This window comes from Achromobacter ruhlandii (assembly GCF_002082135.1).
GTDB lineage: Bacteria > Pseudomonadota > Gammaproteobacteria > Burkholderiales > Burkholderiaceae_B > Achromobacter > Achromobacter ruhlandii.
Genome location: NZ_CP017433.1, coordinates 2601841 through 2657421, shown reverse-complemented (window position 1 = coordinate 2657421; position 55581 = coordinate 2601841). Strand labels below are relative to the sequence as shown.

At 70.5% G+C, this 55581-nt stretch carries 45 protein-coding genes and 2 pseudogenes; 30 read left to right on the top strand and 17 right to left on the bottom strand.

Features of this window, described 5'->3' with window-relative positions; all coding sequences use genetic code 11:
• From AruCF_RS11965 to AruCF_RS11950, 4 genes and pseudogenes are all read left to right on the top strand, one after another.
• A pseudogene (locus AruCF_RS11965) lies at positions 1–722 on the top strand (hypothetical protein); the annotation flags it as partial.
• A 117-nt stretch (positions 723–839) separates the two neighbouring features.
• Positions 840–4553: a type VI secretion system membrane subunit TssM gene (gene tssM, locus AruCF_RS11960; RefSeq protein WP_054415501.1), complete on the top strand. Its 3714-nt coding sequence runs from the start codon at positions 840–842 to the stop codon at positions 4551–4553.
• Complete coding sequence (tagF, locus tag AruCF_RS11955) at positions 4550–5533, top strand: type VI secretion system-associated protein TagF (protein WP_054415506.1); 984 nt, start codon at positions 4550–4552, stop codon at positions 5531–5533. Before tssM ends, tagF begins: the two co-directional genes overlap by 4 nt.
• A gap of 2 nt (positions 5534–5535) precedes the next feature.
• On the top strand, positions 5536–6330 hold the full coding sequence (locus AruCF_RS11950; protein WP_063568509.1) for an OmpA family protein: 795 nt from the start codon (positions 5536–5538) through the stop codon (positions 6328–6330).
• Positions 6331–6453: 123 nt separating this feature from the next.
• On the opposite strand, the gene tssA is transcribed toward AruCF_RS11950, so the two are convergent.
• A complete protein-coding gene (gene tssA / locus AruCF_RS11945; RefSeq protein WP_059271001.1) occupies positions 6454–7563 on the bottom strand; it encodes a type VI secretion system protein TssA in 1110 nt (369 codons plus the stop codon).
• 175 nt (positions 7564–7738) lie between these two features.
• On the opposite strand from tssA, the gene AruCF_RS11940 reads away from it, so the two are divergent.
• The 6 genes from AruCF_RS11940 to AruCF_RS11915 all read left to right on the top strand — a co-directional run bounded on the left by AruCF_RS11940 (position 7739) and on the right by AruCF_RS11915 (position 12555).
• Entirely contained in the window at positions 7739–7990 is a 252-nt protein-coding gene (locus AruCF_RS11940; RefSeq protein ID WP_063568508.1) for a hypothetical protein, read from the top strand.
• A 36-nt stretch (positions 7991–8026) separates the two neighbouring features.
• Complete coding sequence (locus AruCF_RS29875; RefSeq protein WP_253826962.1) at positions 8027–9187, top strand: PAAR domain-containing protein; 1161 nt, start codon at positions 8027–8029, stop codon at positions 9185–9187.
• Between the two features lie 212 nt (positions 9188–9399).
• Entirely contained in the window at positions 9400–9645 is a 246-nt protein-coding gene (locus AruCF_RS11930) for a ParD-like family protein (protein WP_054415514.1), read from the top strand.
• On the top strand, positions 9645–10436 hold the full coding sequence (map, locus tag AruCF_RS11925; protein ID WP_063570152.1) for a type I methionyl aminopeptidase: 792 nt from the start codon (positions 9645–9647) through the stop codon (positions 10434–10436). Before AruCF_RS11930 ends, map begins: the two co-directional genes overlap by 1 nt.
• Before the next feature lie 101 nt (positions 10437–10537).
• Positions 10538–11758 carry an MFS transporter gene (locus AruCF_RS11920; protein WP_083036728.1) on the top strand — a complete coding sequence of 407 codons (1221 nt, stop codon included), beginning with the start codon at positions 10538–10540 and terminating at the stop codon, positions 11756–11758.
• A 155-nt stretch (positions 11759–11913) separates the two neighbouring features.
• A complete protein-coding gene (locus AruCF_RS11915) occupies positions 11914–12555 on the top strand; it encodes a glutathione S-transferase family protein (protein ID WP_063570150.1) in 642 nt (213 codons plus the stop codon).
• 16 nt (positions 12556–12571) lie between these two features.
• Here the strand turns inward: AruCF_RS11915 and sodC are convergent.
• The 3 genes and pseudogenes from sodC to AruCF_RS11900 all read right to left on the bottom strand — a co-directional run bounded on the left by sodC (position 12572) and on the right by AruCF_RS11900 (position 15549).
• A pseudogene (gene sodC, locus AruCF_RS11910) lies at positions 12572–13098 on the bottom strand (superoxide dismutase [Cu-Zn] SodC).
• A gap of 186 nt (positions 13099–13284) precedes the next feature.
• Positions 13285–14529 carry a DUF445 domain-containing protein gene (locus AruCF_RS11905; RefSeq protein ID WP_156524702.1) on the bottom strand — a complete coding sequence of 415 codons (1245 nt, stop codon included), beginning with the start codon at positions 14527–14529 and terminating at the stop codon, positions 13285–13287.
• Between the two features lie 150 nt (positions 14530–14679).
• On the bottom strand, positions 14680–15549 hold the full coding sequence (locus tag AruCF_RS11900; protein ID WP_063581065.1) for a LysR substrate-binding domain-containing protein: 870 nt from the start codon (positions 15547–15549) through the stop codon (positions 14680–14682).
• Positions 15550–15771: 222 nt separating this feature from the next.
• Here AruCF_RS11900 and eno point away from each other — a divergent pair, with 222 nt between their 5' ends.
• Both eno and AruCF_RS11890 read left to right on the top strand, forming a co-directional pair.
• Positions 15772–17052 carry a phosphopyruvate hydratase gene (gene eno, locus AruCF_RS11895; RefSeq protein WP_063570148.1) on the top strand — a complete coding sequence of 427 codons (1281 nt, stop codon included), beginning with the start codon at positions 15772–15774 and terminating at the stop codon, positions 17050–17052.
• A gap of 149 nt (positions 17053–17201) precedes the next feature.
• Entirely contained in the window at positions 17202–17657 is a 456-nt protein-coding gene (locus tag AruCF_RS11890; RefSeq protein ID WP_253184340.1) for a DUF2000 domain-containing protein, read from the top strand.
• Positions 17658–17681: 24 nt separating this feature from the next.
• Here AruCF_RS11890 and AruCF_RS11885 read toward each other — a convergent pair whose 3' ends face one another.
• From AruCF_RS11885 to AruCF_RS11870, 5 genes are all read right to left on the bottom strand, one after another.
• On the bottom strand, positions 17682–18413 hold the full coding sequence (locus tag AruCF_RS11885) for a hypothetical protein (RefSeq protein WP_063570146.1): 732 nt from the start codon (positions 18411–18413) through the stop codon (positions 17682–17684).
• A gap of 94 nt (positions 18414–18507) precedes the next feature.
• Positions 18508–19095 carry a hypothetical protein gene (locus AruCF_RS11880; RefSeq protein ID WP_083036727.1) on the bottom strand — a complete coding sequence of 196 codons (588 nt, stop codon included), beginning with the start codon at positions 19093–19095 and terminating at the stop codon, positions 18508–18510.
• The gene (locus tag AruCF_RS11875; RefSeq protein WP_063570144.1) at positions 19077–20375 is read right to left on the bottom strand and encodes a hypothetical protein; all 1299 of its coding nucleotides are present in this window, start codon (positions 20373–20375) and stop codon (positions 19077–19079) included. The genes AruCF_RS11880 and AruCF_RS11875 overlap by 19 nt, the downstream gene beginning before the upstream one ends.
• Positions 20376–20610: 235 nt before the next feature.
• Entirely contained in the window at positions 20611–20751 is a 141-nt protein-coding gene (locus AruCF_RS29130; RefSeq protein WP_156524698.1) for a hypothetical protein, read from the bottom strand.
• A 56-nt stretch (positions 20752–20807) separates the two neighbouring features.
• Positions 20808–21734 carry a LysR family transcriptional regulator gene (locus tag AruCF_RS11870; protein ID WP_059271024.1) on the bottom strand — a complete coding sequence of 309 codons (927 nt, stop codon included), beginning with the start codon at positions 21732–21734 and terminating at the stop codon, positions 20808–20810.
• Positions 21735–22014: 280 nt separating this feature from the next.
• Between AruCF_RS11870 and AruCF_RS11865 the strand changes: the two genes are divergently transcribed.
• From AruCF_RS11865 to AruCF_RS11840, 6 genes are read left to right on the top strand one after another with little or no spacing between them, the layout of a single operon-like run.
• The gene (locus tag AruCF_RS11865) at positions 22015–24135 is read left to right on the top strand and encodes a 3-hydroxyacyl-CoA dehydrogenase NAD-binding domain-containing protein (RefSeq protein ID WP_083036725.1); all 2121 of its coding nucleotides are present in this window, start codon (positions 22015–22017) and stop codon (positions 24133–24135) included.
• A 25-nt stretch (positions 24136–24160) separates the two neighbouring features.
• The gene (locus AruCF_RS11860) at positions 24161–25342 is read left to right on the top strand and encodes an acetyl-CoA C-acyltransferase (RefSeq protein WP_054415540.1); all 1182 of its coding nucleotides are present in this window, start codon (positions 24161–24163) and stop codon (positions 25340–25342) included.
• 11 nt (positions 25343–25353) lie between these two features.
• Positions 25354–26550 (top strand): acyl-CoA dehydrogenase family protein, encoded by a 1197-nt coding sequence (locus AruCF_RS11855; protein ID WP_054415542.1) that lies wholly within the window; start codon positions 25354–25356, stop codon positions 26548–26550.
• 9 nt (positions 26551–26559) lie between these two features.
• Positions 26560–27693 (top strand): acyl-CoA dehydrogenase family protein, encoded by a 1134-nt coding sequence (locus tag AruCF_RS11850; RefSeq protein WP_063570142.1) that lies wholly within the window; start codon positions 26560–26562, stop codon positions 27691–27693.
• 17 nt (positions 27694–27710) lie between these two features.
• Positions 27711–29690 (top strand): acyl-CoA synthetase, encoded by a 1980-nt coding sequence (locus tag AruCF_RS11845; protein WP_254431193.1) that lies wholly within the window; start codon positions 27711–27713, stop codon positions 29688–29690.
• 60 nt (positions 29691–29750) lie between these two features.
• Positions 29751–30737 (top strand): tripartite tricarboxylate transporter substrate binding protein, encoded by a 987-nt coding sequence (locus tag AruCF_RS11840; protein ID WP_054415546.1) that lies wholly within the window; start codon positions 29751–29753, stop codon positions 30735–30737.
• 60 nt (positions 30738–30797) lie between these two features.
• Here the strand turns inward: AruCF_RS11840 and AruCF_RS11835 are convergent, their stop codons facing one another.
• Both AruCF_RS11835 and AruCF_RS11830 read right to left on the bottom strand, forming a co-directional pair.
• A complete protein-coding gene (locus AruCF_RS11835; protein ID WP_063570169.1) occupies positions 30798–31841 on the bottom strand; it encodes a D-cysteine desulfhydrase family protein in 1044 nt (347 codons plus the stop codon).
• A 212-nt stretch (positions 31842–32053) separates the two neighbouring features.
• Positions 32054–32968, bottom strand: a complete 915-nt coding sequence (locus AruCF_RS11830; RefSeq protein WP_063570140.1) for a LysR family transcriptional regulator — start codon at positions 32966–32968, stop codon at positions 32054–32056.
• A gap of 133 nt (positions 32969–33101) precedes the next feature.
• Here AruCF_RS11830 and AruCF_RS11825 point away from each other — a divergent pair, with 133 nt between their 5' ends.
• The 4 genes from AruCF_RS11825 (at position 33102) to AruCF_RS11810 (ending at position 36931) form a co-directional block, all read left to right on the top strand.
• On the top strand, positions 33102–34076 hold the full coding sequence (locus tag AruCF_RS11825; protein ID WP_063570139.1) for a tripartite tricarboxylate transporter substrate binding protein: 975 nt from the start codon (positions 33102–33104) through the stop codon (positions 34074–34076).
• Positions 34077–34108: 32 nt separating this feature from the next.
• Positions 34109–35512 carry a dipeptidase gene (locus tag AruCF_RS11820; RefSeq protein ID WP_063570138.1) on the top strand — a complete coding sequence of 468 codons (1404 nt, stop codon included), beginning with the start codon at positions 34109–34111 and terminating at the stop codon, positions 35510–35512.
• A 152-nt stretch (positions 35513–35664) separates the two neighbouring features.
• Positions 35665–36351 carry a GntR family transcriptional regulator gene (locus AruCF_RS11815; RefSeq protein ID WP_063570137.1) on the top strand — a complete coding sequence of 229 codons (687 nt, stop codon included), beginning with the start codon at positions 35665–35667 and terminating at the stop codon, positions 36349–36351.
• Between the two features lie 133 nt (positions 36352–36484).
• On the top strand, positions 36485–36931 hold the full coding sequence (locus AruCF_RS11810; protein ID WP_054415551.1) for a universal stress protein: 447 nt from the start codon (positions 36485–36487) through the stop codon (positions 36929–36931).
• A gap of 76 nt (positions 36932–37007) precedes the next feature.
• Here AruCF_RS11810 and AruCF_RS11805 read toward each other — a convergent pair whose 3' ends face one another.
• Positions 37008–37883, bottom strand: a complete 876-nt coding sequence (locus AruCF_RS11805; protein ID WP_006385087.1) for a LysR family transcriptional regulator — start codon at positions 37881–37883, stop codon at positions 37008–37010.
• Between the two features lie 155 nt (positions 37884–38038).
• On the opposite strand from AruCF_RS11805, the gene AruCF_RS11800 reads away from it, so the two are divergent.
• A complete protein-coding gene (locus AruCF_RS11800) occupies positions 38039–39577 on the top strand; it encodes an MFS transporter (protein ID WP_083036724.1) in 1539 nt (512 codons plus the stop codon).
• A 102-nt stretch (positions 39578–39679) separates the two neighbouring features.
• Here the strand turns inward: AruCF_RS11800 and AruCF_RS11795 are convergent, their stop codons facing one another.
• Positions 39680–40300 carry a TetR/AcrR family transcriptional regulator gene (locus tag AruCF_RS11795; protein ID WP_054415957.1) on the bottom strand — a complete coding sequence of 207 codons (621 nt, stop codon included), beginning with the start codon at positions 40298–40300 and terminating at the stop codon, positions 39680–39682.
• A 126-nt stretch (positions 40301–40426) separates the two neighbouring features.
• On the opposite strand from AruCF_RS11795, the gene AruCF_RS11790 reads away from it, so the two are divergent.
• The 3 genes from AruCF_RS11790 to AruCF_RS11780 all read left to right on the top strand — a co-directional run bounded on the left by AruCF_RS11790 (position 40427) and on the right by AruCF_RS11780 (position 44426).
• Positions 40427–42673 (top strand): TonB-dependent receptor, encoded by a 2247-nt coding sequence (locus AruCF_RS11790; RefSeq protein WP_083036722.1) that lies wholly within the window; start codon positions 40427–40429, stop codon positions 42671–42673.
• Between the two features lies 1 nt (position 42674).
• Positions 42675–43865 carry an MFS transporter gene (locus AruCF_RS11785; RefSeq protein ID WP_083036721.1) on the top strand — a complete coding sequence of 397 codons (1191 nt, stop codon included), beginning with the start codon at positions 42675–42677 and terminating at the stop codon, positions 43863–43865.
• A gap of 93 nt (positions 43866–43958) precedes the next feature.
• Positions 43959–44426, top strand: a complete 468-nt coding sequence (locus tag AruCF_RS11780) for a MarR family winged helix-turn-helix transcriptional regulator (RefSeq protein ID WP_054415559.1) — start codon at positions 43959–43961, stop codon at positions 44424–44426.
• A 209-nt stretch (positions 44427–44635) separates the two neighbouring features.
• On the opposite strand, the gene AruCF_RS11775 is transcribed toward AruCF_RS11780, so the two are convergent.
• The 4 genes from AruCF_RS11775 to AruCF_RS11760 form a co-directional block, all read right to left on the bottom strand.
• The gene (locus AruCF_RS11775; protein WP_054415561.1) at positions 44636–45952 is read right to left on the bottom strand and encodes an MFS transporter; all 1317 of its coding nucleotides are present in this window, start codon (positions 45950–45952) and stop codon (positions 44636–44638) included.
• A gap of 211 nt (positions 45953–46163) precedes the next feature.
• The gene (locus AruCF_RS11770; protein WP_083036719.1) at positions 46164–49154 is read right to left on the bottom strand and encodes a c-type cytochrome; all 2991 of its coding nucleotides are present in this window, start codon (positions 49152–49154) and stop codon (positions 46164–46166) included.
• Complete coding sequence (locus tag AruCF_RS11765; RefSeq protein ID WP_063570130.1) at positions 49151–49678, bottom strand: (2Fe-2S)-binding protein; 528 nt, start codon at positions 49676–49678, stop codon at positions 49151–49153. The genes AruCF_RS11770 and AruCF_RS11765 overlap by 4 nt, the downstream gene beginning before the upstream one ends.
• 44 nt (positions 49679–49722) lie before the next feature.
• On the bottom strand, positions 49723–50880 hold the full coding sequence (locus AruCF_RS11760) for an FAD-dependent monooxygenase (RefSeq protein WP_063570129.1): 1158 nt from the start codon (positions 50878–50880) through the stop codon (positions 49723–49725).
• Between the two features lie 313 nt (positions 50881–51193).
• Between AruCF_RS11760 and AruCF_RS11755 the strand changes: the two genes are divergently transcribed.
• The 4 genes from AruCF_RS11755 to AruCF_RS11740 form a co-directional block, all read left to right on the top strand.
• Positions 51194–52027, top strand: a complete 834-nt coding sequence (locus AruCF_RS11755; RefSeq protein WP_038503770.1) for an alpha/beta fold hydrolase — start codon at positions 51194–51196, stop codon at positions 52025–52027.
• Between the two features lie 36 nt (positions 52028–52063).
• Positions 52064–53137: a 2,5-dihydroxypyridine 5,6-dioxygenase NicX family protein gene (locus AruCF_RS11750; protein WP_063570128.1), complete on the top strand. Its 1074-nt coding sequence runs from the start codon at positions 52064–52066 to the stop codon at positions 53135–53137.
• Entirely contained in the window at positions 53134–53787 is a 654-nt protein-coding gene (locus AruCF_RS11745) for an isochorismatase family protein (RefSeq protein ID WP_063570127.1), read from the top strand. Before AruCF_RS11750 ends, AruCF_RS11745 begins: the two co-directional genes overlap by 4 nt.
• Before the next feature lie 38 nt (positions 53788–53825).
• The coding region (locus tag AruCF_RS11740; RefSeq protein ID WP_254431192.1) for a xanthine dehydrogenase family protein molybdopterin-binding subunit at positions 53826–55581 on the top strand (1756 nt) is incomplete at its 3' end.

Here is a 55581-nt window from a genome sequence, read left to right as displayed (position 1 = left end):
AGGCCCGCGCCACGGCCGCCTGGCCCGCCGCGCGGCTGGGCCTGCGGCCGCACGAGGCGCGCGACGCCCTGGCCAGCGACAGCCTGCTGCGCCAGCTGGCGCTGGAGCCGGCGGCCAAGGACCGCGCGCCGCTGCGCATCGTGGCCGCGGCCGATTCCTATATCGATGCCAATGTGGTGCAGGATTGGGACGCCGACGGCACGCTGGTCAGCACCGCCACGCCGCAAGGTCGCGTGCCGGGCGAAGCCGCCGCCGGCCTGCTGCTGGATCTCGACCTGGGCGCCGCCGATGCCGCGGATGCCGCCGCGCCGGCCGGCGCCATCGCGCTGGCCCTGTCGCCCATGGCGCACCGCGCCACCGCCGCCGACGCCCGTGGCGCGGCCAGCGAACCGATGCTGGCCGAGCTGACGACACGCTTCCTGGAACAAAACGCCCGCGCCGCGCAGGATATCCGCGCCCTGGTCAGCGATGCCGACCATCGCGGCAGCCGGCCGCTGGAAGCCGCCGGGCTGGCCAGCACGCTGTTCACCACGCTCGACCCGAACCAGGATTGCCTGGCGGTCGGCGCCACCTGCGGCTATACCGGCGCCGCCGCGCACCTGCTTACCCTGGCCATCGCCAGCGAAGCCTGCGCCCAGGCCGAGGCGCCGGTGCTTGCCGTCATGACCCAGGATCCCGCTTTGCGTACGCTCGCGCTGCTGTCCCCTTCCCCCTCCGCCTGACCCACAAAAAAAGCCAGAATCATGCGTAGCCCTTCAGGTTTCTTCTCCGGTATTTCCAGCGCCTTGAGCGAAGGCCGACATTGGACATCACGCGCGCTGGGCAACCCGCGCCTGTTCATGGCGATCGGCCTGATCGCCCTGGTCGTGTTCCTGTTCCTGCTCGCCGACACGGTCGAGATCGGCCTGGTCTGGGCCGGCATCGCGCTGGGCATCTTCCTGTTCCTGTGGCTGTGCGCCTACCTGTGGCGCCGGCGTCGCGCACGGCGCGCCAACAAGAACCTGGGCGACATGCTGGAGCAGCAGGTGCAGACCGGCGCGGCCGCCGCCAATCGGGGGGACGTAGACGCGCTGCGCACCCGGCTGGTGCAGGCGGTGCGCACCATCAAGACCTCCAAGATCGGCCAGGTGTCGGGCAACGAAGCCCTGTACGAACTGCCGTGGTACATCGTGATCGGCAACCCGGCCGCGGGCAAGAGCAGCGCGGTGATCAACTCGGGCCTGCAATTCCCCTTCGCCGACAAGAACGGCGCGGCGGTGCGTGGCGTGGGCGGCACCCGCAACTGCGACTGGTTCTTCACCACCGAGGGCATCCTGCTGGACACGGCCGGCCGCTACTCGGTGCACGAGGAAGACCGCAACGAATGGATGGGGTTCCTCGACCTGCTCAAGCGCCATCGCCCCAAGGCGCCGATCAACGGCATCATCGTGGCCGCCAGCATCGACGAGCTGACCGGCGCCGGCCCCGAGTTCGCCATCAACCTGGCCAAGAACCTGCGCCAGCGCGTGCAGGAACTGACCGACCGGCTCGAAGTGTTCGCGCCGGTCTACATCATCTTCACCAAGGCCGACCTGATCTCGGGCTTTAGCGAATTCTTCTCGGACAGCGACCAGCGCGAGCGCGACCGCGTCTGGGGCGCCACCCTGCCCTACGGCGCCGAAGAGAACCGCGACGTGCTGGCCCTGTTCGACGAACGCTTCGACGAACTGTACGAAGGCCTGAAGGAAATGGGCACGGCGCAGATCTCGCTGCGCAACAACCGCGAGCTGCCGCCCGGGCTGCTGACCTTTCCGCTGGAATTCGCCGGCATCAAGCCGGCGCTGCGCACCTTCCTGTCGACGCTGTTCGAGACCAACCCGTTCCAGTACAAGCCCGTGTTCCGCGGCTTCTACTTCACCAGCGCGCTGCAGGAAGGCGTGTCGCAAAGCACCTCGACCGAACGGCTGGCCGAGCGCTTCGACCTGCGCCCGGCGGCGCGCGGCCAGGCCCGCAATGTGTCCTCGCACAACGGCTTTTTCCTGCGCGACCTGTTCTCCAGCGTGATCTTCGCCGACAAGAAACTGGTGCGCCAGCACGCCAGCCCGGCCAAGACCCGCATGCGCTACCTGACCTTCTTCGGCCTGGTGCTGGCGCTGGGCCTGGTGCTGGGCGGCTGGAGCTGGTCGTACCTGGGCAACCGCCAGCTGGCGCAGAACGTGCAGGCCGACCTGGACAAGGTGGTGCGCCTGCAAAGCGAGCGCACCGACCTGCAGAGCCGCCTGGAGGCCATGGAGATCCTGCAGGACCGCATCGAACAGCTGGACCGCTATTCGTCCAGCCGCCCGTGGTCGCTGGGCCTGGGGCTGTACCAGGGCGACGTGCTCAAGGAACGCCTGCTGGCCGAGTACTACAACGGCGCGCGCCAGTTCATGCTGAGCCCGGTCAAGGCCAGCCTGGAGGACTTCCTGGCCAAAGTCGACATGTCCGGCGCCGCGGCGGCGGCCGGCGGCGCGCAGCAGCCGGCGCCGCAGGCGGTGCGCGCCGCGCACACCCAGGGCGGCGACACGCTGTTCCAGGACGCTTCGCCGACCAATGCCGACGACGCCTACAACGCGCTCAAGACGTACCTGATGATGGCCAATCGCCAGCACGTCGACCCCACCCACCTGTCCGACCAGATCACGCGCTTCTGGCGCGGCTGGCTGGAAACCAATCGCGGCGCCATGCCGCGCGACCAGCTGATCCGCAGCGCCGAGCGCCTGATCTCGTTCTACGTCAGCCGCGCCCCCGACGCCGGCTGGCCGCAGATCGACACCAACCTGGCGCTGGTGGAAAAGACCCGCGCCAGCCTGCGCGCCGTGATGCAGGGCATGCCGGCGCGCGAACGCGCCTACGCCACGCTCAAGGCGCGCGCCGCCACGCGCTTCCAGACCATGACAGTGGCGCGCATCGTCGGCGAGAACGACGCCGGCGTGGTGGCCGGCAGCTACGCCATCCCCGGCACCTTCACCCGCGAGGCCTGGGAGCAGTACATCCAGCCGGCCATCAACGAGGCTGCCAAGAAGGAAGTGCAGACCAGTGACTGGGTGCTGGGCGTGAACGCGCGCGACGACCTGACGCTGGACGGCAGCCCCGAGCAGATCCAGAAGAGCCTGGCGACGATGTACAAGACGGAGTACGCCCAGGAATGGCAGAAGTTCCTGCGCGGCGTGACCATCAAGCCGTTCACCAGCTTCGAGCAGTCGGTGGGCGCGATGAACCGCCTCGGCGATCCGCAGACCTCGCCCATCGCCAAGCTGATCAACACCGCCTATGAGCAGACCTCGTGGGACAACCCCTCGCTGGTCAACGCCGGATTGCAGCAGGCGCAGAGCGGCGTGGTGGGCTGGTTCAAGCGCGTGATCCTGCGGCAGACGCCGCCGGCGCCCGCCGCCGCCACCGCCGCCAACGGCGAGGCCATTCCGATGGGCCCGGTCGGCCGCGAGTTCTCGGACGTGGCGCGCCTGGTGGTGACGCGCGAGAACCAGTCGCTGCTGGGTAACTACATGGGCGCGCTGTCCAAGATCCGCACGCGCTTCAACCTGCTCAACAACCAGGGCGACCCCGGCCCCGGCTCGCTGGTGCTGCTGCGCCAGACGCTGGAAGGCAAAGACTCGGAGCTGGCCGACGCGCTCAAGCTGGTCGACGAGCAGATGCTGGCCGGCCTGTCGGCGACGCAGCGCGAGACGCTGCGCCCGCTGCTGGTGCGGCCGCTGATCCAGGCCTACGCGGTGGCCATGCAACCGGCCGAACGCGAGTTGAACAAGGTCTGGAACGCGCAGGTCTATCAGCCGTTCAACCAGACCCTGGCCGAGAAGTATCCGTTCGCCTCGCGCGCCAGCGTCGAAGCCAGCAGCGACGAAATCGGCCAGGTGTTCGGCCCGCAGGGCAGCATCGCCAAGTACGTCAACGACACCCTCGGCCCGCTGACCGTGCGCCGCGGCGACATCCTGACGGCGCGCACCTGGGGCGACATGGGCATCAGCCTGCAGCCGACCTTCACCGCCAACTTCGCGCAGTGGGTGGCGCCGCTGTCGGGCGGCGCGGCCGGCGCCGGCGCGGCCAGCCAGCCGCAGACGCTGTTCCAGATCCAACCCAAGCCGGCTCCCGGCGTGACCGAGTACACCATTGAGATCGATGGCCAGCAGCTGCGCTACCGCAACACGCCGCCGCAGTGGGTCAACTTCGTCTGGCCCAACGCCCAGGGCGCGCCCGGCGCGCGCATCACCGCCACCACCTTCGACGGCAGCGTGGTCGAGATCGTCAACGAGCCGGGCCGCTTCGGCCTGGAACGCCTGATCGCGACCGCCCAGCGCACCTCCAACGCCGACGGCAGCTTCAACATGAGCTGGGGCAAGTCGAACGTGACGGTGCCGGTCAAGCTGCGCATCATCAGCAACGCCCAGGCGCCCGGCGCCGGCGGCAGCGAGCCCGGCGGCAGCCAGGGCCTGCGCAACCTGCGCCTGCCCTCCTCCGTGGTGGGCGCCACTTCCGAATCCTCCTCCGCCCAGACGCGACCCGGAGCGCCGCAATGAGCAACCTGCAGTCCCCCCTGTTCCGCACGGCCTACTTTGGCAAGATCCCGGCCCGCGGCGACTTCGTCAAGAACACCTCGCATCCGCAGCTGATGAGCACGCTGGACGGCTGGGTCGCCAACACCATGGAGCTGCTGGCCCAGGACCCGCACTGGAAGACGCTGTACGACGAGGCCGAGCCGATGCCGTTCGCCATCCTCGGCTCGCGCGGCAAGCTGGCCATCGCCGGCCACCTGCAGCCCAGCCGCGACCAGTCGGGCCGGCGCTTTCCGTTCCTGTCGGCGACTTCGGTCGAAGTGCAGCGGCCGCTGGCCTTCATCGCCCGCAGCCCGATGGCCTTCAGCCGGCTGTGGAACCGCATGAGCGGCGCCGCCGCGCTGCTGATGACCGACGCCGACCCTGGCCCGGCGCTGCAGAGCCTGAACGAACTCGAAGGCGAGATCCGCACCGAGGCCGACGACGGCTTCGATGCCTTCGTCGACCTGCAGACCGTCGAGCGCCTGCAGGCCATGCTGCGCGGCAACGGCCACGCGGCCAACGTGCACGACATCGTCCTGGCGCTGGGCATCCTGCTCGAACCGGTCATGTCCAGCGGCTCGTCGCAGCTCGACCGCGGGCTGGCGCTGCCGCTGCCGGACGATCCGCTCTACATCAATCTGGTGGCCTCGTACTGGATGACGCTGATCGCGCCGTTCCTGGCGCGCGCGGATTTCGAGATCGCGGTGTTCATCGGCCGCATCGGCGGCAAGCACCGGCTGGTGGCGGGCTTTCGCGGCGCTTCGCCGCAGACGCTGGCCAGCCTGCTGTCCACGCCGCAGGCCTTCGCCGAGCAATACATCGTGCTGGAAGACGCGCCCTGGGTGCGCAACCACGTGTCGGCCAGCCACGGCCTGGCCAAGCTCTCCAGCTACCTGGACCAACCCAGGCTGTCGCTGCGCATGGCGCTCGACACCTATCTTGAAGTCTTCACCGGAGCCTGACCATGCGCGTCTCTCTCCTGATCATGGCGGCGCTGTTCTCGTGCGCCGCGACGGCCCAGGACGCCGCCACCGTCGTCCCCGCCAACGTCATACCGCAGCCCGGCCAGGTGGTGGCCAGCGGCGCCGTGCCCGACGAGGCCACCAAGGCCGATGTGCTGGCGCGGCTGCAACAGGTCTACGGGGTGGGCAACGTCATCGACCAGATCGAGGTCGGCGGCGTGGTGGCGCCCCCCAACTGGTCCGAGCACGTGGGCAAGCTGATCGGCCAGCCGCTCAAGCAGATCAACCGCGGCCAGCTGGAAGTGGACGGCACCCAGATCCGCCTGCTCGGCGAAGTGCAGAACGAGGCCTCGCGCCAGCAGATCGCCAGCGCCTTCGCCACCTCACTCAACCCGACCTACAAGATCGTCAACGGCCTGCGCGTGGCCGCCGGCAAGGACGAACAGGGATTGCTGGACAAGGTGCTGACCAACCGCGTGGTGGAATTCGAGACCGGCAGCGCCACGCTGACGGCGCGCGGGCGCGAACTGCTGGACCAGGTGGCCGACGTGATCCCGAAGCTGCACAGCGACAAGGTGCAGATCATCGGCCATACCGACAGCTCCGGCAGCCGCAGCACCAACCTGGCCTTGAGCCAGGCCCGCGCCGACGCGGTCAGGGCCTATCTGGTGGACAAGGGCCTGCCGCCGGGCCGCTTCGAAACGCTGGGCGCGGGGCCGGACCAGCCGGTGGCCACCAACGCCACCGCCGAGGGCCGCGCCAAGAACCGCCGCATCGAATTCCGCGCCAGCCGCTGAGCGGCGCGCGCGGCCGGCGCTGGCGCGCGTCGCCTGGCAAGCATCGCGCCGCGCGCGGGCACATCGCGGCGCCCTCTTTTTCACGCCGGCGCCGGCCACGCGGCCGGCGCCCCGGGTGGGTTTTCAGCCGTTGTTCTCGGGCGCCTTGGGCACGCCCAGCAGCTCTTCCAGGCCCGACAGCGCCTCGCCGTTCTTGACCACGGTGCGCAGCCACAGGTGCAGCGACATCTCGCCCCAGCTGGCCGCCTTGTCGGCCAGATAGGCCACGGGGCTGTGCGGTTCGGTGCGGCGGAAGAATTCGGCCACTTCGCGCAGTTGCGCCAGGGCCTGGTCGCGCGTTTGCAGCGGGCCGCGCGCGGCCACGGACGCCGTGGGCGGAAGGTCGGCAGCAGTCAAGGTGGGCTCCATGCGGGTGGCGGGCGCGCCGGCGGCCGGCGCGGCCGGCGTGGCCGGCGGCGCCAGGTCGGCGCGCACCAGCAGGCCGGCCTCGCGGGCAAAGCGATGCACCAGTTCGGTCACGTCCGTCAGGGCGGTGCGCAGCGGCGAGAAGGCCGGCCCGTCATCGCCCAGGCGTTCGGTCAGGGTCAGCTCCAGCACGTCGACCGCGCCGAAGCAGCTCTGCAACTGGCTTTCGAGTTCGGAGTAGAACGCCGGCGGCGTATCGCGGCGCGCGGCATCGAACTGCTCCAGGGTGACCTTGCCGCGCGACATGTCGGCGGCGTTCTGCGGCGCGCGCTTGATGGCGTTGGCCAGTTGCGAGGCGCTGTCCCACAGCACCGCGCCGAAGCGCCCGCCCTCGGATTGCGTCAATGGCAGTTCGCGCACCAGTTGCTGCGAACGCGACAGCAACCACGCCAGGTTGCCCACGCGCTGCTGCACGTCGCCCTCGTCCGGCACCGGATGCAGGCCGTCCCAGTAGCGCCGGCACAGGCCGTCCACCAGCAGGAAGCCGTCGCGCAGGCCGGCGAAGCCGCGCGTCTTGGCCCAGGCCTCGGCCAGCCAGGCGGCCACGCGCACGTCCTTGCTGCGCTGGGTCAGCACCTCGGTGCAGATGCGGATCACCTGCGGCCAGTCGGCCTCTTTGATATCGATGACCCAGTCGCCCTGGTCCAGGTGCGGGTCATCGTGGCGGCGGGCCTCGCGGATGGCGTCGAATTCGGCCGAAAAGACCATGTCGGCGCCACAAGGCGCCTCGCCCGGAATGGGCTGCAACAGTGCGTCGATATCGCTCATAGTGTCTTGGGTCGTTGCGGAAGGCGGGCCGCGCGCAAGCGGCGCGGGCCCGGCGGCGAAAGCAGCGATGATCCCATATCTGTAACCGCGTTACGTTGGAACATGACACGCCCTATTACAAAACGCATCAGGGACCATGGCTATCATGCAAGCTCTCCAAACAGAGGGAGTCACGATGAACAAATCATTCCACATGATGCCCGACGGCCGCTTCATCAATGGCACGCCGCGGCGCTGCCCGGATGGCACTTACGTCGGCGACGGCGGCCCCATCACCCGCGCGCCGGACGGCACCTACGTGGCCGGCACGCCGCAGCGCGCGCCCAATGGCCGCTACCTCGGCAGCGGCGGCCCGGTGCGCATGGCGCCCGACGGCACCTTCGTCGTGGGCACCCCGCGCATGGCGCCGGACGGCACCTATCTGTAAGCAGACTTAACCAGCACCTGGGAGCAACGGCCGGCCATGGCGCAGCGATCCGTAATACGCAAGGGTGACCGCACGTCGCATGGCGGCGTGGTGGTGACCGGGGATGAATCCGTGCAGATCTTCGGCCAGCCCATGGCGCGCGTCGGCGACCGCGTCACCTGCCCCAAGTGCGCGGGCCAGCACACCATCGTCGAAGGCGTGCAGAGCGTCAGTTCCGACCGCCGCACCGCGCTGGAGGGCATGAAGACGTCCTGCGGCGCCACGCTGATCGCCAGCCAGCAGTTCTACCAGCTCGAACATGGCGGCGGTGATGGCGGCGGCGCGGGCGTGAACGACGCCCCCCAGGCGCTGCAGGCCGGCGCGCCGGCGGCGCTGGCCGCGATCGAACCCATCGCGGCGCAGGACGCGCCGGTCAAATGCGCCCAGGTGCAGGACACGCTCAAGCTCACCGAAGCCATGTTCGACGCCAAGCGCGCGCCGGTGAAGCTGACCGGCCCGTCGGCCTATCAGCCGCCCGCCAACCTGGCGCGCCAGGGCGACGACAAGCTTGTCATGTACGAAGCCTGGCCGGTCGGCCAGCGCGTGCCGGTGGTGCTGGAGCCGCGCAAGCCGCTCTGGACCGGCGACCTGCTGAAAAGCACGCCGCACGAAATCACCGAGCGCCTGACCGAAGAGCCGCAGCCGCAGCCCGAGCAGGTGGCCAAGAGCCTGGGCGTGGCGCCCAAGGCGCTGCTGCAGGGCCGCGACCTGCAGATCACCCTGGCCAAAGGCATGTCGTTGGAAGACAGCGTCAAGCGGCTCGATGCGCAAGTGGTCAAAGGCCCGCCGTGGGCCGATCCGACCCGAGAGGTGCACACCGTGGGCGAAACGATGTTCTCGCGCATCACGCTCTACAGCATGCCGGGCGACCAGGCCGTGATCGACCACGCCGTGCTGCATGAACTGGCGCACAGCTACGCCAACAACGCCCGCGTCGACATGAAGGCCTGGGGCGCCGCCGCCAAATCCGACGGCAATTTCCCGTCGGACTACGCCAAGGCCGGCCCGCCCGAGGATTTCGCCGAGTTCGTGGTGATGGCCGTCGCCACCCAGGGCACGCCGTGCGAGCACTACGCGCGCTCGATCTACCCGGCGCGCTACCGGCAGCTGGACGCCATGAACCTGCTGGACAAAAGTCCGGCCCCCAAATCCGCCTGACCCTGCCGCCCGCCCGGGAACCTGACTCCGCCCCCCGCCAGGGAACCTGATCCCGCCCCCGCCAGGGAACCGGACCCCGCCCCCGCCCGGGAACCGGACCGCGCCGCCATCACGGCGCCGGTCTCGTCCGCGCGCGGGGTGGCGGGTTGCGCCCGGCGCGCCGCCTGCGATAACATACGTTCCATATACAAACCATATATGGAACACCCACTATGGGCATCGTCAAGATTTCCGAGCAGATGCACGAGAACCTGCGCGTGGCCAGCAGCGCGCTGAGTCGTTCGATCAACTCGCAGGCCGAGCACTGGATGCGCATCGGCATGCTGTCCGAGCTCTACCCCGAGCTGCGCCACGCCGACATCTGCCAGTTGCTGATCCGCATCGAGCAGGCGGAAGGCTTCAGCATCGCCGCCCTGTCCCACGGACAGGCAACCGCCGGCCAGCAGGAGGCCGCGTAATGGCGCGCAAGGTTTCCATCAAATCCGCCGCCGACATCGCCATGGCCCGCCAGGCCGGCGCCCTGGCGGCGGAAGTGCTGCACATGATCGCCGAACACGTGCGCCCCGGCATCACCACCGACGAACTCGACCGCATCTGCCACGACTACATCGTCAACGTGCAAAAGGCGATCCCGGCCAACGTCGGCTACCACGGCTTTCCCAAGACCATCTGCGCCTCGGCCAACCACGTGATCTGCCACGGCATCCCGTCGGCCAAGGTGCTCAAGAACGGCGACATCCTCAATATCGACGTGGCCGTCATCAAGGACGGCTGGTTTGGCGACACCAGCCGCATGTACTTCGTCGGCCAGCCCAGTCCGCTGGCGCGGCGGCTGGTCAACACCACCTACGAAGCCATGCGCGCGGGCATCATGGCGGTCAGGCCCGGCGCCACGCTGGGCGACATCGGCCACGCCATCCAGACGGTCGCGCACCGCGAGCACTTCAGCATCGTGCGCGAATACTGTGGCCACGGCATCGGCCAGATCTACCACGACGAACCGCAGGTGCTGCACTATGGCCGCCCCGGCGAAGGCCTGGTGCTGCAGCCGGGCATGATGTTCACGATCGAACCCATGATCAACGCCGGCAAGCCGCAGACCAAGCAGCTGCCCGACGGCTGGACGGTGGTCACCAAGGACCGCTCGCTGTCGGCCCAGTGGGAACACATGGTGGTCGTCACCGACACCGGCTACGAGGTCCTGACCCCTTGGCCGGACGGCTTCGGCGACTACCCGCCGATTCCCTGACGCCGCCGGCCGGCGACGGCAATTAACGGAGTGCGCTGCCCACGGGGCCCGGTCATGATCGGGCCCTCGTCGTTTCCGCGGCCGCGCCGGCCGTTGCCCCCATGACCGCCCTGCCCGCGGCGTTCCGCCGCCTGGCCGCCTCCAATCTGGCCGCCCAATGTTCCGAACAGATCGCCTTGGCGGCGGCGCCGCTGGTGGCGGTGCTGGCGCTGGGCGCCAACGCCGCCCAGACCGGCTATCTGCAGACCGCCCAGACCCTGCCCTTCCTGCTGCTGTCATTGCCCGCCGGGGTGCTGGCCGACAGGATCGCGCGCCGCACCCTGATGACCGCCGCCGAATGCGCGCGCGCCGCCAGCCTGCTGGGCCTGCTGGCGCTGCTGGCGGCGGACGGCCTGAGCCTGGCCGCGCTGGCGGTGCTGGGCTTCCTGGGCGCGGTCGGCACGGTGGCCTACAACGTCGCCGCGCCCGCGCTGGTGCCCACGCTATTGCCGGCAACCCAGCTGGCGCAGGCCAACCGCTGGCTGGAACTGGCGCGCAGCGCGGCGTTCTCGGCCGGGCCGGCGCTGGGCGGCGCGCTGGTCGGCGGCCTCGGCGCCGCCGTCGCCTACGGTCTGGCCACCCTGCTGTCGCTGCTGGCGGCGGGGCTGCTGGCGGGCCTGCCTTCCGACCCGCCGCGCGCGGCCGTGCGCCGCCACCTGTGGCGCGAACTACGCGAAGGCGCCGCCTTCGTGGCGGCGCATCCCTTGCTGCGGCCGGTGCTGGTGACGGCGGTGTGCTTCAACACCGCCTGGTTCGTGCTGCAGGCCGTCTACGTGGTCTACGCGGTGGAGCGGCTGGGCCTGACCGCCGCCGGCGTGGGCGCGACGCTGGGCATCTACGGCGCCGGCATGCTGGCCGGGGCCCTGGCCGCGCCGTGGCTGGCGGCGCGCCTGCCGTTCGGCGCGCTGATCGCGGCCGGCCCCACCTGCGCGCTGGCCGCCAGCCTGATCCTGCTGTCGACGCTGGCCTGGCCGGCGGGCGCCTGGGCCGGGGTCGGCCTGTTCCTGTTCGGCGCCGGACCGATCCTGTGGACCATCGCCACCACCACGCTGCGCCAGGCGGTCACGCCCAACGCGCTGCTGGGCCGCGTCTCGGCCGTGATCGTCACGGCGACGTTCGGCGCGCGGCCGGTGGGCGCCTTGATCGGCGCGACCCTGGCGGCGCGCCTGGGCATGGATGCCTGCCTGTGGTTGTCCAGCGTGGGCTTTGCCGCCCAGTTCGTGGTGCTTTTGACCTCGCCCGTGGCGCGGCTGCGCCGCCAGCCGGAAACCGTGGCGGCTTGAACCGCGCCGTGCCGCGCCGGCGGGGCCGTCTGTTGCGGTCCCGCCGGGCGGGATCTGTATCTGGCGGCGGCCAGCGGCGGCCGCTAGACTGGCCTGCCATCGAGGCCGCCGCACGCGGCGCCTCGCCCGACGCCACCCCTCGCCGCGCCACCAACATGCTGAACATCCTCGGAAAAGCCTCTTCCATCAACGTCCGCAAGGTGCTCTGGACTTGCGTCGAACTGGGCCTGCCCTTCGAACGGGAGGATTGGGGTTCCGGCTTTCGCCCGACCAACGCGCCCGCGTTCCTGGCGCTCAATCCCAACGCCATGGTGCCGGTGCTGCGCGACGGCGACTTCGTGCTGTGGGAATCGAACAGCATCATCCGCTATCTCGCCAACCAGTACGGCGCCGGCCGCGAACAGCCGTTGTATCCGTCCGAACCCCGGCGCCGCGCCCGCGTCGACCAATGGATGGATTGGCAGGCGACCGACCTGAACCGCTCCTGGAGCTATGCTTTCCTGGCGTTGGCGCGGCAGTCGCCGGCGCACCGCGATGCCGCCGCCATCGAGGCGTCGAGCCGCGATTGGGGGCATTTCATGGGAATCCTGGAACGGCGCCTGGGCGAGACGGGCGCCTACGTGGCCGGCGAGGCCTTCACGCTGGCCGACATCGCCATCGGCCTGTCGGTCAACCGCTGGTTCGCCACGCCGCTGGACGACGCCCTGCGGCCCGCGCTGCCGGCGGTGGCGGCCTACTACGACCGGCTGGCCGAGCGGCCGGGCTATCGCGCCCATGGCCGCAACGGCACCGCCTAGCGGACGCCCCGGCGCGTTACTTCACGACGCCGCAGATCATGCGGCCGCCGCCACCGCCCAGCGGCTTGGGCGTGTCGCTGTAATTATCGGCGCCCACGTGGATTATCAACGCGTGCTGCTTCACGTCGGCCAGCTTCAGCCGCGGCGCCACCACGGCGGTCTTGGCGCTGCCATCGGCCGCCACCGTGATGAACGGCAGGTCGCCCAGGTGGCCATCCTCGGCCAGCGGCCCCTTGTGCGCCTTGGTGTTGTGCGGATCCAGGTGACCGCCCGCGGCGCCCCCGGCATCACCTTGCCGTCCACGGTGGTGGACTCACATGAACCCTTTTCATGCACATGGAAGCCGTGCTCGCCGGGCGGCAGGCCCGCCAGCTTGGGGGTGAACTTCAGGCCGCCCTTGGTCTGTTCCAGCGTGACGGTGCCCGCGCTCTTGCCCACGGAGCCGTCGTCGTTCAGGAATGACATCGTGACGCTCTCGGCCTGGGCGACAGCCGAGCCGCCGGCCAGCGCCAGCGTTGCAACGAGAATCGAGAATTTCTTCATGGACTTGCCTCCTGGAATGATGCGCGTGATACGGCCGCCCGGTCGAGCGGCGGGCGTCCCGGAGCCCGCGGTCAGGCCCCTGGACTGCCGAAGACAATAGCACAGCGCCGCGCCGCTTCGCCAGCAATCTTCATTCCTGATACATCGGATACGTCCGCAAATCCCCGATGATTGACGCACGCCGCGCTAGCCTGTCGCCAGCAGCACCGCCGCGTGCAACAGCACGCCGATCAGCCCGCCCACCAGCGTGCCATTGAAGCGGATGTATTGCAGGTCGCGCCCCACGCTCAGTTCCAGTTCTTCGACCAGATGGCGTTCGTCCCACAGCTTGACGGTGCGCGAAATATGCTCGGTGACGCCGATGCGCAACCGCCCGGTCAAGCGCCGTGCCGCGCCCAGCACATGGCCGTTGATGGCCTCGCGCAGGTCCGGGTCTTCGCCCAGCTTGCGCGCCAGCGCCAGCAGGGCGTTTTCCAGGTGCGCGGCCAGCGCGGATTGTCCATCGCTCAGGTCGCGCCGCAGCGCGGCATGGATGTCGTCCCACAGGCCCTGCACATATTCCTGCACCTTGGGATGATCGATGGCGCGCTGCTTCATGGCCTCGACCTGCGCGGCCAGCGCCGGGTCGGTGCGCAGGCGCGCGATGTAGTCCAGCACCCAGGCCTCGTAGTCGCGCCGCACCGGATGATCCGGTTCGGACAGCACATCGCGCAATTCCTGCACCAGCGCGCGCGCCAGCCTGTCGGCGAGGTTGTCGGCGATGCCCTCGACCGAGGCAATCACGTCCACCGCCTTGATGATGCGCGGCCATTCCTTGCGCGCGAACTTGACCAGCAGCGCCGAAGCGCGCTCCTTGACGTCCTCGTCGCCCAGGTAGCCGCCCAGCCGCTCCATCGCCGCGTCCAGCAGCTCCTGGTGGCGGCCGTCGCGGGTCAGCAGGCCCAGCACCTCGCCGGCGGTGCCGGCCGCGTCCCAGCGCCGCAGGGTCTTCACCACGAATTCCTGGATCACGCCGCGCACCGCGCTATCGTCCAGCAGGTCCAGCGTCTGCAACGCCACCCGTCGCGCGCCGTCGCTCAGCGCATGCGCCTGTTTCGGCCGCGCCAGCCAGCGCGACAGGCGCGCGGCCGGGTCGAAGCCGCGCAGCTTTTCCATCAGCGTGTCCGGGTCGAGGAAGTGGTCGCGCACGAACACCGCCAGGTTGTCGCCAATGCGGTCCTTGTTGCTGGGGATGATGGCGGTGTGCGGAATGGGCAGTCCCATCGGCCGGCGAAACAGCGCCACCACCGCGAACCAGTCGGCCAGCGCGCCCACGGTGGCCGCTTCGCAGAAGGCCCGCACCCAGGCCCAGGCGCCCTGCCCGCCCATGACATGGCTGGTGATGAAGCCGCTGATCATGGCCACCAGCAACGCCAGCGCGGCGATCTTCATGCGCCGCAACTGCGCGCGGCGGGCCTGCGACGCCAGCGCCGAGCGCGTGATGAACGCCTTGGCGGACGGGCTGGCGGATTGCGGCGTATCGGTCATGGAGTCTCCTGCGGGAATGCCCGTCCAGCATACCAAGCCCGCCGCGGGCCGGGCTCAATCACCGGCGTCGGCCAGCGCGCCGCGCAGCCAGGCGATGAACGCGTCGGCATGGGCGGTGCGCGCCCGCCCCGCCGCCGGCACCGCGCGCAGGCCGCCCTCGAACGGCACGAAGCCGTACGGCGCCACCAGCAGGCCGTCCTGCAGTTCGCGCGCGATCAACCGCCGCTCGACCAGCGCCACGCCCAGGCCCGACAGGGCCGCCTCGATACACAGGTGGGTGTGCGGAAACGCCAGCGTGCCGCCCCGCGCCGCCGGCTGGCCGGTGATGGCCTCCCATTGGTTCCAGGCGCTGGCGGTGTATTCATGCGCGATGCGGGTACGCGTGGCCGGCTTCCTGCGCGCATAGGCCGGCGTGCAGACCGCGCCGAAGCGCACCGGCGCCAACGCCAGCGCCCGTGCCCGGTCGGCTTCGGCATAAGCGGACAGGTCCCAGGCCAGGATCAGGTCGGCGCCCTCGTTGCGCATCTCGCGCGCGGAAGTCATCGACAGGCGGATGCGGATCTCGGGATGCTTGCGGTAGAAGACGGCCAGTTGCGGCACCAGCCAACGCATGGCGAAGGTGGCGCTGCAGGCCACATGCAGGCCCGGCGCCTGCGATTCGCGCGCCAGCCGCTCGTAGGCGTGTTCCAGCTGATCGAAAGCGGCGCGCACGGAGGCATAGAAGGCCGTGCCGGCCGGCGTCAGGCGCAGACCGGTGCCGTCCTTTTCGAGCAACGCCGCGCCCGCGTGCTCCTGCAGCAGGCGCAGGTGGCGGCTGACGGCGCCGTGGCTGCGGCACAGCTCCTGGGCGGCGCGCGTGACCGAACCGCTGCGGGCAACGGCCTCGAAGGCGCGGACGGCGGACAAAGGCGGTAATTGGCGCATGAGCTTCATTCGTCAGGAAAACTGACATATCCGCAGAAAAACTGCATTGTCGGACGCTGGCCTTGTTTTTAGCATGGCGGCATTGTCATTGGGCCTGCATCACGTGTCTCACCACCGAATCACTGCGTGGATCGGCGCGGCGGGTCAGCCCTCTGGCGCGTCCCTTGCCCTGCCCCATTGTTTGAATTAACTGACGATATTTCCGTCACTGCGGAGCCCTTCATGCACATCACCCATCTTGCCGCCCACGAAGCCCTGGACAGCCGCGGCAATCCCACCGTCGAAGTCGAGGTCCGCCTGGACGACGGCGCCCAGGGCCTGGCCCTGGTGCCGTCGGGCGCCTCGACCGGCAAGCGCGAGGCCCTGGAGCGGCGCGACGGCGACGCCGCCCGCTACCTGGGCAAGGGCGTGCTGGGCGCGGTCGGCGCGGTCAATACCGAGCTGCGCGCCGCCCTGCTGGGCCTGCCGGCCGATCAGCAGGCCCGGATCGACCAGATCATGATCGAACTGGACGGCACGCCCGACAAAAGCCGGCTGGGCGCCAACGCCCTGCTCGGCGTGTCGCTGGCGGTGGCGCACGCGGCCGCCCACAGCCATCGGCTGCCGCTGTGGCGCCACATCGGCGGCGTGCAGGCGCAGACGCTGCCGGTGCCCATGATCAACATCATCAACGGCGGCGCGCACGCCGACAATCCGCTCGACTTCCAGGAATTCATGATCCTGCCGGTGGGCGCGGACAGCTTCCGCGAAGCCCTGCGCATGGGCGCGGAGGTGTTCCACACCTTGCGGCTGGCGCTCAAGGCCGCCGGCCACAACGTCAACGTGGGCGATGAAGGCGGCTTCGCGCCGATGCTGCGCAATGCCCCGCAAGCGCTGGATTTCATCATGGCCGCGATCGAGCGCGCCGGCCTGCGCCCTGGCGCCGACATCGCGCTGGCGCTGGACCCGGCCGCCAGTGAATTCCATGGCCCGGAGGGCTACCGCTACCACGGCGAGAACCTGCTGCGCGACGCCGAACAGCAGGTGCGGTACCTGGCCGGGCTGGTGCGCGACTACCCCATCGTCTCGATCGAGGACGGCATGGCCGAGGACGACATCATCGGCTGGAAGACACTGGGCGCGACGCTCGGCGGCGCCTGCCAGCTGGTGGGCGATGATGTGTTCTGCACCAACCCGCGGCTGTTCCAGGCCGGCATCGACCAGGGCATCGGCAACGCCATCCTGGTCAAGATCAACCAGATCGGCACGCTCAGCGAGACCGCCCAGGTGCTGGCGCTGGCGCGCCGCGCCGGCTATGGCGTGGTGATGTCGCACCGCTCCGGCGAAACCGAGGACACCAGCATCGCCGACCTGGCGGTGGCGGCCAACTGCGGGATGATCAAGACCGGCTCGCTGTCGCGCGCCGACCGCACCGCCAAGTACAACCGCCTGCTGCGCATCGAGCGCGAACTGGGCGCGGCCGCCGTCTATGCCGGCGCCGGCGCGCTGGCGCGGCGCGGCTGAAGGTCGAGCGCGGCGCCACGGTACTGCCGGACCTGACCGGCGCCGCGGCGGCGTTGGCGCGGCTGGCGGCGGCCTGACCCCGTTCACTGGCGTTCAAGACAGGGCAGCCGCCAACGCCGACGATGGCGGCTTTTGCCGAGGAACCGCGCATGTCCGTCCCCACCGCCCCTGTCGTCCCGTCCGCGCCCGCCGTGCCGGAGAAAATCGTGATCGTGCTGGCGGCAACGCTCGGCGTGGGCCAGGCCGCCAACGTCTCGGCCTGCCTGGCCGCGGGCCTCGCGGCCGCCCTGCCCGGCTGGGCCGGCGCGCCGCTGCGCGACCCCGATGGCATGGCCTCGTCGGCCATCTCGCACCTGCCCATCATCGTGCTGGCGGCCGATGCGGTGCGGATGGCGCAATTGCGTCAGCGGCTGACGCAGCCGCCGCCCGAGGACGCGCGGCTGGCCGTGTTTCCGGCCTATGCCCGCGAGATCCATGAGGCCGCCCACTATTGGGCGCGGCACCGCGAGACCTCGCACCGCGACCAGCCCCTGCTGGGCGTCGGCCTGGCCGGCGCCAAGCGCTGGATCAACGCGCTGACCGGCAGCCTGCCGATGCTGCGTTGAACGCCCGCGCGCCGGCGCCACCGCTCAGGCGCGCTCGCGGTACGCGGTGGCGCACAGGATCGACAGGAACAGCAGCAGCGCCAGCGTCAGCAACAGGCCGCCCGCCGCCGTGATGATGGCGTCGGCGCGCCACAACACCAGCGTCCGGCGCAACGCGGCGCCGGTCACCTCGGTCAGGCCCGTCAGCAACAGCAGCACGGCGGCGAACGGCCAGACCGCGCCGCGCAGCGCCTGGCGCGACCGCCGCCAGCCATAGCCATCCGTCAGAGCGGCCTGCGGCAGGGCCAGGGACCAGGATCCCAGCAAGTGCGTCATGGGCAGCCACAGGATCATCAGCAACAGCAACGCGATGGCCAGGAACACCGTGCTGGGCGTGTTCGGCATCTGGAAATACAGGGAGAGCGTCAGGCTGCCGCTGATCGACTTCAGCGCGGCGATCGCAACGATCGCCGCGAACACCAGGGCCAGCACCCGGGCCTGCGCGCCATCCAGGCTGGGCGCCTGGCGCGGCACGCCCGCCAGTTGGCGCTGCCATGCCAGCGCCACGCGCGCCAGGGCCAGCAGATTGACCACCGCCGCCAGCAGGAACCAGGCTTCGCGCGGACCGCCCGCCTGGTTCAGCAGCAACGCGCCCGGCAGCGACAGCGCGAACAGCACGCAGGCCCACGGCGCGGCGGCGACCATGGCGGGCACCTGAGCGGTGAACTGGCGGGCCGTCAATGCCAACAGGCGGCTCGCGGTGGGCGGATGTGGCAAGGTGTACCTCTCTCGGTCAGGTCCGGACCGTCGGCCTCGCGGCCGATGGCGACTCCAGGCCTTATACCAGAGACGCGCGCCCGCCGGGCCGCGCTCAATCGGCCAGCAGGCCCGGCGCCAGCGCCGCCAGCGTGGCGATGTGCGCGTCCATTTCCTGCGGGCGCGGATTGTCGATATTGCCGGCGCCCGCGGTGCGCAGCCGCAACGTCAGCAGCCCGCCGCCGTCGGCGCTGAACTGCAGGCCGAACACCCAGTCCACGCCTTGCGTGCGGGCGATCAGCGTCAGCCAGCCGGAGTCCGGCTCGATCAGGGTCCGGGCCCGCAACAGGCCGCGCGCCTCCAGCGCCGACGGCGCGGCGGCGGCGAACCGCTGCATGGCCGCCAGCACGGTCGGGGTCTCGGCGGAGAAAGCGATCTGCACCAGTTGCAGCGGAGGCACCAGCAGTCGATGCGAGAACAGCCGTGGCATCGGCGTCGCGGCGGCCGTCCACGAAGCCGGCACCGTGACCGGTCCGGGACCCGCGATGCCCGCCGGCGCCGGCGCCGTCAGCCGGGCCTGTCCGGCGGTCGACGCACAGCCACCGAACAGCACCGCGGCCAGGGCCGGCAACAACAACCGGGGCAACCAGCGCAGGAAGCCGCCGCCCTCGTTGGCGCGCGGCGCTAGGATCTGGCCGCGCATGCCTGGCCCTCCGGCTTGTCGTGATAGGTGCGGAATTCCTCCAGATCCGCCAGCGGCTTTTTCAACCGATAGCAGGCGTTCAGGCCGCGCAGCAGCAGAAAGGCTTCCTCGCTGCCGAGGGACTTGGAGAAATCATCGTCGGCCAGCTTGGTCGAAATCTCGTCCAGCGTCTTCTGGTCGCGATAGCGCGCCAGCCGCTCGCCCAGCGTGTAGGCGGTCAGCGCGGCCTGCAGCCGGCCCTGCGCGTCGCTGACCTGCTCGACCGAGGCGCTGGCGCCAACCTTGCTCAGCAGCGCCGTCAGCGCCACCGACTTTTCCAGCACCGACTTGGGCACGATGCTCTCGAAAGTGCCCACCGACACCAGGGCGGTCGGCACGTTCAGCGGCTCGGCGCCGTCCATCACCTGGTTGGTGCGGGTGTTGTAGGTGAGCGCCTTTTCCCAGAACGCGCGCGTGCCGGCCACCGGACGCCCCACCACCACATAGGTGCCCTGCTTGAGCAGGCCGAGGTTGGAGCCGGCCGACTGGCTCACCGCCGACTGCGAATACAGCTGCACGCTGTAGTCCAGCACCATGCGGTTGCGCTGGTTCGCCAGCACCAGCTCGGCGGCGGTGAAGGCCACCCCCACCAGCGGCGAGACCAGCGGATTGTTGGCCAGGCTGGCCGCGCCGTTGGCCACGCCCTGCGCCCGTTGCAGCGCGCGCAGGGTCTCGGCGTTGCGTTCGGTGGTGACGTCCATCACGCGCAGCCGGAACGACGGCGCCACGCGCTCGTCCCAGCGCTGCACGTAATACACCAGCAGATTGGAGAAGTTCAGGGATTGATCGGGCTGCACGCCGCGCTGGTACCAGACCACGATGGACTGGTTGCTGCCGTCGTCCCTGGCGGCGATGTCGAGGATGACCGCGTAGTCCGCCGGGCCGTCGATGCCGGCGGTCTTGACGCCGGCCGCGTCCTTCAGCGCCGGGATCTCGACCGACCGCATCATGATCGAGAGCGGCGCGTTGGCGGGCACCGCCAGCAGCTGTTCCGCGTCGGAAGAGGCCGGCGCGCCGGCCTGCTCCAGCACGCGCGCGCGCTCATCGTCGCCGGGCTTGAGATAGAAAATGCGGTTGTCGGCGTAGATCGGGGTATGCACCGTGTAGGCGTCGCCGATGCGCGGCTCGCTGCCCGCGCACCCCGCCAACATCGCCGCCAGTCCCAACATGCCCCACCGCAACGCGGCGCCGTCCGGACGCCGCAGGCCGGACCATATCCGGCGCATGAACACGAAAGCCATACTTGCTCCGCAAGAAAAGGCCCGCAATGGATCGGAACAACGCCTACGCCAGGCGCGATGGGCAAGAGGCGGTCAAGGCCGCCCTGGCCGCGGCCGGGGACTCCCGGCGCCAGTCGGCGCGGGAATGGTCGGCATTTTTATCATTATGTTTCTTTTTGTCAAACTTCCGCGCGGAGGCCAGGTCCGTGGCGCCGGGTTCGGCTTGCGGCACGCGTCTCGCGCCTGGCGGGCGTCATCACGGTTCGAAGGTGGCCGGGATCGGTGCGTAGCCCGGGCCGAGCGCGCGCGGGATGGCGTCGGCCCGCATCACGGCCTGGAAAAAGCCCTTCAGGTCGTCCGCGACGCACCGTATCCGCGCAGAGCGCATGCCGATCATGGATGGGGAACTCGCCCGACGACAGCGGCCCCGGCGGGCGCCGCCGAAAGCCGGTCCTAGGCCGCGCCCAGCAGTCCGGGCCGTCCTTCGTGCGCGGCCTGGGCGCGCTGCTGGATGAACTCGATCATCATCGCGATGGCGCGCGGGTGGTGGCGGTTGGGCATGTACAGCATGTACATCGCGCGGCCGAAGATGCTCAGCCGCCAATGCGGCAAGGCGGCGACCAAATCGCCGCGCGCGATGTCGTCGTGCACCACGTAGTCCGGCACCACGCCGATGCCCAGCCCGGCCAGCATGGCGTCGCGCAGGAAGGCGTAGTTGCGCGAGATGATGGTGGGTTCCAGCACCACGTGCTGGCGCGGCTGGCCGCCGTAATACGCCGACAGCCGCAGCGGCCGGCCGATGACGGCGGCGCTGATGACGGGCAGGCGCGCCAGGTCGGCCGGCTTGTCCGGCAGGCCGCGCTCGCGCACGAAGGCGGGCGAAGCGCAGGCCACGTAGCGCACCTGGCCCAGTTCGCGCGCCACCAGATTGTGCGGCGGTTCGGACATGATGCGCACGGCGATGTCGACCTCGTCGCGCAACAGGTCGTCGACGCTGTTCTCGAACAGCACGTCCAGCACGATGTCGGGGTAGGCGCGCTTGAATTCCAGCAGCCACGGCGTCATCACGAACTGGCCGTAGCCGCTGGGCACGCTCAGCCGCACCTTGCCCTGCGGCGTCTTGCCCAGGGATTCGACCGCTTCGCGCGCGGCCGCCAGTTCGTCCTGGATGCTGCGGCCGTGCTGGTACAGCTTCAGGCCGATCTCGGTGGGCTCGACGTGGCGCGTCGTGCGCCGCAGCAGCTGCATGCCGACGGCGCGTTCCAGCTGGGTCAGGTGGTAGCTGACATTGGCCCGCGTCATCTTCAGGCGGCGCGCCGCCTCGCTCAGGTTGCCCGCGTCCACGATCTCCACCAGCAGGGTCAACGCCTTCGTATCCATGTCGAATCTCCCGAGGGGCCGGCATTCCTTCATTGCAACGCGGCGCCCGCAGCCGATTGTCAATTTTTTTATCGTCAATGTCAATTATGGATGCCATTGTCAAGACTTCTTTGCTGGGAAAGAATAGACGGATACAAGACGGGCCGTTCCTGGCCCGCCAGGCGCCGCGACTGCGCCGCGTCCGCCCCGGGCGCGCCGGCCTCGCCAGAGCCCCGCTCTGCGATGCCGCCGTGCCGGCCCGGGCCGGCGCGGGCGGCGACCCTACCGGAGACACTGTCCCATGACAGCCAGCGTACCCGCCGGCGCCGTTCACACGCGCCGCGACGGCGACGTTCTCGTCGTCACCATCGATCATCCCCCCGTCAATGCCCTGAGCGCCGACGTGCGCGCGGGCCTGGCGCGCGCCATCGACCAGGCCGGCGGCGACCCGCAGGTGCGGGCCGTGCTGCTGACCGGCGCCGGCAACAACTTCATCGCCGGCGCCGACATCCGCGAATTCGGCAAGCCGCCGCGTCCGCCCGCCCTGCCCGACGTGTGCAACCAGATCGAGGCCTGCGCCAAGCCGGTGGTGGCCGCGCTGCACGGCGCCGCGCTGGGCGGCGGCCTGGAAGTGGCGCTGGCGGCGCATTACCGCGTGGCCTTGCCGAACGCCAAGCTGGGCCTGCCCGAAGTGACGCTGGGGCTGCTGCCCGGCGCCGGCGGCACGCAGCGCACGCCGCGCCTGATCGGCGCGGCTGCGGCCTTGGACCTGATGCTGTCGGGCAAGCCGATGACGGCGCAGGCCGCCGTCGCGGCCGGGCTGGCCGATGAACAGGCCAGCGGCGCCGACCCGCTGGCCGCCGGCCTGGACTACACCCGGCGCCTGCTGGCGCAGGGCGCCAAGCCGCGCCGCAGCCGCGACGGCCAAGCGCTGGCCGACAAGGCCGCCTCGCTGGCCGCGATCCACGCCGCCGGCCAGCGCATCGCCGCCAGCACACGCGGCCTGTTCTCGCCCGCGAAGATCCTGGACGCCGTGCGCGCCGCCGTCGAACAACCTTTCGACGAGGGCCTGCGCGCCGAGCGCGCGCTGTTCCTGCAATGCCTGGACAGCCCGCAGCGCGCCGGCCTGATCCACGCCTTTTTCGCCGAACGCGAGACCGCCAAGATCCCTGAATTGAAGCAGGCCAAGCCGCGCCGGCTCGACAGCGTCGGCGTGATCGGCGGCGGCACCATGGGCGCGGGCATCGCCGTGGCGGTGCTGGACGCGGGCCTGCCGGTGGTCATGGTGGAACAGGACGAGGCCGCGCTGGCGCGTGGCCGCCAGCGGGTCGAACACGTCTACGACCTGCTGGTCGGCAAGGGCCGCATGAGCGCCGACGAGCGCGCCGCCCGGCTGGCGCGCTTCACCGGCGCCACCGACTATGCCGCGCTGGGCGAGGCCGACCTGATCATCGAGGCCGTGTTCGAGGACATGGACGTCAAGCGGGCGGTGTTCGCGCAGCTTGACCGCGTCGCCAAGCCGGGCGCGGTGCTGGCCACCAATACCTCTTACCTGGACGTGGACCGCATCGCCCAGGCCACGCGCGGCCCCGCCGATGTGCTGGGCCTGCACTTCTTCTCGCCCGCCAACATTATGAAACTGCTGGAGGTGGTGGTGGGCCGCCAGACCGCCGCCGACACCGTCGCCACCGGCTTCGAGCTGGCGCGCCGCCTGCGCAAGATCCCGGTGCGCGCCGGCGTCTGCGACGGCTTCATCGGCAACCGCATCCTGGCGGTGCATCGCCAGGCGGCCGACATGATGATGGAGGACGGCGCCTCGCCCTATGAGATCGACGCGGCGGTGCGCGACTTTGGCTATCCCATGGGTCCGTACCAGATGGTGGACCTGGCCGGCGGCGACATCGGCTGGGCCACGCGCAAGCGCCGCGCCGCCACCCGCGACCCGGCGCTGCGCTACGTGCAGATTCCCGACCGCCTGTGCGAGCGCGGCTGGTTCGGCCAGAAGACCGGCCGCGGCTTCTACCTGTATCCGGATGGCGCCCGCCAGGGCACGCCTGATCCGGAAGTGCTGGCGATCATCGACGCCGAGCGCCAGCGCGCGGGCGTGACGCCCCGTCCGTTCAGCGCCGAGGACATCCAGCGCCGCTACCTGGCGGCCATGATCAACGAGGCCGCCAACGTGCTGCACCAGGGCATCGCGCTGCGGCCCTCCGACATCGACATGGTGTTCCTGTCGGGCTATGGCTTTCCGCGTTATCGCGGCGGGCCGATGCACTACGCCGACCGCGTCGGGCTGGCCAACGTGCTGGCCGACATCCGCGCCTTTGCCAAGGAAGACCCCGCGTTCTGGAAGCCGTCGCCGCTGCTGGTGGAACTGGCCGAATCCGGCCGCGATTTCGCCAGCCTGAACCAGGCCGCCTGACCCCACTCACCCAACGGAAACCGATATGCGCGAAGCCGTCATCGTCTCCACCGCCCGCACGCCCATCACCAAGGCGCAGCGCGGCGAATTCAACCTGATCGCCGGGCCGACCCTGGCCGCCCACGCGGTGCGCGCCGCGGTCGAGCGCAGCGGCATCGACCCCGCCCTGATCGAGGACGCCTTCATCGGCTGCGGCTACCCCGAGGGCGCCACCGGCCGCAACATCGGCCGCCAGGCGGTGATCCGCGCTGGCCTGCCGGTCAGCGTCGGCGGCGCCACCGTCAACCGCTATTGCGCCTCGGGCCTGCAGGCCATCGCCTCGGCCGCGGCGCGCATTGTCATGGACGGCGCGCCCGCCATGCTCGCCGGCGGCGTCGAGCTGGTGTCGCAGATCCGCACCCGCGACGACGGCGTCAGCGGCATGGACCCGTGGATCGTGGCCAACAAGCCCGAGCTGTACCTGCCCATGATCGAGACTGCCGACATCGTCGCCGCGCGCTATGGCATCAGCCGCGAGGCGCAGGACCGCTTCGCCGCGCAGAGCCAGGCGCGCACCGAGGCCGCCCAGGCCGCCGGCCGCTACCGCGAAGAGATCATCCCCGTCACCACCACCATGGCCGTCACCGACCGCGCCACCGGCGCCGTGTCGGAACGCGAGGTCACGGTGGACCACGACACCTGCAACCGCCCGGGCACCACCTACGAGGCGCTGGCCAAGCTGGCCCCGGTGCGCGGCCCGGACCAGTTCGTGACCGCCGGCAACGCCTCGCAGCTGTCGGACGGCGCCGCCGCCTGCGTGCTGATGGAAGCGGCCGAGGCGCAACGCGCCGGCATCCGCCCGCTGGGCGCGTTCCGCGGCCTGGCGATCGCCGGCTGCGAACCCGATGAAATGGGCATCGGCCCGGTCTACGCCGTGCCCAAGCTGCTGGCGCGCCACGGCCTGAAGGTCGACGACATCGATCTGTGGGAACTGAACGAAGCCTTCGCCTCGCAGGCCCTGTACTGCCAGGAACGCCTGGGCATCCCGATGGAGCGGCTGAACGTCAACGGTGGCTCGATCGCGCTGGGCCACCCGTTCGGCGTCACCGGCGCCCGCCTGGCCGGCCACGTGCTGCTGGAAGGCCGCCGCCGCGGCGCGCGCTACGCCGTCGTCACCATGTGCGTGGGCGGCGGCATGGGCGCGGCCGGCCTGTTCGAAATCTACTGAGGAATCGCCCGATGGATCTGGAATTCACCCCCGAAGAAAACGCCTTCCGCGACGAGGTCCGCGCCTTCCTGGCCGCCAACCTGCCGGCGCGGCTGTCGGCCAAGGTCACGCAGGGCAAGCTGCTGGCGCGCGCCGACATGGTCGAATGGCACGCCATCCTCAACCGCCAGGGCTGGCTGGCCAGCCACTGGCCGGTGGAATACGGCGGCACCGGCTGGAGCGCCACGCAGAAGTTCATCTTCGACAACGAGTGCGCGCTGGCCGGCGCGCCGCGCATCGTGCCGTTCGGCCTGAGCATGCTGGGGCCGGTGCTGATCAAGTACGGCAACGAGGCGCAGAAGCGCCACTGGCTGCCGCGCATCCTGGACGGCTCGGACTGGTGGTGCCAGGGCTATTCCGAACCCGGCGCCGGCTCGGACCTGGCCTCGGTCAAGACCACCGCCGTGCGCGACGGCGACCACTACGTCGTCAACGGCCAGAAGACCTGGACCACGCTGGGCCAGTACGCCAACATGATCTTCTGCCTGGTGCGCACCTCGAACGAGGGCCGGCGCCAGGAAGGCATCAGCTTCCTGCTGATCGACATGGCCAGCCCGGGCGTGCAGGTGCGCCCCATCATCACGCTGGACGGCGAGCATGAAGTCAACGAGGTGTTCTTCTCGGACGTGCGGGTGCCGGTCGAGAACCTGGTGGGCGAGGAAAACCGCGGCTGGACCTGCGCCAAGTACCTGCTGACCTATGAGCGCACCAACATCGCCGGCGTCGGCCAGTCGACCGCCGCGCTGGAACGCCTGAAGGCGGTGGCCGCCAGCCAGAAGAAGAACGGCCGCCCGCTGGCCGAGGATCCCGACTTCGCCGCGCGCCTGGCGCGGGTGGAGATCGAACTGGCCAACATGCGCACCACCAACCTGCGCGTGGTGGCGGCGGTGGCCGGCGGCGGCGCGCCCGGCGCCGAAAGCTCGATGCTGAAGATCCGCGGCACCCAGATCCGCCAGGAGATCACCGCGCTGAACCGCCGCGCCATGGGGCCCTACGCCCGCCCGTTCGTGGCCGAGGCCCTGCACGACGGCTACGACGCCGCGCCCATCGGCCCGGAAGGCGCCGACAGCGCCGCGGCGCAGTACTTCAACAACCGCAAGCTGTCGATCTTCGGCGGCTCCAACGAAATCCAGAAGAACATCATCTCCAAGATGATCCTGGGACTGTAAAGGCCGGCCATGAACTTTGAACACACCGAAGACCGGCGCATGCTTTCCGACATGCTGCGCCGCTTTGTCGCCGAACAATACGACTTCGCCACGCGCGAACGCCACGCCAAGATGGCGCAGGGCTATAACCCCGAGTTCTGGCGCCGTTATGCCGAACTGGGCGCCATCGGCGCGCTGTTCGCCGAGGAACACGGCGGGCTGGGCGGCGCGGGCTTTGACATCAGCGTGGTGTTCGAGGCGCTGGGCCGTGGCCTGGTGCTGGAACCCTTCCTGGACGCGCTGATGGTCGGCAGCGCCATCGCCCGCGCCGGCAGCCCGGCGCAACGCGAGGCGCTGGACGGCCTGATCGCGGGCGGCATCACCGCCGCGCTGGCCGCGGCCGAGCCCACCTCCGGCTACGCCCTGAACGACGTGCGCACCCGCGCCGAGCGCAGCGGCGACGGCTGGGCGCTGAACGGCGCCAAGGCCGTGGTGACGGGGGGCGAGCATGCCGACCTGTTCCTGGTGTCGGCGCGCACCGGCGGCGCCGAGGACGACGAATCCGGCATCAGCCTGTTCCTGGTCAGCGCCGGCACCCCGGGCGTGACGGCGCGCGGCTACGACCTGATCGACGGCGGCCGCGCCGCGGAACTCACGTTCGAGAACGTGGCGCTGGGCGTCGACAGCCTGCTGGGCGAGGCCGGCGCGGGCCACGCGCTGCTCGAACACGCCACCGGCCGCGGCATCCTGGCGCTGTGCGCCGAGGCCGTGGGCGCGATGGACTGCGCCCGCGACGCGACCCTGGAATACCTGCGCACGCGGCGCCAGTTCGGCGTGCCGATCGGCAGCTTCCAGGCGCTGCAGCACCGCATGGCCGACGTGCTGCTGGAGATCGAGCAGGCGCGCTCGGCGGTCATCAACGCCGCCGCCGCGCTCGACCACCCCGACCGCGCCACGCGCGAACGCGCGCTGTCGGCCGCCAAGTACACCATCGGCCGCATCGGCACGCTGGTGGCCGAGGAAAGCATCCAACTGCACGGCGGCATCGGCATGACCTGGGAGCTGCCGCTGGCGCACTACGCCAAGCGGCTGGTCATGATCGACCACCAGCTGGGCGACGAGGACCATCACCTGCGGCGCTACATCGCGCTGGGGCGGGCGTAAGCGGCGAGGACGGCATCATGACGCAGGCCCCTACAGACCGCCCCATCGACTCACCCATCGACTCACCCATCGATGCCCCCAACGCCGCGCCCCTGGGCCAGCCCTTCGCCGCGCCGTTCCCGGTACGCACCATCGACGACGTGCGCCGGCTGGCGGCGCGGCCGCTGGCCGAGACGCTGACGGTGCAAAGCACCTACGAGATCTTCCGCAACTCGGCCGCCGCCTTCGGCGACCGCCTGGCCCTGACCTTCCTGCGCAGCGCCGATCCGGACGAGCCGGCCATCAGTTGGCGCTACAACGACCTGCTGGCCGGCATCCACCAGACCGCCAACCTGCTGCACAGCCTGGGGCTGGGCCCGACGGACGCCGTCGGCGTGCTGTTGCCCGGCTGCCTCGAATACCACCTGGCGCTGTGGGGCGGCGAGGCCGCCGGCATCGTGCAACCGCTCAACCCGCTGCTGACCGACGACAAGCTGGCCTCGCTGCTGACCACCGCCGGCGCCAAGGTGCTGATCGCCTACGGCTCGGACACCGAATGCGAGTCCTGGTCCAAGGCCCTGCGCCTGCGCGAGCGGGTGCCGACGCTGCGCACGCTGCTGCGCGTCGCGCCGCACGACGAGCCGCCGTCGCAACGCCCGGCGCTGCCCGACTTCGCGCTCGACTTCAACAGCGCGCGCGCTGACCAGCCGTCGGATCGGCTGGTCAGCGGCCGCGTGATCCGCGCCGACGATGTGGCCGCCTACTTCCACACCGGCGGCACCACGGGCGCGCCCAAGCTGGCCATCCACACCCACGCCAACCAGGTCTTCACGGCCTGGTCGGCGGTGCAGTTGCAGGGCGCGGGACCCGGCGACGTGGTCATCAACGGCTATCCGCTGTTCCACGTGGCGGGCGTTTTGCCGGCCTCGCTGGCGGCGCTGTCGGCCGGCGTGCAGACCGTGATCCCGACCACGCTGCTGCTGCGCAACCGCGAGGTGCTGCGCAACTACTGGCGGCTGGTCGAACGGCATCGCGCCACCTCGCTGCAGGGCGTGCCCACCATCCTGGCGGCGCTGGCCGAGATCCCGCTGGACGGCGCCGACATCTCGTCGCTGCGCTACTGCCGCACCGGCGCCGCGCCGTTGCCGGCGGAGCTGGCGGCGCGCTTCGAGCGTCTGTTCGGCCTGCACGTGAACGAAAGCCTGGGCATGACGGAAATGGCCGGCATCACCTCGATCACGCCGCCCGGATCTCACTTTCCGGTCAACTGCGTGGGCTTTCCGCTGCCCTATGTGCAGGTGCGCGTGGTCGGCCTGGACGCGCCCGCCGGCCAGCCGGCGCGCGACCTGCCGCCCGGGCAGGCCGGCATGCTGCTGTTCAAGTCGCCCAACGTGATCCCCGGCTTTCTCGACCCCGAGGACACGGCGCGCGCCTTCACCGAGGACGGCTGGCTCATCAGCGGGGATGTCGGCTACCTGGACAGCGAGGGCCGCCTGCACCTGCAGGGCCGCGCCAAGGACCTGATCATCCGCGGCGGCCACAACATCGATCCCAAGACCATCGAGGATGCGCTGGCCTCGCACCCGGCGGTGCGTATCTGCGCCGCGGTGGGCGCGCCCGATCCGTACGCGGGCGAACTGCCGATCGCCTTCGTGACCCTGGCCGACGATGCCGAGGTCTCCGAGGCCGAGCTGATCGCCTACGCCGCCGCCCACGTCGACGAGGCGCCGGCGCGGCCCAAGCGCGTGATCGTGCTCGAGCAGATGCCCATGACCAACGTCGGCAAGATCTATAAGCCCGACCTGCGCCGCCTGGCGACGGCGGTCTCGGCGCGCGCCGTGGTCGAGCGCGTCCTCGAACAGGCCGGCCTGCCGCCGGATAGTCCCCTGCTGCGCGTGCTGTCCGACGCGCAGCCCGACGTCGCCGTAGAAGCCGACGCCACCACCCCCGCGCCGCTGAAGGAGCAGTTGCGCGAGGCGCTGCAACGACTGCCGGTCAAGGTCGCCCTGCGCGGCTGACCGGCGCCTCACAACACAGCCACGACACACAAAACCATAATCACATCGGAGACAAGCCCCATGGCCCACCAACCCCTGCGCCGCGCCTGCCTCGGCGCCCTGCTGCTGGCGCTGGCCGGCGGCGCGCTGGCGCCCGCGGCGTCGGCGCAAAACGCCTTTCCCACCAAGCCCATCACGCTGATCGTGCCGTTCCCGGCCGGCGGCTCCACCGACCGCCACCTGCGCATCGTGGCGCAGGACGCGTCCAAGTACCTGGGCCAGCCCGTCATCGTCGAGAACCGCCCGGGCGCGGGCGGCACGCTGGGCACCGCGACCATGTCGCGCACCGCCAAGCCCGACGGCTACACCGTCGCGCTGTACACGCTGGCCATGCTGCGCATGCCGTACATGCAGAAGACCTCATGGGACCCGATCAACGACTTCACCTTCATCATCGGTCTGTCCGGCTACACCTTCGGCTTCACGGTGCGCGCCGACTCGCCCTACAAGACCTTCAATGAGTACATCGAGGCCGCGCGCCAGCATCCGGGCACCATCGACTACGGCTCGACCGGCGTGGGCTCGTCGCCGCACCTGCTGATCGAGGAAGTGGCCATCAACGCCAAGGTCAAGCTGAACCACGTGCCCTACAAGGGCAACGCCGACATGCAGCAGGCGCTGTTGGGCGGTCACGTGATGGCGCAGAGCGACGCCACCGGCTGGGACCAGTTCGTCGATTCGGGCAAGATGCGGCTGCTGGTGACGTTCGGCGAAAAGCGCACCACGCGCTGGCCCGACGTGCCGACCGCGCAGGAGCTGGGCTACAAGGTCGTCTCGACCTCGCCCTACGGCCTGGCCGGCCCCAAGGGCATGGACCCGGCGGTGGTCAAGACGCTGCATGACGCCTTCAAGAAGGCGCTGTTCGACCCGGCCAGCATCGAGGTCATGAAACAGCTGAACCAGGAACCCGCCTATCGCGACAGCGCCGACTACAAGGCCTGGGCCCAGGCGACCTACGTCAAGGAAAAGGGGCTGATCGAGTACCTGGGGCTGATGGCCAAGGACTGACACCGCCCCCAGGCTCCGTCCTGGACGGGCCGGTCGCCTCGCGGCGGCCGGCCCGTTTTTTCACTGGAACGCGGACTTATAGGCGTACAGGCCGGGCGCGCCGCCGGTCATCACGAACAGCACGTCGCTGCCCGGCGCGTGGCGGCCGGCGCGCACGTCGGCCAGGAGGCCGGCGAAGGCCTTGCCGGAATACACCGGATCGAGCAGCAGCCCTTCGCTGCGCGCCAGCAGGCCGACCGCCTCCAGCATGGCAGGCGTGGGCACGCCATAGGCCAGGCCGCGCTGGCTGCCATCGACCAGAATGTCGTTGGGCGCCGGCGCCGCAACGTCGTCCGCCTGGCCCTGCGCCAGCAGCGCCAGCGTGGCGGCGGTCAGGTCGACCGTCTTGGCATGCGCGACCTGCGCGTCGGCCAGCGTGGTGAAGGACTGCACGCGGCTGGCGGGCAGGCCCGCCGCGACCACCCCGGCCGCCAGGCCGGCATGGGTGCCGGCGCTGCCGTTGGCCACCACGATGCGGGCGAAATCCACGCCCAATTCACGCGACTGCGCCAGGATCTCCAACGCGCAGGCGGCGTAACCGAGCGCACCGACGGGCGTCGACCCGCCCAGCGGCGCCAGGTAGACGCGGCGCCCGGCCAGCTCCAGCGCGCGCACCCGCTCCAGCGCCGCCGCCATGGCATCGGCGCCCACCGGCAGCGCATGCACCGTCGCCCCGAACAGGCGGTTCAGCAGCATGTTGCCGTTTTCCTCGTAATCGACGTCGTCGCGCGGCACCACCCGGCCCAGCACCAGCTCGCAGGCCATGCCCGCGCGAGCCGCGGCCGCCGCCGTCAGGCGCGCGTGGTTCGATTGCAGGCCGCCGACCGTCACCACGGTATCGGCGCCCTGCGCGCGCGCCTCGCCCAGCAGGAACTCCAGCTTGCGCAGCTTGTTGCCGCCGCCACCCAGCGACATGTGATCGTCGCGCTTGACGTACAGGCGCACGCCGTTGCTTGCGGCCCCCAGGGCAGCCTCCAGCCCGGCCAGGCGCTGGATCGGCGTGGGGCCGTCGAGCAAAGGATGACGGGGAAAGCGCTGCAACGCGGACGAAAGGCCAGTGGGCATGGGGAATTCCAGGGAGAAAGGCATGGCCGGCGGCGCGCGCCGCTGGCGCGAGGCGCCGACCGCAGGAGGATACGCCAAGACGGCCGCGCGATTGATCAGGGCTGGCGTGCCGATTGTGCACAAAGCGGCATGAATCCGTCGCGCCAGGGGTCGTCGACGCGGCGAGGCGCCTCCCCGGACCTGCGCGAGGCTGCTTGCCGTGTGAACCGGCCCTAGCCCTCGGCGGCCGAACTCTGCGCGGCCCGCCCCATCTGCTCGAAGCAGAACTCCCGCGCGATGCGGGTGGCCGGGCTTTCGCTGCGTCCGCGCAGCGTGACAAAGGCGAAATGCGCCGCGATGTCGAAATCCGGCGGCGGCGGCAGGCGCGCCAGGCGGCCCTCGGCAACCCGCCCGGCGGCCGACGCCAGCACGCCCAGATAGAGCGCGTCGGAGCGCGCGGCGATATCGAGCAGGCCGGCGATGTCCTCGCTTTCCATGTGCAGTTCGAAGCCGTCCGGCCGCGCCGCCGCGACGCGCCGCCGGATCTCCGGCGACAGGCCGGTGGACACCACGGGATACGCCAGCACCTGCGACAGCGACGGCGCGGGGCCCGCCAGCAGCGGATGGTCCGGGCGGCAGACAAAGCCCGACGCCAGGCTGGGCATGGCGGCCACGTCCAGGTCCGCGTCGTCGTCCAGCGTGCGCACGTGCACGACCAGCGCGTCCAGGGCGCGTTCACGCAGGCCGGCGAGCAGCGCGTCGGTCGGCCCGCGCGACAGGCGCACGCGCAGCCGCGGATAGGCGTCCATCACATGGCGCATCAGCGGCACGCTCAACAGCGCGCCGGGCGCGGCACCCAGGCCCAGCGCCACCGCGCCGGCCTCGCCCTGCGCCAGCAGCTCGGCCTCGCGCCGGATCTCGTGCACCTCGGCCAGCACCCGGCGGGCGCGCGCGGCCACCTGCCGGCCCAGCGGCGTGGCCTCGTTGCGCTTGCCGATGCGGTCCACCAGCGGCGCCCCCAGCTCGGCCTCCAGCAGCTGGATGCTGCGGCTGAACGCGGGCTGCGACAGGTGCAGCGATTCCGCGGCCCGGGTGAACGAGCCGGTCTCCAGCAGCGCCACCAGATGGGCCAGTTGCGACAGATTCATGAAATCTCCGGGACGCGGCCGCGCCGCGAAAAATCATGCATAAAACGCATTGTAATCAGTCAATCAATCGATTGGACAGATGAAAACAGCGCTTCTAGCATTCCGGAAAACACACAACACCCAAGGGACTCCGATGAAGACACTGCTGTTATCCGCCGTCGCCACCCTCGCCCTGCTGGCCACGGGCACCGCCGCCGCCGAAGACTACCCCGCCCGGCCGGTATCGCTGATGGTGCCGTATCCGGCCGGCGGCGCCAGCGACATCACGGCGCGCGCGCTGCAGGGGCCGATGACCCAGGCGCTGGGCGGCCAGGTCATCGTCGAGAACCTCGGCGGCGCCAACGGCGTGCTCGGCGCCAATCGCGTGCTGGGCGCCAGGGCCGACGGCTACTACGTGTTCCAGGGCTCGCCCAACGAACTGATCCTGGCCGGCCTGACCAACAAGTCAGTCCACTACCGGCCCGAGGCCTTCCGCATGATCGCCCCGGTCGCCACCTCGCCCTACGTGGTGATGACGCGCGCCGGGCTGGGCGTGGCCAACGTCGATGAACTGGTGGCGCTGGCCCGGCGCGGCGGCGCGCCGCTGACCTATGGCTCGGGCGGCGCGGGTTCGATGATCCACCTCATCACCGAGGCGCTTTCCAAGCGCGCCGGCCTGACGCTGACGCACATCCCCTATCGCGGCGCCTCGCCGATGCTGACCGACATGGCCGGCGGCCAGATCGACTTCGCCATCGTGCCCTATCAGGCCAATTACGAGGACCTGCGGCGCGAAGGCCGCATCCGCATCATCGGCACCCTCAACCGCGAACGCCTGCCGATGCTGCCCGACGTGCCGAGCGTGCAGGAAAGCGCCAGCCTGAAGGATTTCAACTACACCATCTGGACCGCCTACATGGTCAAGCAGGGCACGCCGGAAGCGGTGGCGCAGAAGCTGCACGCCGCGGTCGAGGCGTCGCTGGCCGACCCCGCCGCGCGCAAGACGCTGCTGGCCCAGGGCAAGATCCTGTTCGAGCCGCAGACCCTGGCCGCCAGCGAAGCCTTCTATGCCGAACAGACCGCGCGCCTGACCGAGCTGGTGCGCAGCAGCGGTTTCCAGGCCGAATGAGCGGCCGCCCTCTTCCTTCCCACGGAGTCTGCATGTCCGACACTCTCATCCAGCCGGTGCTGGCGCACCTCGACGAACGCCAGCCGCTGATCGCGCATTGGCTCAAGGCGTTCCTGCGCATCCCCAGCGTCAGCGCCGACCCGGCCTTTGCCGCGCACATGACGCAGGCGCGCGATTTCCTGTGCGAGCGGCTGCGCCGCGAGGGGCTGCACAAGGTGCAATTGCTGGACGGCGGCGGCGAGCCGGCCGTCTACGGCGAGTGGCTGGGCGCGCCCGGCAAGCCCACGCTGCTGATCTATGGCCACTACGACGTGCAGCCGGCCGACCCGCTGGAACTGTGGCGCACCCCGCCTTTCGAGCCGACCCAGGTCGGGGACCGGCTCTATGCGCGCGGCGCCTCCGACGTCAAGGGTTCGACCACGGTGGCGCTGGAGGTGGTGTTCGCCTTCCTGGCCACGCTGCGCAGTTGCCCGGTCAACATCAAGGTGTTCATCGAGGGCGAAGAGGAAACCGGCAGCCCGACGCTGCGCGCGCTGATCCAGCGCCACGGCGCCCTGCTGGCCGCCGACGCGGTGCTATCGGCCGACGGCGGCCGCGCCAGCGCCCAGGTGCCGACCATCAACACCGGCGCGCGCGGCAACGCGGCGCTGGAGGTGCGGTTGCGCACGGCCGCCAAGGACCTGCATTCGGGCCGCTATGGCGGCGGCGTGCGCAATGCGCTGCACGACATGGCCGCGCTGCTGGCCACGCTGCATGCGGCCGATGGCCGCGTCGCGGTGGCCGGCTTCGACGACGACGCCGCGCCGCCCACGCCGCGCCAGCGCCAGGACACCGCCGCCTTCCCTTATGACGAGGCGGCGTTCTTCGATGACGTGGGCGCGACCAGCCATGGCGAGCCCGGCTACAGCCCGCGCGAGCGCATCACGCTGCGCCCGGCGCTGGATGTGAACGGCATGTGGGGCGGCTATACCGGCGCCGGCACCAAGACCATCATCGCCTGCGAGGCCTCGGCCAAGCTGACCGTGCGCGTGGTCGAAGGCCAGGACCCGGCGCGGGTGATCCGCGCGGTCCTGGCGCACCTGCGGGCGCACTGCCCGCCCGGCGCCGCGCTGGAGGTGGTGGCGATGCACGACGGCTCGCCGGCCTCGACGCTGGCGCCGGACCATCCGCTGGTGCGCGCGGCCCAGGCGGTGCTGCGGACCGAAGACGGCCGCGATCCGATCCATGTGCGGCTGGGGGCCTCCGTGCCGATCACGTCGGTGTTCAAGGAAACCCTCGGCATCGACACGCTGATGTTCGGCTTCAACCTGCCCGACGAGGACGTGCACGCGCCCAACGAGTTCTTCCGCATCGGCTCGATCCGCGAGGGCGTGCAGGCCTGGACGCGGCTGCTGGACGCGCTCGGCCAGTACCGGCCGGCGGCGTTCCGCGCCTGAGCGCGGCGGACCCGGGCAGCGCCCCGGGCCGCGCGGCCCTGGATCACCGGCGGAGGAAGCAGCGGCTCCAACAATTTTCGTATGCAATAAATGTTGCCAGCCCGGGATTTTGATAGACTGGCTGCCCATACAGTCTTTCCGCCCCGCGCTTCATGACCCAGGAAGTTTCCGCCGATCCCAGCGCCGACGATATCGCCAAGGCCATCGCCGCCGCCATCGTGGCGCACCGGCTGCCGCCCGGCACCCGCCTGCGCGAAGAGGCGCTGGCGCGCGTCTACAAGGTCAGCCGCACCAAGATCCGCGCGGCCCTGCTGATGCTGTCCAAGGACAAGCTGATCAACATCGTGCCCGACAAGGGCGCCTTCGTCAGCAAGCCCGACGCCAACGAGGCGCGCGAGGTCTACGCGGTGCGCCGCATCCTCGAGGCCGCGCTGGCGCGCGAGTTCGTCACCCGCGCCACGGCGGCCGACTACCGCCGCATCGACGCCCACCTGGCCCAGGAGCGCGCCGCGGTCGAAAGCGGCGACGTGCAGGCCCGCAACCGCCTGCTGGGCGACTTCCACATCCTGCTGGCCGAGGCCGTCGGCAATTCGGTGCTGACCGGCATGCTGCGCGAGCTGTCGGCGCGCAGCGCCGTGATCACCGTGCTGTACCAGAGCTCGCACGATGCCAGTTGTTCCTCGCGCGAGCATCACGCCTTCATCGAAGCGGCCCGCGCCGGCGACGTCGACCGCGCCTGCGCGCTGATGGACGAGCACCTGGAACACGTGCAGACGGCGCTCGATTTCAGCGAAAGCGACCGCGCGGGCGGCGACCTGGTCGCGGCGCTGTTGAGGTGACGCGGGGCCGCGCGGGGCGGTTTGACCCCGCGCAAGGTTTGATCCCGCTCAAGTAGCCGCCCTCTCCCGACCGATACAGTGTTACGTAACCGTCGCAAGTCGCGACGGCCGCTGCACAAACACGGGAGACACCATGTACAAGCACATTCTCATTCCCACGGACGGCTCGCAATTGTCCTCGGAAGCCCTGGTCGAAAGCCTTGATCTGGCCAAGTCGCTGGGCGCCAAGGCCACCATCCTCACCGTCGAGGAACCCTTCCACGTCTTCGCCATGGGCGCGGCGCAAGTGGCCCACAGCCTGAGCGACTACCAGGACCAGATCCGCGCCCAGGCCGAACGCCTCTTGAGCGCCGCCGCCAGCCAGGCGCGCGAGGCCGGCGTGCCCTGCGAAACGCTGCGCGCCACCCACGAGGATCCCTACCAGGCCATCATCGACACCGCCCGCGAACGCCATTGCGACCTGATCGCCATGGCCTCGCACGGCCGGCGCGGCATGGCCGCCGTGGTGCTGGGCAGCCAGACGCAGAAGGTGCTGGCGCACTCCACCACGCCGGTGCTGGTGTATCGCAAGAAGGCCTGACGCGCCCGGGCTCGGGCCGCCGCCGCGGTCGCCTTCCGCAGGCGGCCAGCGCCGGTCGCCCGGCCGCCCGGCCCGCTCAGGCCGCCGGATGCAGCAGTTGCTCCATGCGATCCTGGATCCAGCGCTCGGTGGCGGTCGGCGTCCGGCCCTGCAGCCAGAGCGTGCGCACCGACAGCGGCGGCAGCGACAGGCCGACGCACGGCACATTGGCCAGGTCCTCGCGGTAGCCCTCGTACTCGGCGATGTTCAGCGGTAGAATGGCCCAGCCCAAGCCATCCACGGCCATGGCGGCGATGCTGTAGAAACTGTCTGAACGCCACGCCGACGGACTCATCACCACATCCTCCACCCCCTCCATCCGCATCACCAGTTGACGATGGCGCGCCAGGTCGTTGCGCGTGACTTCGGGCAACGCGGCCAGCGGATGGTCGCGCGCCACGAAGATGCCCTGTCCCACGTCGCCCAGGTAGCGATGGGCGAAGGCCGCGCCCGGATCGCCGCGATCGTAATGGAACGCCACGCTGGCGCGCCCCTGCGAGACATAGTCCGCCACTTCGGTGGCCGTGCCATTCAACTGGGTCAGTTCCAGCGCGGGAAAGCGCGCCGAGACCTCCTTCACCAGCGCGCCCAGCACCCGATCGGGCAAGGCCTCGTCCAGCGCCAGGCTGAGGTGCGCGTCCTGCCCGGCCGCGAATGACAGCGCGCGCTGCTCCAGTCCCGCCGCCTGGCGCAACAGCTCGCGCGCCTCCTGCAACAGCACTTCACCGGCCCGGGTCAGCGTGGCATTGCGGCGCGAGCGGTCGAACAATTCCACCCCCAGGTCCGCTTCCAGCAATCCCAGCGAGGTGCTGACGGCCGATTGCGCCCGGCCCACCTGGCGCGCCGCCGCCGAAAACGAGCCGGCGTCCGCCGCCGCCACGAAGTGCCGCAGTTGTTCCAGGGTCCAGTGCATGGTTGTCTCCAGTCGTGGCCAGGCAAGCCTTCAAAACGGTTGCCGGCCGCACGGGGCGACGGAGTCGCCACCGATGCATCTATTTTATAGATGGATTCCAACTTCTTATCCATGCTTCATAGATCGAAAATGTCCGGCGTTAGAGGAGTAAATGCATGACGCAGCGCAATCTTTCCCCCGCTGTCGCCGCGCCGGGCCGCTGGCTGGTGCTGGCCATCGTTTCCAGCGCCCTATTGCTGATCGTGGTCGACATGACCGTGCTGTACACCGCGCTGCCCCGGCTCACGCACGAGCTGGGCGTGACGGCCTCGTCCAAGCTCTGGATCGTCAACATCTATGCGCTGGTGGTGTCCGGCCTGTTGCTGGGCATGGGCACGCTGGGCGACCGGCTGGGCCACAAGCGCCTGTTCATGATGGGTCTGGCCGTGTTCGGCGCGGCCTCGCTGGCGGCGGCCTATTCACCCAACCCGGCGACGCTGATCGCGGCGCGCGCGCTGCTGGCGGTGGGCGCGGCCATGATGATGCCGGCCACGCTGTCGATCCTGCGCCTGACCTTCGCCGACGAGCGCGAGCGCGCCATCGCCATCGGCGTCTGGGCCTCGGTGGCCTCGGGCGGCGCGGCGCTCGGCCCGGTCATCGGCGGCATCCTGCTGGAGCACTTCTGGTGGGGCTCGGTGTTCCTGATCAACCTGCCGATCGTGCTGCTGGCGCTGCCGCTGGCGCGCCGCTACATCCCGACCGGCCAGCCGGACCGCCAGCGCCCCTGGGACCTGGTCGGCTCGCTGCAGGTGATGGTCGGCCTGATCCTGACCGCCTATGCGCTCAAGGAGCTGGGCCGCGCCCAGCCGTCCTGGCTGGACGCCGCGCTGGCCTGCGCCGGCGGCGCCGCGATGCTGTTCATCTTCGCCCGGCGCCAGCGCGCGCGGCCCCATCCGCTGATCGACTTCGCCATCTTCCGCAACCGCAGCTTCAGTTCGGCGGTGGCCTCGGCGCTATTCGCGGCGGCGGCGCTGCTCGGCATGGAGCTGGTGTTCAGCCAGCGCCTGCAACTGGTGCTGGGCATGTCGCCGATCCAGGCCGCGCTCTACATCCTGCCGCTGCCTCTGGCCGCGTTCATCGCCGGCCCGCTGGCCGGGTGGCTGCTGCCGAGGGTGGGCAGCGCGCGCCTGCTGTTCGTCTCGCTGCTGGTGTCCGGCCTGGGCATGGGCGGCTACCTGTTCAGCTACGACGGCGCGCTGGCGGCGCAGATCGCCAGCCTGTGCGTGCTGGGCGTGGGCATCGGCGCCACCATGACGGCCGCGTCCAGCACCATCATGCAGAGCGCCACGCCCGAGCGCGCCGGCATGGCCGCGTCGATCGAGGAAGTGTCGTATGAACTGGGCGGCGCGCTGGGCGTGACGCTGATGGGTTCGATCCTGTCGGGCGTCTACGCGCACACGCTGGACGTGCCCGCCGGCCTGCCGGCAGCCGGGGCGGGTGCGGCGCGCGACAGCCTGGACGAAGCGCTGGTGGTGGCCGAGGGCCTGTCCAGCGACGCAGGCGCCGCGCTGGCGCGGCTGGCCCGCGACGCGTTCGACGCGGGCTACGCGGCGGTCATCGCCACCGCCACCGTGCTGCTGCTGGCCACCGCGTTGCTGGTGCTGGTGAACCGCTGGCGTGGCGGCGCCCAGGTGTCCGCCCCCGCGCCGCGCTGAGCCGCCGTTGCAGGCCCGGCCTGCGGGCGGTCATGCACCAGTGCGAAACGCGTTGGAAGGTCGCTGCACCCCGGGCCTGTCAATCACGAAAAGGAACGGCCCCTAGGCCGCATCGCCCGGGCGCCGCGCCCCCACCAGGCTCAACACGTACTCCAGGAAGGCGGCCTCGTCCGGCATGGCGCCGCCGCCCGCCGCGATGGCGTCGGCCACTTCCAGGTGGCTGTGCAGCCAGTACTGGATCAGCGCGCCGGTGGTGATCATGGCCTGCCCCGCCGGAATGTCGGCGCGCACGAAGCCGGCTTTCTGGGCCTGCGCGAAGACCGGCACGAACAGCCGGTTCAGGCGTTCGGAGCGCGCCCGGCGCTCGGCTTCCTGCGCCCCCATCACGCGCCAAAGCTGGAAGCGCAAAGCGGCCGGGTGCGTCTTCCAGTAGCGCAGATAGCTGCCCACCATGTCAGGCACCGTGCGCGCCGTGACGGGCTGGCGCGTGATCGGCTCGATCGCGGCCAGGAAATCCTCGGTGATGCATTCCCCCACCTTGGACCAGAGGCTTTCCTTGTCTTTGAAATGATGGTGGATCAGCCCCGGCGAGACTTTGGCTTCCTGCGCGATCAGCCGCATGGTCGAACCGTCGAAACCCAGGCGGGCGAACAGCGTCAGCGCCGATTCCAGGATCACGTCGCGGGCGTCGGGCGTCGTGTATTGCGAGCGCAGCTCTGTCATGCCGGGGGTCTCCATCGTTGCGGCAACCGGCATGTTAAGGGCGCGAAACGCATCGATCAATTGACTGACCAAACGTTTAGTCAATAGAATTGCGACAAATTCTCATTAACCACCCTGGAGTTTGTCTTGCCCCCGTCACCCGCGCTCCCGCGCCGCCGCCTGTGCCGTCCCCTGCTGCTGGCGTTGTCGCTGACCCTGGCCCCGTTCTCAACGCGGGCGCAAACGCTTCCCGCAGCCGCCTCCGACGCTGCGTGGGCGTCGACGACGGCGTCGGAGGCCGTTTCCAACCCGCCCGGGGCCGGCGCCGCGGAACTGCCCGCCGTCACCGTGACCGCGCGCCGGCGCGAGGAAAGCGCGCAGGACGTGCCCATCAGCATGACCGTGCTGAACGGCGAGCAACTGCGCGCCGACGCCGCGCCGCAGGCCGGCAACGCCGGCCTGGCGCGCTCGGCGCCCAACCTGGCGTTCACCGACACGGGCGGCCAGAATTCCAACGTCTTCACCATCCGGGGCGTGGGCTCGTTCGCGCCGCTGTCGCCGGACGACACCTCGGTGGTGATGTACGCCAACGACGTGCCGCGCTCGGTCTACGGCGCGCCGCCGACGCTGCTGGACGTGAACCGGGTCGAGGTGCTGCGCGGGCCGCAAGGCACGCTGTTCGGCCGCAACACGCAGGGCGGCGCCATCAACGTGATCGCCAACCAGCCGGTGTTCGACCGCGAATACACCATACGCGGCGAGATCGGCTCGCACGGTCACCGGCTGGGCGAACTGATCGCCAACGAGGCCCTGTCGGACACCGTGGCCGCGCGCCTGGCGCTGCGCTACACCACGGTGGACGGGACCACCCCCAACCTGGCTTCGGGCGGCAAGGACGGCTGGGCCGACGTGGGCACGGCGCGCGCCACGGTGCTGTGGACGCCCGGCGCCAACACGGTGGTGACGGTCACCGGCTCGTACGACCAGCAGAAGGCCGCCGCGCCGCGCTTCGTATGGCTGCAGAACCCGCGCTTTCCGCAGACCGCCTCGGATCCCGAGAACAAGATCGACTGGAAGGACAGCAGCGGCAGCGTCAAGGTCGAGCACGAGTTCGAGCACTTCACCCTGACCTCGCTGACCAGCTACCTGGATTCGCGCTCGCGCCAGGCCTTCGACCTGACCGACGGCCTGATCTATTCGGCGATGACCGGCCGGCCCGCGTCCGTGTACAACGTGCCCTACGCCGACTACGCCAACATCCGCTTCCAGGAACAGAGCTGGCAACAGGAATTGCGCCTGAGTTCGCCGGAAACCAGCGCACTGGGCTGGACCGTGGGCGCCAACTACTTCCATTCCAGTTTCCGCAACGACACCACCGCCAAGGCCTCGCCGGCGGCGTTCAACTTCCAGACCCAGAACGGCACCCAGGCCAACCGCATCAAGACCGACAGCGCCTCGCTGTTCGGCGAGGCTAGCGTGCCGCTCACGCCCCGGCTGAAGGCCCTGGCCGGCCTGCGCTACACGCACGAGGCCAAGGACGCGCGCTACCGCTACAGCGGCAACGGCAACCCCGCGGTGGTGGCCAACTTCAGCCAGCACGACACGCTGTCCGACAATTTCGTCACCGGCCGCACCGGCCTGTCGTATGACTGGAGCGACGCGCTGATGACTTACGCCACCGTGTCGCGCGGCTATGTCTCGGGCGGCTTTGCCGGCGTGTCCGTCAACACGCCGACCGGCAAGCCGGAAACGCCGTTCGAGGCCTCGACCAGTTGGACCTACGAACTGGGCTTCAAGTCGCAATGGTTCGACCGCCGCCTGGACCTGAACGGCTCGGTGTTCCTGAACGAGGTCAAGCGCGGCCACCTGATCGTGTTCAACCCGTCGGCGCTGCTGTTCACGCCCGCCTCGCTGGATTACCGCAGCAAGGGCGCCGAACTGGAATTCGCGGCGCGCGTGCATCCCAACGTCAAGCTGATCGGCGGCGCCGGCTACACCCATGCCGAACTGGTCTCGGTGCCCGCCGGCAGCGCCACTGGCGCCCAGTCGGGCAACCGTGTGCCCAATGTGCCACGCCTGACCGCCAATCTGGGCGTGGAAGTCGAGGCGCCGGCGCGACCGCTCGGCCTGCCCGGCCAGCTCAACGGCCAGATCGTCTGGCAGCACGTCGGCGCGCGCGCGGCCGACGTCAAGGAAAGCTTCACCCTGCCCGCCTACGACGTGGTCAACCTGCGCGCTGGCTGGCGCGACGGGCCGCTGGAAATCTATGGCTTCGTCTACAACCTGTTCGACAAGCGATATCTAGTGGCGGGCCAGAGCTGGGGACCCACGGTCAGTTCTGTGCGGTTAGGACAGGAACGACTGGCGGGCGTCGGCATGAGCTGGAAGTTCTGACATGCGGACCGGCCAACCCGCCGCGCCCTGGGCGCGCCTGGCCGCCATCGCGGCCCTGTACGTGTCGCTTGGCGCGGTGCTCGGCTTCGTGCAGGGCGGCGTCGGCCCGATCCTGCGCGACAAAGGCCAGGCGCTGGCCTCGATGGCGCCGGTGTTCGCGCTGTACCTGCCGTTCGGCGTGACCTTCCTGTGGGCGCCGCTGGTGGACCGCTGGCGCCTGCCCTGGCTGGGCCGGCGCAGCGGCTGGATCGTCGCGGCGCAGGGCCTGGCGGTGCTGCTGGTGGCCGCGATCGCGCTGGGCGGCGCGTTGCCGCTGGCCGCGTTGTTCGGGCTGGGCCTGGCCGCGACGCTGGCGGTGGCGACCATGGACGTGGCGCTGGACGCCTGGACGGTCGAGCACATTGCCGACGCCCATCGCGGCGCGGCATCGGCGGCCAAGGTCGGCGGCCTGTCGCTGGGCGCGGTGCTGGGCGGCGGCGTGCTGGTCGGCCTGTTTCCCCGCCTGGGTTGGGAAGGCGCGCTGCTGTTGCTGGCCGCCCTGATGGCGCTGGCGACGCTGCCGGCCTGGCGCCTGCCCGACCACGCCGCGCCAGCGGCGGCACGGCAGGCAAGGCCGGGCCTGCGGGCCGCCCTGCGGCAACCGGCCATGGCCGGGCGCCTGCTGCGCATCAGCCTGGTCACCTGCGCGCTGATGGCGCTGTTCAACCTGAACCGGCTGATGCTGGTGGACCTGGGCGTGCCGCTGGCCCGCATCGGCTGGGTGTTGGGGGTGGCCGCGCCGCTGGCCAACCTGGCGATGGCCCTGGCGCTGCCGGCGGCGCTGCGGCGCTGCGCCCCGCGGCCCTTGCTGTGGGCCTTGCTGGCGGCCACCGTGGCCGGCGCGCTGGCCATCGTCATGGCCCTGCGCATCGGCCACGCCGACCTGGCCATCGCGGCCTCGATCGCGATCAGCGCCTGCGTCAGCGGCCTGTACATCGTCATGGGCGGCCTGATCCTGGGCTGGGCGGCGGGCGGCCAGGCCGCCACCGACTACGCGCTGCTGTACGGCCTGGGCCGCTTCGTCGGCACCCTGGCGCTGCTGGGCATGCCGGCATTGATCGCCCTCGTCGGCTGGCCTGCGTTCTATGCGCTGGCGGCCGCCTGCGCGGTGCTGGCCGTGGCCTGCTTCATGGCGGCGCTGCGAAAACCCTGATCCCTGTCGGCACAAAGGCGGCAAGCCCCGTAAACTTCCGGACATCCCATTGAGATAGATCATCGTACCCAGGGTATGGCTTCGGATAGGCTTATGCGAAATGTGAAAAACAAGTCCGCCCCCGACAAGGACAGCTATTTGTTCTCCGACCAGATTGGACACCTGCTGCGGCGCGTGTACCAACGGCATACCGCCCTGTTCCAGCAGTACATCCCCGACTCGCAGCTGACCGCGGCGCAGTTCGTCGTGCTGTGCTCGGTGCGCGACAACCAGGGCAGTTCGCTGGCGGATATCGTCAAGGCCACGGTCATCGACCAGGCCACGGTGCGCGGCGTGGTCGACCGGCTCAAGCAGCGCGAGCTGGTGCGGGTCGACCACGACCCGCACGACCGCCGCAAGGTGGTGATCAACCTGACCCCGGTGGGCCAGGAGCTGGTGCGCAAGATGGAGCCCTTTGCCCTGCAGATCACCGAAAGCACCTACGGCACGCTCAATCCCGCCGAGCGCGTGGCGCTGGAGTTCCTGCTGCGCAAGATGATCGACGGCGACGCCGGCGAATGAGGCCTGCCGGCGGTCGGCGCATGGACGAGGGGCAAGCCGGCTTCCGGCATCCGTGCGGCCGGCATAGAGGCAACCGGTACAGATAGGGACAGCCGGCATAGGGACAGCCGGCATAGGGAAAGCCGGCATAGGGAAAGCCGGCGTATGGACAACCGGCATCCGGGCGGCGCGCGTCCGCCCGGATAAGCCTTGCTCTCCCCTCGGGTGGATCAGTCCAGCGCGCGGTTGCGCGACTCGACATCGACCGCCCGGATCGACAGGGCCGCGGCCAGCAGCATCGCCGCCAGCACCGCCAGCGCCAGCGTGAAGTGGGTGGCCATGATGGGCGCGATGATGGCCGGCGCGAAAAGGCCGCCAAAGCGCGCCACCGCGCCCGCCAGCCCCATGCCGCTGGCGCGCAGGTCGGTCGGATAGACCTCGGGCGTGAAGGCGTACAGCGCGCCCCAGGTGCCCAGCAGCGCGAAGCTCATGAGCAGCGTCGAGCCGATCACCAGGAAGCTGGAGGTGCCCAGGCTGTACAGCATGCACCCCACCGCGCTCAGGATCAGGAAGCCCACCAGCGTCGGCTTGCGGCCCCAGCGTTCCACCCCGTAGGCCGACAGCGCGAAGCCCGGCAACTGCACCAGCGCCAGCAGCACCAGGAATTCCTGACCGCGCATGAAGGCGAAGCCCTGGCTGCTGAGCTTGATCGGCAGGTAGACGAACACGCCGTAGTAGGCGATGGAAATCAGCGCCCAGGCCAGGCACAGCGCGATGCTGCGGCGGCGCAGCGCGTTCGAGAACAGCGCCGACAGCGGCTTGCGCTCATGCAATTCCGGCTTGAGCTCGGGGATGTCGGTCGGACGTCCGTTGACGCGGGCCACGCGTTCGAGCACCTTGCGCGCCTGCCCCGACTTGCCGTTGCGGTTCAGGTACATCGGCGACTCGGGGATGTAGAAGCGCAGCACCACGCCGATCAGCGCCGGCAGGCCGGTGACGAAGAAGATCACGCGCCAGGCATCGTCGCCCCACGACAGCGCAGCCAGGGCCAGCAGCGCCAGGCAGATGGTGCCCAGGGCCCAGAACGACTCCAGCAGCACCAGCCAGCGGCCGCGGCGTTCGCTCGGCAGGAACTCGGCCATCATGGTGTAGTCCACCGGCAGCGTGCCGCCGACACCGATGCCAGTGACGAAGCGCAGCAACAGCAGCCAGGCGAAGTCCGGCGCGAAGGCCGAGGCCACGCCGGCGCAGGCGTCGATGACCACCGCCATCATCAGCACCGGGCGGCGGCCGATGCGGTCGGCCAGCCGGCCAAACGCGAAGGCGCCGATCAGCATGCCGACGAAGAACGCGGTGCCGGTCTGCAGGGCTTCGGGCACCGGGATGCCGAAGGTGCGGGCGATCGAAGGCGCGCTGAAACCGATCGACAGCACCTGCATGGCGTCGGCCAGCCAGACCAGGCCGAAGATCATGAACAGCCGGTACTGGAACTTGCCGACGCCGGCGGTCTTGATGCCTTGTTCCACCGTAATGAATGAAGCTGACATATGCGTGATTCCCTTTGTGTGTCGCGCGCGGGGTCCGCGCCCGATACGGGCGTCGGCCCCGGTCCGGTACGTGGCCGCCCCCACGGACGCGGGATGCAGCAACGCCCCTCGGCGCCGGGCAGGCGTCGATGGAAAACCGATGCGCGCGATGTTGTGTCGCGAGGCGCGGCCGGATCCGCCATGGATCGCGAACCGCCGCCCCGTCTTCCCCTTACTGCGGCTGCGCGTGCTGGCGCAGCTTGCCTATGGTCGTCGTGTCAACTGGCCAAGCCTCTTCCTCCGGCGCGAACCGCGCGCGCAAATAGTCGATCAAATCGCCGATCTGCCTGTCGTCCAGGCTGTTGCCGAACGCCGGCATGTAGCCCAGGGCATCGTCGGCCGGGGCCTGGATGCCGTGGAGGATCACCTGGATCAGGTTGTCCGGCGATGCGGCGTGCAGATTGGTGTTCTGGCCCAGCAGGGGTTTGACCCCGAACAGGGTCGGCCCGCTGCCGGCTTCATGGCAGACGGCGCAGGCGTTCTGGTAGATGCGTTCGCCGCTGGCGCGGCGCAGCGTGATGGCCTCGCTGACGGCGGCGGGCGCGGGGACCGCGTTGATGGCGGCGGCGGCGGTTGCGGTCGTGACCGCCGGGGCGGCGACGACGCTGGCCGACGTGGCGGCGCTTGCCGTGGCCGTGGTCGTAGCCGTGGTCGTAGCCGTACCCGTGGCCGTGGCCGTGGCCGTGGCAGTAGCTGTAGCCGTCGCGCGCGCCGCCGACGACGTCCGTCCCGGCACCGCCAGCAGATAGGTGACGATGGCCTTCAGGTCGCTGGCCGGCAGTTCGGCCAGCCCATGGATCACGGGCGCCATGGGGCCCGCGGCCACGCCATGGCGCGGTGAATAGCCGGTGCGCAGGTACTGGAACAGCTCCTCGCCCGACCAGGCCCGCTCACCCGTGGCGAGCTGGTTCAGCGCCGGCGCGTTCCAGCCCTCGGCCTGGCCGCCGGCCAGGTAGGCCAGTCCCCCCTTCTCCGCGCCCAGTGCGTTGCGCGGCGAATGGCAGGCGGCGCAATGGCCCACGCCTTCCACCAGATACGCGCCGCGATTCCATTCGGCGTCCTGCGAGGGATCCGGCGTGAATGGCTTGGGATCGTGGAACAGCAGGTTCCAGCCGGCCAGCAGCGGCCGCAGGTTGAACGGAAAGCCCAGCTCGGTGCGCGGCGGCGTCGCGGCCACAGGCGGCTGCGACATCAGGTAGCCGTACAGCGCCTGCAGGTCGGCGTCGCTGAGCTTGGCATAGGCCGTGTAGGGAAACGCCGGATACAGCTGGCGGCCGTCCTGGTGGATGCCCTGGCGCATGGCGCGTTCAAAGGCCGCGTATGACCAGCGGCCGATGCCGGTCTGCGCATCGGGGGTGATGTTGGTGGAATAGATGACGCCGAACGGCGTCTCCAGCGCCAGGCCGCCGGCGTTGCGCGCGCCGCCCGGCGCGGTGTGGCAGGCCACGCAGTCGCCGGCCGCCGCCACCAGCCGGCCGCGCTCGATTGCCTGCGCCGAATACAAAGAAGCGTCGGGCCCGGCCGTCAGCGGCAGCGCCGGCTTCAGCGGCCACAACGCGGTGGCCATGGCCGCCAGTCCGGCCGCGCCGGCCGCCAGCCAGCCCCAGCCCCGGCGCAACGCGCCCTTCCCGCCGGTCGCGCGCCGGTCCGCCAGCGCCAGGCGCAACTGGCCGGCGTCAAACGGCGCCTGCCGCAGGCGCACGCCGGTGGCGTCCTGAATGGCGTTGGCGATGGCGGCGGCGGCGGGCAGCGTCAACACGCCATCCACGTCCAGACGTCCTTCACGCAACGGGCCGGGCACGTCCGGCGCCGCGATGGCGACCGCATCCGAGCCCGCGGTCGACGGCATCGGTTCGGCGCCGCGCCAATCGTCGAACGCCGCCGGGCCGGCAATGAGGCGGCGGGCATCGGCCAGCCGCTCGGGTTGCTGGCGTGTGATGGCCAGGCGCGTGGTCGCGCCTTGTGCCGCGCGCAGGTCCTGGCTGTCGTGGCCGGCGACGACGCGCGTCACCTCGATGCGCCCGGTGGCGGGCTGGATCGCCACGTCGGCCACCCAGACGCTCCAGACCATCTGCGCCGAACCATCCTCGGCCTCGCAGCGGACCTGCGCCGTGGCCAGGCCGGTGCCGCGCAGCAGGCCATCGGCGGCCGACGTGGCGTCCCGCGCCGTGGCCGCCTGCGCCTGTTCCACCACCTGGCGCGCCAGTTCGCGGCCGCGATCATCGGCCATGTGCCGCAGCCGCCAGTCCACCGGATCCTCGCCCGCCGCCAGCGCCCGCTCGTGCCACAGGCTTTCGCCGGCGAACACCTGGGCCGCGTTCAATTCATCGACACTGGCGTGCGGCAGATCCCGCGATGCCGCCGGCGCCAGCACCGGGCTGTCGCCCCGCACCGTGGCCTGGCCGCAGGCCTGGGCGTGACCAGGCCGCGCCAGCAGGCGCGCCAGGCTGGGACGCACGGCCCAGGGGTGGCGCGAACGCAGCGCCGGGCCCGCCGCCAGATCCGCTTCGCGCAACGCCAGGGTGGCCGCGGCCGCTGGCCGGCAGGCCACGCACACGGGCCGCCCCACCGCCTCGGACAGCAGCGCGGCGTCGGCGGCGGCGTCCAGCAGATCGAGCGCGTGCGGCGGCAGGCCGGCTTCGGCCGCGCCCTGCGGCCAGTCGGCCAGGCGCACCGCGTGCCCGGAACAGTCCATCAGCGCCGCCAGCTCGCGCCGCAGCCAGGCCTGCGAGGCGGCCGCCGGCGGCGGCAGCCACAGCGTCAGGCGGCCGTCCAGGCACCACGCCGCGACGCGCGCGCCGGAAGCGGTTTCAGCGGATCGCCATAGATATTCGCGATCGCCGTCCGAATCCTCTTCCGAAGGGGCGGCGGTCTCCTCGCGCGCGGGCGGACCATCGCCGCGCCACACGGGCGCCATGCAGGCCAGCGCCTGCCGCGCATGCGCCGGCGTCACCGCCACCACGCCGACAAAGTGCTCCCGCCGCACCACGGCCACCACGCCCGCCTGGGCTCGCGCTTCCCCCAGGTTCACGCTGTCGAGCGCGCTGCCGCGATAGCGCGCGCCGTCCCAGCGGGCCACGGGCGGGCGCAAGGCCAGTCCATGCAGCAGATCGGACGGCGGCGCGATGGCGCCCATCGGGCTCCCGGGCAGCAACGCGCTCATGCGCCCGCCCCTTCGGCCCCGCGCGGCGCGACCTCGGCCCGCAATTGCACCGCGCGCAGCGCCGCCTGCATGATCTCGACATGCGTGCCGCAGCGGCACAGGTTGTGATGCAGCTCGCTGCGCAGCGCCTGCTCGGACGGCGCCGGGTCGCGGCGCAGCAGCGCCTCGACCGTCATGATCATGCCGTTCAGGCAATAGCCGCACTGGGCCGCCTGGCATTCGATAAAGGCGCGCTGCGTCGGCCCGGGCCGCTCGCGCGAACCCAGGCCTTCAAGCGTGGTGACCTCGCGCCCTTGCGCCGCCCTCACCGGAATCACACAGGACCGCGCCGCCACGCCGTCGATCAGCACCGTGCAGGCGCCGCACTCGCCCAGGCCGCAGCCGTACTTGGGCCCGTTCAGCGCCAGATCGTTGCGCAACACCAGCAGCAGCGAGGTCGCCGGCGGCGCCGCCACGCGCACGACGCTGCCGTTGACCTTCAGGCCGATCGGCTCGGCGGGCGGGGTGTTGGCGGGATGTCCCATGGTGTGTGCGGCGAAGGTCTGGTGGATGAAGGACGGCGGGCGCGTCAGGCCGCCGCCTTGGCCTTCGGTTCGACCAGCGGCTCGCTGAACACGTCGTAGCCGAAACACCAGCTGGGGTCCTCATTGGTCCGCAGCCAGGTGTTGTCGTGCGAAATGCGCTGCACCTTGCTGGCGCGCTCGGCGCGGTTGGCTTCGTACAGCGCGAAAGCCAATTCGTGATTATGCGCCCCCACTTCCTTGAAGCAACGCACCAGCATCGCGCCGTCCTCGATGGCCATGGCCGCGCCCTGCGCCATGTGCGGTTTCATCGGGTGGCAGGCGTCGCCCAGCAGCACCAGGCGGCCGCGGCTCCACAGCGGCAGCGGGTCGCGCTCCAGCAGCGACCACTTGGTCACCTCGACGGTGGCGTCGATCAGCGCCTGCACCGTGGGATGCCAGCCCTGGAAGGCCTCGCGCATTTCGTCCTTGCTGCTGGGCAGCCAGCGGTCGTTCAGGTCCCATTGCTCGACCGGCACGCCGGTCACGTAGTAGAGCTCGTCGGCCTTGCTGGTGACGAAGTACGTCATCATGTGGCGGTCATCGGTCCACCACTTCACGCAGGCGTCGAACGGCAGCATGCCGGCCTTGACCTCGGGCGTGGGGAACACCGCGCGATGGGCCAGGTAGCCGGCGTACTTGGGAGGCTCGGGCCCCAGCAGGGCCTCGCGGATGTGGGAATTGACGCCGTCGGCGCCGATCACGATGTCGGCATGCTCGACGCTGCCGTCGGCAAAGCGCATCTCGACGTCGTTGCCGCGGTCGGTGACGCCGACCAGGTGCCTGGAATACGCCATCACGCGCTCGGGCAGCGCCTCGATCAGCAGGGCGTGGAAGTCGCCGCGGTGCACCGTCAGGTACGACGCGCCGTAGGTCTTGACGGCGTAGTCGCCCAGCGGAATCCGCGCCAGCACGTCGCCGGTCAGGCCGTGGCGGCTGTACCAGTAGTCGGGGTGCGAGCCCTGGGCGTTGAGCGCGTCCTCGATGCCGATGCGGCGCAGGATCTTCATGACGTTGGGGCCAACGTGGATACCGGCGCCCAGCCGCGAAAAACTCGGCGCCTGTTCGTACACGCGCACGTCGAAGCCTTCCTGCAGCAGGAGCGAGGCGGTGGCGGCGCCACCGAGGCCGGCGCCGATCACGGCGATGCGGGGGGATTTAGACAAGACGCTCTCCTACTTTTCTATGTATACACTCTATTTTTTCCAGATGGAAAACCGCACCATCGTGGATCCGAAACTGTCCGCCTGTGCCCAAAACAGTGCATTTTTATGCACATATAGGTAAAAACCACTATGAACATCGGCTTTGCGATTCACCTCGCTGTTTGCAAGAATAGAGCGTCTACACTGTTTTTTAATTTATCGAAAACCCTAAGATGGATCCGCGCTTCACGTCATCACGCTCGATCCGCGCCCTGCGCGGCGCAAGCGATGACCGCCGGATCCCGTCCTGGCATCGACCCACCCGGAGCACGGCATGAGCCAACCATCCAGCACCTTCCTGTACGGCGCCAACGTCCACGCCAACGGCATCCGCCAGCACTACCTGCGCTACGGCGGCGCGGACGGCGCGCGCGCCGAACGCGACGCGCTCATCCTGATCCCCGGCATCACCAGCCCGGCCGTGACCTGGGGTTTCGTAGCCGAGCGCCTGGGCCAGCGCTACGACACCTATGTGCTGGACGTGCGCGGCCGCGGCCTGTCCAGCGCCGACCCCGGCCTGGACTACGGCCTGGACGCGCAGGCCGCCGACGTGCTGGCGCTGGCGCAGGCGCTGGGCCTGCAGCGCTATGCGCTGATGGGCCATTCCATGGGCGGCCGCATCGCGGTGCGCGCGGCCCGCGGCCAGCCGGCCGGCCTGACGCGGCTGGTCATCGTCGACCCGCCCGTCTCCGGCCCGGGCCGCCGCCCCTACCCCGCCAAGCTGGCCTGGTACGTCGACTCGATCCGCCAGGCCACGCACGGCATGGACGCCGAGGCCATGCGCGCCTTCTGCCCCACCTGGACCGAGGAACAGCGGCGCCTGCGCGCGCAATGGCTGCACACCTGCCACGAGCCCGCCATCGTGCGCAGCTTCGAGGACTTCGGCCGCGACGACATCCATGCCGACCTGCCGCATGTGCGCGTGCCGCAGTTGCTGATGACCGCCGAGAACGGCGGCGTGGTCGGCGACGAGGACGTGGCCGAATGGCAGGGCCTGGCGCCCGACACCCTGCACCGGCGCGTGCCCGCCGCCGGCCACATGATCCCGTGGGACAACGAGGCCGGTTTCCACGAGGCGCTGGGCGACTTCCTCGAACCGCGCGGCTGAATCGCGCCCTTCCCCCTTCTTCGACAGGAGTCCGCCATGCCCGTCAGCGACATCGACCTGATCCGCGCCTGGAAACAGGTGCTCACGCTTTCCCGCCTAGAAGCCGGCCAGACCGTGACCGTACTCACCGGCGCCGACACCCATCCGCAGACGTTGCGCTGCGCCATCGCCGCCGCCGGCGACATGGGCGCGCGCGTCAACCGCCTGGATCTGCCGCCGGTCAACGGCGAAAAATCCCTCAGCCGCGACTCACTGGCCTACCTGGGCACCACGCCGCTGACCGGCAACCCCGCCGCCATCGCCGCGCTCAAGGCCAGCAACCTGGTGCTGGACCTGATGACGCTGCTGTTCTCGCCCGAGCAGCACGAGATCCTGCAGGGCGGCACCAAGATCCTGCTGGCGGTCGAGCCGCCCGAGATCCTGTGCCGCCTGGTGCCGACCCAGGCCGACCGCGCCCGCGTGCGCGCGGCCGCGGCGCAAATCGCCGAGGCGCGCCAGATGCGCATCAGCTCACGGGCCGGCACCGACCTGCAATGCCGCCTGGGCAGCTTCCCGGCGATTTCCGAATACGGCTTCGTCGACGAGCCAGGGCGCTGGGATCACTGGCCCAGCGGCTTCGTGCTGACCTGGCCCGACGAGGGCCACAGCAACGGCCAGGTGGTGCTGGACCGCGGCGACATCCTGCTGCCGATGAAGGACTACGTGACCGACCCGATCACGCTGACCGTCGAGCGCGGCTACGTCACCCGCATCCAGGGCGGCCTGCAGGCCGAGGTGCTGCGAGACTACATGGCCTCGTACGAAGACCCCGAGGCCTACGCCGTCTCGCACATCGGCTGGGGCCTGCAGCCGCGCGCCCACTGGTCAATGCTGGGCCACTACGGCAAGGAAACCCATATCGGCATGGACGCCCGCGCCTTCGAGGGCAACTTCCTCTGGTCCATGGGGCCCAATAACGAGGCCGGCGGCCAACGCACCACCGCCTGCCATATCGACATCCCGATGCGCCATTGCACGGTGATGCTGGATGATCGCGCCGTCGTCATCGACGGCGTGGTGCAGGACGAACCCGGGCTGGCGCGCGCCGCCCGCCGCAAGGAGCTGGCATGACCACCACCGTTCCCGCCGGGGATATCTCGGCCTACGCCCGCCAGGGCTTCGGCACGCCGCTGCCGTTGAAGGCGCCGTTCGGCCTGCTGATCATCGACTTCGTCAACGGCTTCGCCGACCCCGCCGTGTTCGGTGGCGGCAACATCCCGCAGGCCATCGAGCGCACCCGCGCCTTGCTGGCGCATGCGCGCGAACAGGGCTGGCCGGTGGCGCACAGCCGCATCGTGTTCTCGGACGACGACGCCGACAGCAACATCTTCTGCCTCAAGGTGCCGGGCATGCTGACCCTGAAGGAAGACAGCCACAACAGCGCCATCGTGCCGCAACTGGCGCCCGCGCCCGGCGAATACGTAGTTCGCAAGAGCACGCCGTCGGCGTTCTACGGCACCATGCTGGCGCCGTGGCTGGCGCAGCGCGGCGTGCAGACGCTGGTGGTGGCCGGCTGCGTCACCAGCGGCTGCGTGCGCGCCAGCGTGGTCGACGCCATGCAGGCCGGCTTCCGGCCGCTGGTGGTGTCCGACTGCTGCGGCGACCGCGCGCTCGGGCCGCACGAGGCCAACCTGTTCGACATGGCGCAGAAGTACGCCGCCGTCATGCCGCTGGATCAGGCGCTGGCCGACATCGCCGCGCTGCCCGGCGCGGCGCGATAGCGGCATAATCAGCCAATCCGCCCGGATCGCCTTCGCCCATGAACCTGCCCCATCCCCGCGCGCTGCACGACGCGCTGCTGACCCACCCCGGCGCGCTGCTGGTCGTGCGCGCCCCGACCGCGCCGCCTCGTCCGGCGCCCGGGCAGCCGGGCGTGGTCTCGGATTACGTGCAGGACACGCCCGAAGTCTTCGTGGCGGTGCTGGCCGATGAGGCCGCGCCGGGCGGCTGGCGCGCGCTGGCCTTCAACGGTCACGTCGACCTGGGCACCGGCATCCGCACCGCGCTGGCGCAGATCGTGGCCGAGGAACTGCACGTGCCGGTGGCGCGACTGGAAATGGTGCTGGGCCACACCAACGCCACCCCCAACCAGGGGCCCACCATCGCCAGCGCCAGCATCCAGATCTCGGCCGCCCCGTTGCGCCGCGCCGCCGCCCAGGCGCGCGAGCACCTGCTGGCGCGGGCCGCGCGACAATGGGGCGTGGCGGCGGACACGCTGCGCCTGCGCGACGGCATCGTGCGTCCCGCCGATGCGGGCGACGAACGCGCCCTGCACTACGGTCAACTGGTGCAGGGCCAGCACACCCGGCTGGAGCTGGCCACCGATGATTCCCAGGTGCGGCTCAAGCCGGCCCGCGACTACACCGTGGTCGGCAGCGCCGTCGCGCGCGTCGACATTCCGGCCAAGGCCACCGGCGAACTGAGCTTCGTGCACGACGTGCGCGTGCCCGGCATGCGCCACGGCCGCGTGGTGCGCCCGCCGCACCCCGGCCGCGACGCCGGCGACTTCATCGGCCGCTGCCTGATCGACGTCGACAGCGATTCCGTCGCGCACCTGCCGGGCCGCGTCCAGGTGGTGGTGCAAGGCGATTTCATCGGCGTGGTGGCGGATCGCGAGGAACAGGCCGAAGCCGCCATGCGCGCGCTCAAGGTGCGCTGGAAACCGGTGCCGCCCGCGCCCGTGCTGGACGACCTGGCCAGCGCCATCCGCGCCAACCCCGCCCGCCGCCGGCTGCTGCTGGAGGAAGGCGACGTCGAGGCCGCCTGTGCCGCCGCCCCCGTGCGCCTGCGCCGCACCTACGTCTGGCCCTACCAGATGCACGCGTCCATCGGGCCGTCCTGCGCGGTGGCCGACCATCGCGACGGCCGCCTCACGGTCTGGGCCGGCACCCAGAACCCGCACATGCTGCGCGCCGACCTGAACCGCCTGCTCAAGCTGGGCGAGGACCGCATCGAGATCATCCGCATGGAGGCCGCCGGCTGCTACGGCCGCAACTGCGCCGACGACGTCTGCGCCGACGCCGCGCTGCTGTCGGCCGCCGTCGGCGCGCCGGTGCGGGTGCAACTGATGCGCGACCAGGAACACCAGTGGGAACCCAAGGGCACGGGCCAACTCATGGACGTGGCCGCCGCGCTGGACGACGAGGGCCAACTGCTGGCCTATGACTTCGAGGTGCGCTATCCGTCCAACGACGCGCCGCTGCTGGCGCTGCTGCTGACCGGCGCCGTGCCGGGCGAGCCGCGCGTGCTGGAAATGGGCGACCGCACCGCGGTCCCGCCCTACCGCTATGCCAGCCGGCGCATCGTCTGCCACGACACCGCGCCGCTGGTGCGCGCCTCGTGGCTGCGCGGCGTCTCGGCGCTGCCCAGCTCGTTCGCGCACGACTGCATGATCGACGAGCTGGCCGAGGCGGCCGGGGCCGACCCGGTCGCGTTCCGGCTCAGCCACCTGGACGATGCGCGCGCCATCGCGCTGCTGGAGGCCACGGCGGCGCGCGCCGGCTGGCAGGCCGGCG

Bases quoted from the DNA above. Each gene is read 5' to 3' on its own strand.
- AruCF_RS11865 (WP_083036725.1), top strand. From the start codon at position 22,015: ATGACAGCCAGCGTACCCGCCGGCGCCGTTCACACGCGCCGCGACGGC.
- AruCF_RS11930 (WP_054415514.1), top strand. From the start codon at position 9,400: ATGGGCATCGTCAAGATTTCCGAGCAGATGCACGAGAACCTGCGCGTG.
- AruCF_RS11755 (WP_038503770.1), top strand. From the start codon at position 51,194: ATGAGCCAACCATCCAGCACCTTCCTGTACGGCGCCAACGTCCACGCC.
- AruCF_RS11805 (WP_006385087.1), bottom strand. From the start codon at position 37,883: ATGCACTGGACCCTGGAACAACTGCGGCACTTCGTGGCGGCGGCGGAC.
- AruCF_RS29130 (WP_156524698.1), bottom strand. From the start codon at position 20,751: ATGATCGGCATGCGCTCTGCGCGGATACGGTGCGTCGCGGACGACCTG.
- AruCF_RS11915 (WP_063570150.1), top strand. From the start codon at position 11,914: ATGCTGAACATCCTCGGAAAAGCCTCTTCCATCAACGTCCGCAAGGTG.
- AruCF_RS11900 (WP_063581065.1), bottom strand. From the start codon at position 15,549: ATGCGCCAATTACCGCCTTTGTCCGCCGTCCGCGCCTTCGAGGCCGTT.
- AruCF_RS11820 (WP_063570138.1), top strand. From the start codon at position 34,109: ATGTCCGACACTCTCATCCAGCCGGTGCTGGCGCACCTCGACGAACGC.
- AruCF_RS11880 (WP_083036727.1), bottom strand. From the start codon at position 19,095: ATGCGCGGCCAGATCCTAGCGCCGCGCGCCAACGAGGGCGGCGGCTTC.
- AruCF_RS11905 (WP_156524702.1), bottom strand. From the start codon at position 14,529: ATGAAGATCGCCGCGCTGGCGTTGCTGGTGGCCATGATCAGCGGCTTC.
- AruCF_RS11800 (WP_083036724.1), top strand. From the start codon at position 38,039: ATGACGCAGCGCAATCTTTCCCCCGCTGTCGCCGCGCCGGGCCGCTGG.
- map (WP_063570152.1), top strand. From the start codon at position 9,645: ATGGCGCGCAAGGTTTCCATCAAATCCGCCGCCGACATCGCCATGGCC.
- tssA (WP_059271001.1), bottom strand. From the start codon at position 7,563: ATGAGCGATATCGACGCACTGTTGCAGCCCATTCCGGGCGAGGCGCCT.
- tagF (WP_054415506.1), top strand. From the start codon at position 4,550: ATGAGCAACCTGCAGTCCCCCCTGTTCCGCACGGCCTACTTTGGCAAG.
- AruCF_RS11890 (WP_253184340.1), top strand. From the start codon at position 17,202: ATGTCCGTCCCCACCGCCCCTGTCGTCCCGTCCGCGCCCGCCGTGCCG.
- AruCF_RS11785 (WP_083036721.1), top strand. From the start codon at position 42,675: ATGCGGACCGGCCAACCCGCCGCGCCCTGGGCGCGCCTGGCCGCCATC.
- AruCF_RS11750 (WP_063570128.1), top strand. From the start codon at position 52,064: ATGCCCGTCAGCGACATCGACCTGATCCGCGCCTGGAAACAGGTGCTC.
- AruCF_RS11780 (WP_054415559.1), top strand. From the start codon at position 43,959: ATGCGAAATGTGAAAAACAAGTCCGCCCCCGACAAGGACAGCTATTTG.
- AruCF_RS11830 (WP_063570140.1), bottom strand. From the start codon at position 32,968: ATGAATCTGTCGCAACTGGCCCATCTGGTGGCGCTGCTGGAGACCGGC.
- AruCF_RS11825 (WP_063570139.1), top strand. From the start codon at position 33,102: ATGAAGACACTGCTGTTATCCGCCGTCGCCACCCTCGCCCTGCTGGCC.
- AruCF_RS11770 (WP_083036719.1), bottom strand. From the start codon at position 49,154: ATGAGCGCGTTGCTGCCCGGGAGCCCGATGGGCGCCATCGCGCCGCCG.
- AruCF_RS11950 (WP_063568509.1), top strand. From the start codon at position 5,536: ATGCGCGTCTCTCTCCTGATCATGGCGGCGCTGTTCTCGTGCGCCGCG.
- AruCF_RS11795 (WP_054415957.1), bottom strand. From the start codon at position 40,300: ATGACAGAGCTGCGCTCGCAATACACGACGCCCGACGCCCGCGACGTG.
- AruCF_RS11765 (WP_063570130.1), bottom strand. From the start codon at position 49,678: ATGGGACATCCCGCCAACACCCCGCCCGCCGAGCCGATCGGCCTGAAG.
- AruCF_RS11815 (WP_063570137.1), top strand. From the start codon at position 35,665: ATGACCCAGGAAGTTTCCGCCGATCCCAGCGCCGACGATATCGCCAAG.
- AruCF_RS11855 (WP_054415542.1), top strand. From the start codon at position 25,354: ATGGATCTGGAATTCACCCCCGAAGAAAACGCCTTCCGCGACGAGGTC.
- AruCF_RS11860 (WP_054415540.1), top strand. From the start codon at position 24,161: ATGCGCGAAGCCGTCATCGTCTCCACCGCCCGCACGCCCATCACCAAG.
- AruCF_RS11870 (WP_059271024.1), bottom strand. From the start codon at position 21,734: ATGGATACGAAGGCGTTGACCCTGCTGGTGGAGATCGTGGACGCGGGC.
- AruCF_RS11940 (WP_063568508.1), top strand. From the start codon at position 7,739: ATGAACAAATCATTCCACATGATGCCCGACGGCCGCTTCATCAATGGC.
- AruCF_RS11920 (WP_083036728.1), top strand. From the start codon at position 10,538: ATGACCGCCCTGCCCGCGGCGTTCCGCCGCCTGGCCGCCTCCAATCTG.
- tssM (WP_054415501.1), top strand. From the start codon at position 840: ATGGCGATCGGCCTGATCGCCCTGGTCGTGTTCCTGTTCCTGCTCGCC.
- AruCF_RS11775 (WP_054415561.1), bottom strand. From the start codon at position 45,952: ATGTCAGCTTCATTCATTACGGTGGAACAAGGCATCAAGACCGCCGGC.
- AruCF_RS11850 (WP_063570142.1), top strand. From the start codon at position 26,560: ATGAACTTTGAACACACCGAAGACCGGCGCATGCTTTCCGACATGCTG.
- eno (WP_063570148.1), top strand. From the start codon at position 15,772: ATGCACATCACCCATCTTGCCGCCCACGAAGCCCTGGACAGCCGCGGC.
- AruCF_RS11875 (WP_063570144.1), bottom strand. From the start codon at position 20,375: ATGGCTTTCGTGTTCATGCGCCGGATATGGTCCGGCCTGCGGCGTCCG.
- AruCF_RS11840 (WP_054415546.1), top strand. From the start codon at position 29,751: ATGGCCCACCAACCCCTGCGCCGCGCCTGCCTCGGCGCCCTGCTGCTG.
- AruCF_RS29875 (WP_253826962.1), top strand. From the start codon at position 8,027: ATGGCGCAGCGATCCGTAATACGCAAGGGTGACCGCACGTCGCATGGC.
- AruCF_RS11835 (WP_063570169.1), bottom strand. From the start codon at position 31,841: ATGCCCACTGGCCTTTCGTCCGCGTTGCAGCGCTTTCCCCGTCATCCT.
- AruCF_RS11810 (WP_054415551.1), top strand. From the start codon at position 36,485: ATGTACAAGCACATTCTCATTCCCACGGACGGCTCGCAATTGTCCTCG.
- AruCF_RS11845 (WP_254431193.1), top strand. From the start codon at position 27,711: ATGACGCAGGCCCCTACAGACCGCCCCATCGACTCACCCATCGACTCA.
- AruCF_RS11745 (WP_063570127.1), top strand. From the start codon at position 53,134: ATGACCACCACCGTTCCCGCCGGGGATATCTCGGCCTACGCCCGCCAG.